Genomic DNA, 57,228 nt, shown 5'->3' with positions numbered 1-57,228 from the left:
GATCGCCTTCTTCTTCGAGTCCACCTTCATCGGACTGTGGATCTTCGGCTGGGACAAGCTGCCGAAGAAGCTCCACTGCGCCTGCATGTGGATGGTGTCGATCGGCACGCTCGCCTCCGCCTACTTCATCCTGGCGGCCAACTCCTGGATGCAGCACCCGGTCGGCTACGAGATCGACAAGCAGACCGGCGTGGCCCGTCTCAACGACATCGGGCACGTTCTCTTCCAGAACACCGCGGTCGTCCAGTTTGCGCACACCGTCTCCTCCGCCTTCCTGACGGGCGGAGCCTTCATGATCGGCGTCGCCAGCTACCTGCTCTGGAAGATCAAGAAGAAGAAGGACGCCGGCGAGCAGGTCGACCGCAAGCGGACCATCACGCTGCGCAGCTCGCTGCGGATCGGCCTGGTCACCACGATGATCGCGGGTGTTCTCGTCGCCCTCTCCGGTGACCAGTTGGCCAAGGTGATGTTCAAGCAGCAGCCGATGAAGATGGCGGCGGCCGAGGCCCTGTGGGACACCGAATGCCCCGCCCCCTTCTCGATCTTCGCGGTCGGCGATGTGACGCAGGGGCGCAACTCCGTCGAGATAGAGCTTCCGGGGCTGCTGTCCTTCCTGGCCGACAGCAACTTCCACAGCTGTGTCCCGGGCATCCACGAGACCGCCAAGGCCGAGGCCGAGAAGTACGGCGGCCAGCCCAAGGACTACGTCCCGAACATCTTCGTCACCTTCTGGGGCTTCCGCCTGATGATCGGCATCGGGCTCACCGCGGCCGTCGCCGCGGGTGCCGGGTTCTGGCTGACGCGGAAGCGGCGATGGCTGTTGCCCGAGCATCGAAGGGGTGAGGACGAGATCCCCAAGCTGATGCTCACCAACAAGATCGAGCTCGGCCCGACCGTCACGAAGTGGGGCTGGCGGGTCGGCATGGCCTCGCTGATCTTCCCCTTCATCGCCAACTCCATCGGCTGGATCTTCACGGAGATGGGCCGGCAACCCTGGGCCGTCTTCGGCCTGTTCAAGACCAGGGACGCGGTCTCCCCCGGCGTCAGTCAGACCGAGATGGCGATCTCGCTGACCGCGCTGACCCTGCTGTACGCGGTGCTGTTCTGGATCAACGTGCGGCTGATGAAGAAGTACGCCGTCAAGGGTCCGGACACGGACGAGGAGCCGCCCACCAAGGACCCGAAGCTGCGTGGTCCTTCGGGGGACGACTCCGACGACGACGATGCCGACAAGCCACTGACCTTCGCGTACTGAGAGGAGAGACGCCATGGGCCTCAACGACTTCTGGTTCCTTCTGATCGCCGTTCTGTGGACCGGCTACTTCTTCCTCGAAGGCTTCGACTTCGGGGTGGGCATCCTGACACGCCTGCTCGCGCGCGACAGGACCGAGCGGCGTGTGCTGATCAACATCATCGGTCCGGTGTGGGACGGCAACGAGGTGTGGCTGCTCACCGCGGCCGGCGCGATGTTCGCCGCGTTCCCCGTCTGGTACGCGACGTTCTTCAGCGCCTTCTACATGCTGCTCGTGCTCGCGCTGCTGCTGTTGATCGTGCGCGTGCTGTCCTTCGAGTACCGGCACAAGCGGCCGGAGGAGAGCTGGCAGCGCAACTGGGAGCTGGTGCTCTTCGTCAGCTCGCTGCTGCTGCCGTTCCTGTGGGGCGTGATGTTCGCCGACATGGTGCACGGCGTGCCGATCAACTCCCAGCAGGACTTCGCCGGTTCGTTCGCCGACCTGCTCACCTGGTGGGGACTGCTCGGCGGGCTTGCCTTCACCGCCGTGTGCACGTTGCACGGAGCCGTGTTCACCGCGCTGAAGACGGAGGGCGACATCCGGGTGCGGGCGCGTGCGCTCGCGACGAAGTCGGGTGTGGCCACCGTGCTCCTGGGCGGCGGGTTCCTCGCCTGGATCCAGGTCGAGCGCGGAACGGTGTGGACCGCGGTGGCGTTCGCCGTGGCGGTCGTCGGGCTGCTCGGGACGCTCGCGTTCAACGCCAAGGGGCGTGAGGGCTGGGCGTTCTCGTTCAACGGGATCGCGATCGCCGCCGTGGTGGCGGTGATCTTCCTGTCCCTGGCGCCGAACGTCATGCCGTCCTCGCTCAACGACGCGTGGAACCTGACGATCGACAACACGTCCTCGGGCCCGTACACGCTGAAGGTCATGACCTGGGTCGCCGGGATCATGACGCCGCTGGTTCTGCTCTACCAGGGCTGGACCTACTGGGTGTTCCGCAAGCGGCTCGGCACGAACCACATTCCTGCCGAAGCGCACTGAGCTCCACCACGACGTGAGGGTGTGTTTCACGTGAAACCGATCGACCAGCGCCTGTTCCGGTACGGCCGGGCCGCTCGCCTCTTCATGATCGCGGTGGTGCTCCTGGGTGCCGCCGGGGCGGGCCTGGTCATCGCGCAGGCGATGCTCATCGCCGAGATCGTGGTGGGCGCGTTCCAGCACGGCCTCGACGTGGCCGAACTGCGCACGCCGCTGCTGCTGTTGCTGGCGGTCGCGGCCGGGCGTGGGGTCGTGGCCTGGCTGACCGAGCTGGCCGCGCACCGGGCGAGCGCGGCGGTCAAGTCGGAGCTGCGCAGGCGGTTGTTGGAGCGGGCCTCGCTGCTCGGTCCGGGGTGGTTGAGCGGGCAGCGCACCGGGTCTCTCGTGGCGCTCGCGACGCGCGGCGTGGACGCTCTCGACGACTACTTCTCGCGCTATCTGCCGCAGTTGGGGCTCGCGGTGGTGGTCCCGGTGGCGGTGCTCGCCCGCGTCGTGACCGAGGACTGGGTGTCGGCGGCGATCATCGTCGGCACCCTGCCCCTCATCCCGATCTTCATGATGCTCATCGGATGGGCGACCCAGTCCCGGATGGACCGTCAGTGGCGGCTGCTGTCGCGCCTGTCGGGGCACTTCCTGGACGTGGTCGCCGGCCTGCCGACCCTGAAGGTGTTCGGCCGCGCCAAGGCGCAGGCCGAGTCCATCCGCAAGATCACCGGCGAGTACCGCAGGGCGACGATGCGCACCCTGCGGATCGCCTTCCTCTCGTCGTTCGCGCTGGAGCTGCTGGCCACGCTGTCGGTCGCGCTCGTCGCCGTGACCATCGGCATGCGGCTCGTGCACGGCGAGATGGATCTGTACATCGGGCTCGTGATTCTGGTGCTCGCGCCCGAGGCGTATCTGCCGCTGCGGCAGGTGGGCGCGCAGTACCACGCGGCGGCCGAGGGGCTCGCCGCGGCGGAGGAGATCTTCGCGGTGCTGGAGTCGCCGCTGCCCGAGGCCGGCAAGCGGGACGTCCCTTCGGCCGGCGGGATCGGGTTCGAAAGCGTTTCTGTCCGCTACGAAGGGCGGTCTTCGGAGGCCGTCTCCGGTGTCTCCTTCACGGTGGCCGAGGGCGAGACGGTGGCCCTCGTCGGACCGAGTGGAGCGGGCAAGTCGACGCTGATCAGTGCCCTGTTGGGTTTCGTACGTCCTTGTAGTGGGCGGATCTCCGTCGGCGGCGCCGACCTCACCGAGGTGTCGCGCGAGGCGTGGCACGCGCGCGTGGCGTGGGTGCCGCAGCGGCCGCAGCTGTACGCCGGTTCGATCGCGGACAACGTACGGCTCGCGCGGCCCGAGGCCGATGACGCCGCGGTGCTCTCCGCGCTGCGGGAGGCCGGGGCCCTGGAGTTCGTCGAGGCGTTGCCCGAAGGCGTGCAGAGCGTGCTCGGGGAGGACGGGGCTGGGCTCTCCGCCGGGCAGCGGCAGCGGCTCGCGCTCGCGCGGGCGTTCCTCGCGGACCGGCCGGTCGTGCTGCTCGACGAGCCCACGGCCGCGCTCGACGGCGGGACCGAGGCGGGCATCGTCGACGCGGTGCGCAGGCTTGCGGTAGGGCGGACCGTGCTGCTCGTCGTGCACCGTCCCGCGTTGCTCGCCGTCGCCGACCGGGTCGTACGGATCGAGGCGCCCCGCGCGGTGCCGGCACAGGCGCGTGGCGCGGCGCAGGGGAGCCCGTCCGCGCAGGCCTTCGCCGATGCTGTCGAGGCCGTCCCGGTGGAGGCGCGCGGCGCCGTGCCGGTGGACCGGCGCCATGTGCTCGCACGGCTGCGCGACGCCGCCCGGCCTCGCCGCTCCCGGCTCGCGCTCGCCCTGCTGCTGGGCGCGCTTGCGCTCGGCAGCGCGGTCGGCCTGATGGCGACGTCCGGGTGGTTGATCTCGCGGGCCTCGCAGCAGCCGCCGGTGCTCTACCTGATGGTCGCGGTGACGGCCACGCGCGCGTTCGGCATCGGGCGCGCGATCTTCCGGTACATGGAGCGGCTCGTGTCGCACGACGCGGTGCTGCGGATGCTGGCCGACACCCGGGTCGCCGTGTACCGGCGCCTGGAGCGGCTCGCACCGGCCGGACTGCGCACGCAGAGGCGCGGCGACCTGCTCTCCCGGCTCGTCGCCGATGTGGACGCCCTCCAGGACTACTGGCTGCGCTGGCTGTTGCCCGCGTCGGTCGCCGCGCTCGTGGGCGTGGGGTCGGTGGCGTTCACCGCGTGGCTGCTGCCCGCCGCGGGCGCCGTGCTCGCCGTGGGACTGCTGCTCGCCGGGGTCGGGGTGCCGCTGCTGTCGGGCGCGGTGTCCCGGCGCGCGGAGCGGAGGCTGGCCCCCGCGCGCGGGGTGCTCGGCGCGTTGGCGGCCGAACTGCTCACCGGTACCGCCGAACTGACGGTCTCTGGCGCGCTGCCGCGACGTACGAAGGAAGCCGCGGAGGCCGACTCCGTGCTGACGCGGATCGCCTCGCGCGCCGCCACCGCGACCGCGCTCGGCGACGGGCTCACCGCGCTGATCACCGGCCTGACGGTGGCGGCCGCCGCGCTCGTCGGCATCCAGGGCGTGCGCACCGGGCAGCTCCACGGGGTCTCGCTCGCGGTCGTCGTCCTCACACCGCTCGCCGCGTTCGAGGCCGTCCTCGGCCTGCCGCTCGCCGTGCAGCACCGCCAGCGCGTCCACAAGAGCGCCGAGCGGGTCTACGAGGTCCTCGACGCGCCGGAACCCGTACGCGAGCCCGAGCGGCCCGCACAGGCGCCGCAGGACCCCTTCCCGCTCGCCGTGCGTGGTCTCACCGCCCGCTACGAGGGCCAGGAGCGGGACGCGCTCGCCGGCCTCGACCTGACGCTGGAGCGCGGCCGTCGCGTCGCCGTCGTCGGCCCGTCGGGATCCGGCAAGACGACCCTCGCCCAGGTGCTGCTGCGCTTCCTCGACGCGGACGCCGGGACGTACACGCTCGGCGGAGTCGACGCGTCGGCCCTCGACGGAGACGCGGTCCGGCGGCTCGTCGGGCTGTGCGCCCAGGACGCGCACCTCTTCGACAGCAGCCTCCGCGAGAACCTGCTGCTCGCCAAGAAGGACGCCAACGAGGACGACCTGTGGGCGGTCCTCGGCCGCGTACGACTTCGAGAGTGGGCGCAGGCGCTGCCGGACGGGCTCGACACCCTGGTGGGTGAGCACGCCGCGCGTCTCTCGGGCGGCCAGCGGCAGCGGCTCGCGCTCGCCCGCGCGCTGCTCGCCGACTTCCCCGTCCTCGTGCTCGACGAGCCCGCCGAACACCTCGACCTGGAGACGGCGGACGCGCTGACCGCGGATCTCCTGGACGCCACGCAGGGGCGGACGACGGTGTTGATCACACACCGGCTCGCCGGTCTGGAGGCCGTGGACGAGGTCCTCGTGCTCGACGGAGGCCGGGTCGCCCAGCGCGGTCCGTACGCCGAGCTCGTCGCGGTCGACGGGCCGCTTCGGGAGCTTCGGCGTCGGGAGGGCGCGGCGGAGGCGCTGGTCGTCGCGGAGAGCTGAGGACCCGCCTCGGCTCGTCCGCCTCCCCGGATCCCGACTTTCCTCGCCAATTGGCACTAATTAGGCTCGTCGCATGGCAGCACCCACGGACCCCGGCGCCTCATCCGCCGACGAGCCCGCCGCGGCTTCTCTGGAGGCGGCGACCGAGGCGACACGCAGCCTGCACGGGCTGTCGGCCGAGCTGACCGCCCGGTTGCCGCAGCTCCTGGAAGCGATGCGTTCCGTGGGCACAGGCCCCGAGCTGCACACCACGCTCGACCGGATCTGCGAGACGGCCGCCGAACTGACCGACGCCAAGTACGCCGCGATCGGCGTCGTCGCCGAGGACGGCGACGGGCTCTCGGACTTCGTCTACACCGGGGTCGACGAGGAGACCGCGCGGCGCATCGGGCGGCTGCCCGACGGGCACAGGGGGCTGCTCGGCGCGCTCATCCACGATCCCGTGACCGTACGCCTCGCGAACCTCGCGGACGACCCGCGCTCCTGCGGCTTTCCGGCGCACCATCCGCCGATGCACACGTTTTTGGGCGTCCCGATCCGCGTACAGGGCGAGATCTTCGGAAACCTCTACCTGTCGGAGAAGCACGACGGCGGCGAGTTCAACGACGACGACATGCACATGGTCCGCGTGCTCGCCACGGAGGCGGGCATCGCCATCGGCAACGCGCGTCTCTACGAAGCGGCCAAGCAGCGCGAGCGGTGGATCGACGGCTCGGTGGCGGTGACCACCGCGCTCCTTTCGGGCGGCGACGCCGACGACGCGCTCCAAGTCGTCGCCGAGCAGGCCCGGCATCTCTCCGACTCGGCGGCCGGAATAGTGATGCTGCCCGCGGAGGACGACGGCATGGAGATCGTCGCTGTCGACTCGGACGTGCCCTCCGCCGCACTCGGCGTGATCGTGCCGCATGAGAGCGAGATCATCTCCGAACTGCTCGAAGGACAGGCCGTGTTCGTCGACGACGCGGCCACCGACCCCCGCATGCTGACCGGTCTCGCGCAGGACTACGGGCCGTCCATGATGCTTCCCCTCCAGAGCGGTGGGCGCGTCCTGGGGACGCTGGTGATGACCCGCGCGCGTGGGCAGCGTCCCTTCTCCGAGGCGGAGCGCACCCTGGCCACCCAGTTCGCGTCCCAGGCCGCGCTCGCCCTGGTTTCGGCGGAGGCGCAGCGCGACCGGGAGCGTCTCGCCGTCCTGGAGGACCGCGACCGGATCGCGCGCGACCTGCACGACCTCGTCATCCAGCGCCTCTTCGCCACCGGGATGATGCTGGAGACCGCTCAGCGCCGCTCCGTGGTGCCCGAGGTGCAGACCGGCGTCGGCAAGGCGGTCGACGAGCTCGACACCACGATCCAGGAGATCCGCACCGCGATCTTCGCTCTCCAGCAAGGGCCGGCCGAGGCGCCGTCGGGCCTGCGAACCAAGGTGCTCCGCGAGATCAACATGGCCGCCGTGCCGCTCGGCTTCAAGCCCTCGCACCGCTTCCTCGGGCCCGTCGACACGGTCGTCGGTGAGCTCACGGGCAAGCACCTCATCGCGGCGCTGCGCGAGGCCCTCTCGAACGCGTTCCGGCACGCGGAGGCCGACCGTATCGACGTCGTCGTGGACGCCGACGTGGTCCTCCCCGACGGGTGCCAGGGCGTCCGCCTGACGGTCGCGGACGACGGCGTGGGCATCAAGGAGGGCGGCCGGCGCAGCGGCCTGAAGAACCTCCAGAAGCGGGCCGAGTCGCTCGGCGGCGCCAGCTGGCACGGGCCGGGGCTCGACGGGCACGGCACGACCGTGGTGTGGCAGGCGCCTCACTGAGGGCTGCGGGCGTACGGTCCGCGCGTGTGCGGGCTGCGCGCGTACGTGCTGCGGGCGTACGTGCCGCGGGCCGACCCCGCCCGACCCGGTTTGGCGGTACGTTCCTGCGCCGTACGGGGCACCCGTTCCCTCGGCCGTACCAGCCCCACAGGTGGCCCGGCGTGCGGCGGCCGACGATCCGATGCATGCGTCATGGACCACGCCGAACCAGCACATCGCTCGTCCTCCCGGTGCTGTTGTGCGCCCGCGTGGCCCTCGGTGGCCCGCCCACGGTCTCCGAGGGCGCGGAGGGACCCGAGGCGAGCGCGGACGTCGCGCGCCTCTACGAGGAGGCGTCCACGGCGACGCAGCGCTACGAAGCGGGCCGTAAAGCCGCCTCCGTGCAGGAGGCGCAGGCGCGGGCGACGGAGCGGCTGCTCGTGCGGGAGCGGCGGCAGATCTCCGTGCTCCACAACGACCTCGGCCGGATCGCCCGCGCCCAGTACCGCAGCGGCGGCGACATCCCCATCACGGCGCAGATGCTGCTGGCCGGGAACCCCGAGAAGCTGATGCACGGTCAACGAGCGGTCTGGCAGGCCGACCTGGCTCTCAACAACGCGGTGGACGAGAGCAGACGCGCGGAGCGCAAGCTCGCGGACGGACAGCGCAGGGCGGCGGACGCATGGCGCTCCCTCAAGGAGCGCAACGCACGGCTCGTCATCCTTAAGAAGGGCATCGAGACCAAACTCGAAGCGGCGCGATGGAAGCTCCAGGGGCAGGCGGACGCGTCGGTCACCGCCGGGAAGTGCCGGGGCGCCGTGCGCCTCAAGGAGCCGAAAAATTCAACTACGCGCGCGTGGCTGCCTCCTGTGGAGAAGTACGAGCTGTCCGCGGGCTTCGACAGTGCGGGCGCGCACTGGTCGCACCGGCACACCGGGCAGGACTTCGCGGTCGACATCGGCACGCCGGTGCGGGCGGTCGGCGCGGGCCGCGTGGTGAGCGTGTCCTGCGGCGGGGCCTTCGGCATCGAGGTCGTCGTGCGGCACCCCGGCGGCTACTACACGCAGTACGCGCACCTCGCCGCGGTCACCGTCGACCAGGGGCAGAAGCTCCGCGCCGGGCAATGGCTCGGCCAGTCGGGCACCACCGGCAACTCGACGGGGCCGCACCTCCACTTCGAGGTGCGGCTCACGCCGTATCTGGGGTCCGGGGTGGACCCGGTGAAGTGGTTCGCCGAGCGCCACGTGAAGCTGTAGGCGGCGTGGAGCCACCGGGCGGCGAGAAGCTGCCGAGCGGCGTGGAGCTAACGGGCGGGGGCGTGCGCGGCCAGGATGTCCTCGATGACGCGGGCCACGCCGTCCTCGTTGTTGGTCGCCGTACGACCGGTCGCCGAGGCCAGGACCTCGGGGTGCGCGTTCCCCATCGCGTAGGACGTGCCCGCCCAGGCGAGCATCTCCATGTCGTTGGGCATGTCCCCCACGGCGACCACCTCGGTGGGCGCGATGCCGCGTTCCGCGCAGCACATGGCGAGCGTGCTCGCCTTGGAGACGCCGGGGCCGCTGATCTCCAGGAGCGCGCTCGGGCTGGACCGTGTGATGGCCGCTCGGTCGCCCACACCCCCGCGGGCCAGCGCCAGGAACGCGTCGGGGTCGAGCTCGGGGTGGTACGCGAGGAGCTTGAGCACCGGCTGGTCCGCGACGGCCGCGCCCTCGAAGTCCGCGGCCAGCAGCTTCTCCGCGAGGGCGACCGTCTCTCCGGGGTCCAGGTGCAGCGGCGGGTACCCCGGCTCGTGGTGCAGGCCGCCGGTGCGCTCGACGGCGAAGGTGGTGCCGGGGGCGGTCTCCCGCAGGATGCGCACGACGTCGAGCGCGTCCGGGACCGTCAGCTCGCGGATCTTGACGAAGCGGTGCTCGCCCGCGTCGCCGTGCAGATCCACGACGGCGGCGCCGTTGCCGCAGATCGCCAGGCCGTGGCCGTGCACATGGTGGCTGACGACATCCATCCAGCGGGCCGGGCGGCCCGTCACGAAAAAGACCTCGATGCCGGCCTCCTCCGCGGCGGCGAGCGCGGCGACCGTACGCGGCGAAACGGTCTTGTCGTCGTGCAGCAGCGTGCCGTCGAGGTCCGTGGCGATCAGCCGGGGAGTGGGGGCGGAGGGGGCCGGAGTCCGGGGCCCGGGAGTCGGTGAGGTCACCGCCCCATGGTCGCGCATATGCGCGCACGGGCGTGCTGCGGGGCGCACAGATGAGTACGCACCTGGCTCACGCGCCCCGCCCGGATCCCGGCGTGACGGGGTCCCGATCAGCCGAGTTGGGCCAGGGCCTCCGTGGCGATCGCCTCGAAGGTCTTCTGGTCGGCCGCGAAGTCGGTGTCGGGGATCGGCCAGTGCAGGACGAGCTCGGTGAAGCCCAGCTCCCGGTGCCTGCCCGCGAAGTCCACGAAGGCGTCGACGGAGGTGAGCGGGCGGGCGCGGTCCGGGGTGAATCCGGTGAGCAGGATCTTGTCCGGTTCGTCCGCGTCGCGGCCGATGGCCTCGCACGCGGAGGCCAGCTTCGCGATCTGCCCGCGAATGGCCTGAATCGATTCCTCCGGGGTGCCCGTCTCGTACAGCTTCGGGTCGCCGGTCGTCACCCACGCCTGCCCGTGCCGTGCGGCGAGCCTCAGTCCGCGCGGGCCCGTCGCGGCCACCGCGAACGGCAGCCGGGGGCGCTGCACGCAGCCGGGGATGTTCTGCGCGCCGACGTCGCCGCCCGCCGAGTAGAAGGTTCCGTCGTACGAGACGGTGTCCTCGGTGAGCAGCCGGTCGAGCAGCGGGACGAACTCCGCGAAACGGTCCGCCCGCTCGCGCGGCGTCCACGGCTCCTGCCCGCTGTGCGCGAGGGCGCTCGCGTCGAAACCCGTGCCGCCGGCGCCGATACCGAGCGTGATCCGGCCACCGGAGATGTCGTCGAGCGAGAGCAGTTCCTTGGCGAGGGTGACGGGGTGCCGGAAGTTCGGCGAGGTCACGAGGGTGCCCAGGCGGATCCGCTCGGTGGCGGTCGCCGCGGCCGTCAGCGTCGGGACGGCCCCGAACCACGGTCCGTCCCGGAACGGCACGCGCCAGGACAGGTGGTCGTACGTGTACGCGGTGTGGAAGCCCAGCTCCTCCGCGCGCAGCCAGGTCTCGCGGGCGCCCTCGTGCCAGCGGCGGTGAGGCAGGATCACGGTGCTCAGGCGCAGCGGGCGGGAGGGGGTGGCGGGAGCGTTCTCGTTCATGCCTGCGAGCGTATGCGGATTTCTCTCGCATCTCGCCCGGAGCGCTCTCGGTCTCCTCGGGTTCCCCTCGGATTCCCGAGGATTCAATCCAGAAATTTTGGCCCGCATGTTTGATCCACAGCCAAGTCCAGTTATCCACAGGCCAGTTGGCGATTCTGTGGACAACTCTCAAGCAGGAGCGCCCCTTTGGTCAACTTAAGGCTTATTGTTGGCATTTGAGGTCAATGCGTCCAATGTCCTTGTCTGTACCTCGCGTTCGGCAGCCGCGACGATGAACGCCGAGACGTGCTCGGAGCCAACAAGCCCGCGTACAGCCCGCATTGTCTCCGCCGGTATGGCGACGGATTGCGGCTCATTCACCGTCTCGGCGACCGCCCCCTCCGCAAGGTGGCGGCGGAGGTGTTGGGTGGCGAACATCCGCATCGCACGGGCGAGTTCGGCGTCCACGGACTGCTGTGCGAGCGGCCGAAGTCGCCGCACGAGCGAGGCCGCCTCGGCCGCTTCCGCGTCCGTCGGTGGCTGCGGCCCGAGATAGCGCGCGAAGACGTGTTCGGTGGTGAACTCCAGGAAACGCGCCGCTATATGTTCGACGTGACCCCTCAACTCCCGTAGATGCCCGGAGATTGCGGACAGCGGAACGCCGGCAGCGTGCAACTCGGCGGCGACCGCCAGCTCTTGGGGGCTCGGAACGAGGAACTCGTCGTCCGCCCCGGGTACGCGCTCGAGCACGCCGAGTTCGAGCGCGTCCCGCACGGCGGCCTCGTCGGGCTCGCCGCCGAACCTCTCGTCCAGCTCCGCGCGCGTGATGCGTCCCGCCCGCTCGTCCGTCCACGGGCCGTCCACCTCCGCGACCAGACCGAGCACGCCGCCCAGGCCGCGCCCCGCGTCCCAGGCCTCCAGCAGCTCCTTGATGGACGCCAGGGTGTAGCCGCGGTCCAGCAGGTCGGCGATCCGGCGCAGCCTGGACAGATGCGTGTCCGTGTACACATTGGCCCGCCCGCGCCGCTCGGGCCGCGGCAGCAGTCCACGGTCCTGGTAGGCGCGGATGGTGCGGACCGTGGCGCCGCTGTGGTGGGCGAGGTCCTCGATCCGGTACTCGGCGGTCGACTCCTCCGCCCTCTCCCGTGCCTCCGGGGCGTCGGTGCTCACAGTGGTGGCTCCATCCGTGCGACCGCGCGCAGGGCCTTGGGCGTGAAGCGGGACATGAAGTGGGCGCCGCGGGCCTCCGGGGTGACCGGGACGACCGCCTTGTTGTGCACGACGGCGCCCAGGATCGCGTCGGCGACCTTCTCCGGCGGGTAGTTGCGCAGGCCGTACAGGCGCGAGGACTTCTTCTGGCGGCGCCGCTCCTCCTCGGCGTCGACCCCGGCGAAGCGGGCCGTCGCCGTGATGTTCGTGTTCACCAGGCCGGGGCAGATCGCGGAGACCCCGATGCCCTGCCCGGCCAGCTCGGCGCGCAGGCACTCGCTGAGCATCAGGACGGCGGCCTTGGAGGTCGAGTACGCGGGGAGCGCCTTCGAGGGCTGGTACGCCGCCGCGGACGCGGTGTTCACGATGTGGCCGCCCTGACCGCGCTCGGCCATCTGCTTGCCGAACAGCCGGCAGCCGTGGATGACGCCCCACAGGTTGACGTCGAGGACCTTCTTCCAGTCCTCCGCGGTGGTGTCGAAGAACGAGCCGGACAGGCCGATCCCCGCGTTGTTCACCAGGACGTCGACCACGCCGTACTCGGTGGCGACCTTCTCGGCGAGCTTCTCCATGGCCTGCTCGTCGGCGACGTCCACGGTCTCGCCCCACGCCTCGGGAGCGCCTATGAGCTGGGACAGCTCGGCGGTCCGCGCGGCGCTCTCGGCGTCCCGGTCGACGGCGACCACCCGCGCGCCGGCCTCCGCGAAGGCGAACGCGGTGGCCCGGCCGATGCCGCTGCCCGCGCCGGTCACCAGGACCAGCTGACCGGCGAACCGGTCCGCGTGCTTCCCGTCGGCCGCCGTGCGCGGCGCGGGCACCCCGGCCTCCTGCCCCTCGTGCGCGGTGACGAACTCGGTGATCCAGGCTCTGAGTTGGTCGGGCCGGGTGCGCGGAACCCAGTGCTTGGCCGGCAGCACGCGGCGCGTCAACTGCGGTGCCCACAGCTCCAGCTGGTCGTACAGCTTCGGCGACAGGAAGGCGTCCCCGAGCGGCGTGATGAGCTGCACGGGCGCGTGCGCGTACGCGTCCTCGCGCGGGCGCCGCAGTCGCGCCCGTACGTTGTCCCGGTACAGCCAGGCCCCGTGCGCGGCGTCCGAGGGCAGCGACGACGTCGGATAGTCGCCCGCGGGGACCCGCTCGACGCGCTCCAGGATCTTCGGCCAGCGCTTGCCGAGCGGACCGCGCCAGGCGAGCTCGGGCAGCACGGGCGTGTGCAGCATGTACACGTACCAGGACTTGGCGCCCTGGCCGAGCAGCTGGCCCACCTTGGCGGGCGTGGGCTTCTTCACGCGCTGCTTGATCCAGTGCCCGAAGTGGTCGAGGGACGGGCCCGACATCGACGTGAAGGACGCGATGCGGCCCTGCGTGCGCTTGACCGTGGCGAACTCCCAGGCCTGCACCGAGCCCCAGTCGTGCCCCACCAGGTGCACGGGCCGGTCCGGGCTCACCGCGTCGACGACCGCCAGGAAGTCGTCGGTCAGCTTCTCCAGGGTGAAACCGCCGCGCAGCGGCTTCGGAGCCGACGACCGGCCGTGTCCGCGTACGTCGTAGAGCACCACATGGAAGTTCTCCGCGAGGCGCGCGGCGACCTCCGACCACACCTCCTTGGAGTCCGGGTAACCGTGCACGAGCACCACCGTCGGCCGCTCGGACCCGCCGGGTTCCCCCAGCTCGACGACGCACAGCTCGATGCCGCCCGTGCGCACCCGGCGCTCGCGCGCGCCGTCGATCCTCATCAGGTCCGTCATCAGATGCCCTCCGCCCAGCGCCGCACGTGCGGCAGATCGTCGTCCAGCCAAAAGGCGCTCTCCTGCGGGTCCTTGGAGTCGGTGACCACGAGGAGCTCCTCGAACTTGGCGCCCGTGCCCCGGAATCCGAGGTGGGGCTCGACCGCCCAAAGACCCGGCCGCGGGGGATGGTCGGAGAACTTGTACGGCGACCACAGCGGCGACCAGCCGTCCCGGTGCCCGTGCAGCGCGTCGCTCGCGAGGCCCTTCAGCGACTGGGTGCCGAAGCCGAACAGCGTGGGGTTCACGCGCCGTTCCTTGACCCGGTCGACCTTGTGCGCGATCACGCCGAAGGGATACGCCCGGTGCCGGTTCGCGTAGCCCTGGCGGACCATCAACCGCTCCACATCCTCGTAGATCTCCCGCAGGGAGCGCCGCTCGCGCACCTCGCGCAGGATCAGCTCCCGGTGCGCCTGGAGGTCCGAAAGCAGCTTGTCGTGCACGGGGTTGAGGCCGAGGCAGCCCGAGTAGCCGATGTCCGCCGTGTAGCCCTGGTGGACCGGAGCCATGTCGAGGATGAAGGGCATCCCCGCCTCCAGCTTCCGGTTCGTCGGGAAGAACTGCAGCGGCACACGGAAGTTCACGAACGCCGTGCGGTCCCCGAACCAGGCGAAGGGCAGATGGAACCAGTCCCGCACCCCGCGCTCGCGCAGCCACTCCCGCTGCATCCGCGCCGCCTCGCGCTCGGTCACGCCCGGCTTCAGCTGCGCCGCGACCGATTCCGCGCACGCGTACGCGAGTCTCTGCACCTCTCTGAACCCCCGCAGTTCCGCCGAGAGTTCACGTACCACCGCTGAGGTCATGCCACCGTCCGTCCCGGTCACGGCCGCCGCCCCGGTCTCGTGACCGGCCCGTCGCCGTACGCGTTCGTAACTTGACACTGATGAATGTGACAATGCTTGACGGCGGCGTCAAGGGGTGTGCACGGGCTACTCAGGGTGGACCCCTAGGGCCCCGTAATACTCAGGTCTCATACGAGGTCGACCCCACGGTCTGACGAATCGTGTGGCGCGCGCCACTACCTTCGAACCGTGACTGTGATCGCGACCGAAAGCCTGAGCAAGCGGTTCCCCAAGGTGACCGCACTTGACCGGCTGACCATGGACATCGGGCCCGGTGTGACCGGACTCGTCGGAGCCAATGGAGCCGGCAAGTCCACCATGATCAAGATTCTTCTTGGTCTGTCCCCCGCGTCGGAGGGCCGCGCCGAAGTGCTCGGGCTCGACGTCGCGGACCCCGCGTCGGGCCCCAAGATCCGAGAGCGCGTCGGCTACATGCCGGAGCACGACTGCCTGCCGCCGGACGTCTCGGCGACCGAGTTCGTCGTCCACATGGCGCGCATGTCGGGCCTGCCGCCCACGGCGGCCCGCGAGCGCACCGCCGACACCCTGCGGCACGTCGGCCTGTACGAGGAGCGCTACCGCCCCATCGGCGGTTACTCGACGGGCATGAAGCAGCGCGTGAAGCTGGCCCAGGCGCTCGTGCACGACCCGCAGTTGGTGTTCCTCGACGAGCCGACGAACGGACTTGACCCCGTCGGCCGTGACGACATGCTCGGCCTGATCCGGCGCGTGCACACCGACTTCGGCATCTCCGTCCTCGTCACCTCGCACCTGCTCGGCGAGCTCGAGCGCACCTGCGACCACGTCGTCGTCATCGACGGCGGCAAGCTGCTGCGCTCCAGCTCCACCACGGACTTCACGCAGGCCACGGCGACGCTGGCGATCGAGGTCACCGACAGCGACGAACACCCGGACGGGACGAAGGCGCTCCGTGAGGCGTTCGCGCGGCGCGGCATCGAGACCAGCGCCGGCGGTGAGCTGCCCGGCGCCGGGCACACCGTCCTCCTCACGGCGCAGGGCGAGGAGACATACGACATCGTGCGTGACGTCGTCGCGGACCTCGGCCTCGGCCTGATCCGCATGGAGCAGCGCAGGCACCAGATCGCGGAGGTCTTCCGCCCCGAGGCCGAGGCGCCGCAGGAGCAGGGCTCCGAGCGCGCGGCGGCCTGGGCGGCCACCGCCGCATCGCAGCAGACGGGAGGCGCGGCGCGATGACCACCGAGCCCAGCGCTGTGGACCGCGCGTCCACCCAGATCCACAACATCGGCTACCGCCACTACGACGGCCCGCGCCTGGGTCGCGCGTACTCCCGCCGCTCGCTCTTCTCACAGAGCCTGCGCGGTGCCTACGGACTCGGCCGCTCGGCCAAGTCCAAGGTGCTGCCGATGCTGCTCTTCATCGTGATGTGCGTCCCGGCGCTGATCATGGTCGCGGTGGCCGTGGCCACGAAGGCGAACGACCTGCCCGTCGACTACACGCGCTACGCGGTCATCCTCCAGGCGGTGATCGGCCTCTACGTGGCGTCCGCCGCGCCGAACGCCGTCTCCCTCGACCTGCGCTTCAAGTCGATCCCGCTCTATTTCTCCCGCCCCATCGAGCGCGTCGACTATGTGGTCGCCAAGTTCGCCGCCATGGCATCGGCCCTGTTCATCCTCACGGTCGCGCCCCTGATCGTGCTCTACGTCGGCTCTCTGCTCGCCAAGTTGGACTTCACGGAGCAGACCAAGGGATTCGCCCAAGGACTGGTATCCGTGGCGCTGTTGTCGCTGCTCTTCGCCGGGATCGGACTCGTCGTCTCCGCCGTCACCCCGCGTCGCGGGTTCGGCATCGCCGCCGTCATCGCCGTGCTGACCATCTCCTACGGCGCGGTGTCCACGGTCCAGGCGATCGCCGACGCCCAGGACAACGGCGGGGCGGTGACCTGGCTCGGCCTCTTCTCACCGATCACGCTCATCGACGGAGTGCAAACCGCGTTCCTCGGAGCGAGCTCGTCCTTCCCGGGGGCACACGGACCCTCGGCCGGCCAGGGCCTCGTCTACCTGCTCATCGTCCTCGGGCTCATCGCCGGCTCCTACGGGCTGCTGATGCGCCGCTACCGGAAGGTCGGACTGTGACCACGATCAACATCGACCACGTCTCACGCTGGTTCGGCAATGTCGTCGCGGTCAACGACATCACGATGAACATCGCCCCCGGAGTGACCGGCCTGCTGGGTCCGAACGGCGCGGGGAAGTCGACGCTCATCAACATGATGGGCGGCTTCCTCGCCCCCTCGAACGGCTCCGTGACCCTCGACGGACAGCCGATCTGGCGCAACGAACAGATCTACCGGCACATCGGCATCGTCCCCGAGCGCGAGGGGATGTACGACTTCCTCACGGGCCGCGAATTCGTCGTCGCCAACGCGGAGTTGCACGGCCTCGGCGAGAAGGCCGCCGGGGAGGCGCTGGCCACGGTCGAGATGGAGTACGCGCAGGACCGCAAGATCTCGACGTACTCCAAGGGCATGCGGCAGCGCGTGAAGATGGCGTCCGCGCTCGTGCACACCCCGTCGGTGCTGCTGCTCGACGAGCCGTTCAACGGCATGGACCCGCGCCAGCGCATGCAGCTCATGGACCTGCTGCGGCGCATGGGGGACGAGGGGCGCACCGTCCTGTTCTCCTCGCACATCCTGGAAGAGGTCGAGCAGTTGGCCTCCCACATCGAGGTGATCGTCGCGGGCCGGCACGCCGCGAGCGGTGACTTCCGCAAGATCCGCCGCCTGATGACCGACCGACCGCACCGCTATCTGATCCGCTCGAGCGACGACAGGGCGCTGGCCGCCGTGCTGATCGCGGACCCGTCGACGGCGGGTATCGAGGTCGACCTCAAGGAGGGCGCGTTGCAGGTGCAGGCCGTCGACTTCGGCCGGTTCACGACGCTGCTCCCGAAGGTCGCGCAGGCGCACGGCATCCGGCTGCTCACGGTCTCGCCGTCCGACGAGTCCCTCGAGTCCGTCTTCTCGTATCTGGTCGCGGCGTAGGAGGCCCTGATGTACGACCCCACTGTCGCCCGACTCACCTACCGGGCCCTGCTCGGCAGGCGCCGGGCTCTCATCCTCTTCGTGCTGCCCGTCCTGCTGATCGTGATCTCCGCGCTCGTGCGCGGGCTCACGGGGGCCGACGACCAGACCGCGTCCGACCTGCTCGGCGGCTTCGCGCTCGCCACGATGGTGCCGCTGATCGGTGTCATCGCGGGGACCGGCGCCATCGGCCCTGAGATCGACGACGGGTCCGTCGTCTATCTGCTGTCCAAGCCGATCAAGCGGCCCACGATCATCTTCACCAAGCTCATCGTGGCGATCGGCGTGACCATGGTGTTCTCCGCCGTCCCGACGCTGATCGCGGGCTTCATCCTCAATGGCAACGGGCAGCAGATCGCCGTCGCCTACACGGTCGCCGCCCTGGTGGCCTCGATCGCCTACGCGGCGATCTTCCTCCTGCTCGGCACGGTCACCCGGCACGCGGTCGTCTTCGGCCTCGTCTACGCCCTCGTATGGGAGGCCCTCTTCGGGTCCATGGTCTCCGGGGCGCGCACGCTCAGCGTGCAGCAATGGTCGCTCGCGGTCGCCCAGAAGGTGGCCGGCGGCGACCTCGTCACCTCGGACGTGGGACTGCCGCTCGCGACGGTGTTCCTGGTGGTGGTGACGGTCCTGGCGACCTGGTACGCCGGGCAGAAACTGCGGACCCTGAAGCTGGCCGGGGAGGAGTAGCCCCCGCCCGTGGGCGTCGGCGAATAATTCGGTGGCGGCGAACTTCCGCGCGGGGCAGAGTAGTTGTGTCAGTGCGCCGACCGTGGCGTCCATGGACCGGGAGAGGAGCGCGGCGATGTTCTTCAGTAGTCCGTCGAGCTCCCGGCAGGGCGGCCCGAGGCAGGCTCCGGAGTAGTCATTGCACTCCGTCGAGCCCCGCTCAGGGTGTCGCCCGGGGCGGCCGCTTCGAGCGCGTGTCCTTCTTCCGTGGCACGCGGGCCGCCCACCCGTTGTATCGAGGCCCGGCCCCCGGCAGTACCGGGGCCGGGCCTCGATGCGCCTCAGCCGAGCAACCGCTCCAGCACCACCGCGATGCCGTCGTCCTCGTTCGACGACGTCACCTCGTTGGCCACCGTCTTGAGCTCCTCATGGGCATTGGCCATGGCCACCCCGTAGGACGCCCAGCCGAACATCGGAATGTCGTTGGGCATGTCGCCGAAGGCGATCGTGTCGACGGCCTTCGCGCCCAGCCGGCGGGCCGCCAGGGAGAGCCCCGTGGCCTTGGAGAGGCCGAGCGGGAGCAGCTCCACGATGCCCTCGCCCGCCATCGTGACGCCCACCAGGCCGCCGGCGACGCTGCGCGCGACCTCCGCCAGCTGGTCGTCGGTGAGGCCCGGGTGCTGGACGTACACCTTGTTGAGCGGCTGCGCCCACAGCTCCGCGAGTTCCGTGAACGGGACGACCGGGAGCGGGCCCTCCTGCACCTCGTAGCCGGGGCCGACGATGACCTCGCCCTCGATGCCGTCGCGGCTCGCGGCGAGCGCCATCGGGCCGATCTCGGCCTCGATCTTGGCGAGCGCGAGCCCCGCCAGCTGCCGGTCGATCGTCACCGAGGTGAGCAGCCGGTGCTCCCCCGCGTGGTAGACCTGCGCGCCCTGGCCGCACACCGCGAGGCCCTCGTAGCCGAGGTCGTCGAGGATGTGCCGGGTCCACGGCACGGCCCTGCCGGTCACGATGATGTGCGCGGCGCCCGCCGCGGTGGCCGCGGTGAGCGCGTCACGCGTGCGCGCGGAGACCGTGTCGTCGGACCGCAGCAGCGTTCCGTCGAGATCGGTCGCCACGAGCTTGTACGGAAAGGCGGGGGCGGTGGGAGCGGGGTGGCTCACTTGGCGTCGGCTCCAGGCTGTACTACAGGCTGCGCAGGCCGTTCAGGCTGCGATTACTTGGGGTCCAGGGTGGTGCGTCCCCCAAGGTAGGGCCGCAGCATCTCCGGAACCCGCACCGAGCCGTCGGCCTGCTGGTGATTCTCCAGGATGGCGACGATCGTGCGCGGGACGGCGCACAGCGTGCCGTTCAGCGTCGCGAGCGGCTGGGTCTTCTTGCCGTCGCGCATCCGGATCGACAGGCGGCGCGCCTGGAACCCGTCGCAGTTCGACGCGGAGGTCAGCTCGCGGTACTTGCCCTGCGTCGGGATCCATGCCTCGCAGTCGAACTTGCGCGAGGCCGAGGAGCCGAGGTCACCGGTGGCGACGTCGATCACCTGGAAGGGCAGCTCGAGACCGGTCAGCCACTGCTTCTCCCAGTCCAGGAGGCGCTGGTGCTCGTTCTCGGCGTCCGACGGGTCGACGTACGAGAACATCTCGACCTTGTCGAACTGGTGGACGCGGAAGATGCCGCGGGTGTCCTTGCCGTACGTGCCCGCCTCGCGGCGGAAGCAGGGCGAGAAGCCGGCGTAGCGCAGCGGCAGCTGGTCCGCCTCGAGGATCTCGTCCATGTGGTAGCCGGCGAGCGCGACCTCGGAGGTGCCGACCAGGTAGTAGTCGTCCTTCTCCAGGTGGTACACATTGTCGGCGGCCTGGCCGAGGAAGCCCGTGCCCTCCATGGCGCGCGGGCGCACCAGGGCCGGGGTCAGCATCGGCGTGAAGCCGGCCTCGGTGGCCTGCGCGATCGCCGCGTTGACGAGCGCGAGCTCCAGGAGCGCGCCGACCCCCGTCAGGTAGTAGAAGCGCGAGCCGGAGACCTTCGCGCCGCGCTCGACGTCGATGGCGCCGAGCGCCTCGCCGAGTTCCAGGTGGTCCTTGGGCTCGAAGCCCTCGGCGCCGAAGTCGCGGATCGTGCCGTGCGTCTCCAGGACGACGAAGTCCTCCTCGCCGCCGCGCGGGACGTCGGGGTGCACGATGTTGCCCAGCTGGAGCGCCAGGCGCTGCGTCTCTTCCTCGGCCTCACGCTGATCGGCCTCTGCGGCCTTCACGGCGGCGGAGAGCTCGCCCGCCTTCTTCAGGAGGTCCTGCTTCTCCTCGGGCGAGGCCTTGGGGATCAGCTTGCCGAGCGACTTCTGCTCGGAACGGAGTTCGTCGAAGCGGAGCCCGGACGACCTGCGCCGCTCATCGGCGGACAGGACGGAGTCGACAAGCGCGACGTCCTCTCCACGGGCGCGCTGGGAGGCGCGAACACGGTCGGGGTCCTCACGGAGCAGGCGAAGGTCAATCACCCCTCAAGGTTACCGTTGCCCGCTTCCGGCCCACGACCCGATATCCGTTGCACTCCGTTATGCCCTATTTGCCGGAATGTGAATTAAGGGTGGAGCGCGGCCGGAAAAGATCCACACGGGGCCCTGCGGAGCCCGTCAAGGAAAACCGCCACTTTCCCTTGAAAGGGGCAGGTGGGGCACTTCGCCTTGACCCGATCTCCGTGGTGCGGGCGGGACTTGGGGTCCCGCTGTCCACAGCGATGCACAGGCCGGAAAAGTTATCCACAGGCTGTGAAAACGATCTGTGGATGCCGGAAGAGATCATTCCGAAAGCCACATGCGTAACGAAGAATTCCCCTCTCAAACCGCGCGCAAGCTCACTTTCGGGTGGAAATGCTTCACTCCAAAGAGTTGATCAAAGGAAATGCCTGGACGAAGGGTGACCTGCCGGGCTGTGGACGCATCTGGGGGCCGTGGACCGATTTGTCGACCAACCAGCACCTTCCTGTCGACTTGTCCCCAGGTCGAGAAGGCGCCCTGTGGATAACTTCTGTGGATGAAGAAAATCCGCTGGTAGGACCGGGTGCACAGGCAAAAAGGAGCCGGATCCGGCGGTGGACAACCCGGGATCCGGCAGGGAACTACGGCCGATTACGGCCGGCGGGGGCCGATGCGCTAGAACCGGCCGTCCTGGCAGCGCGCCAGCCAGTCCGACGCTTCCACGAATTCGCCGTCCGAGGTTCCCGAGCGCGGCGGGCGCACGTCCTCGACGGCGACCCCGGCCCGCGGGTACGAGCCGAGGAAGCGCACCTCCGGGCACGCCCGCTTCAGCCCCATCAGTGCCTCCGCCACCCGGCGGTCCGCGATGTGCCCCTCCGCGTCGATCGCGAAGCAGTAGTCGCCGATGCCCGTGCCGGTGGGCCGGGACTGCAGCAGCACCAGGTTGACCCCGCGGATGGCGAACTCCTGGAGCAGCTCCATCAGGCCGCCGGGGTGGTCCTCGCGCTGCCAGATGACGACCGAGGTCTTGTCCGCCCCGGTGGGCGCCGCGGGCCGGGCCGGCTTGCCGACCAGGACGAAGCGGGTCTGCGCGTTCTCCGCGTCGTGGATCTCGGTGACCAGCGGCACGAGCCCGTACTTCTCCGCGGCGAACTCGCCGGCGAACGCGGCGTCGTAGCGCCCCTCCTGCACGAGGCGCGCGCCGTCCGCGTTCGAGGCCGCGGACTCCCAGGTCACGTCCTCGGCCAGGTTGTCCTTCATCCAGTTGCGCACCTGCGGCTGGGCGGCCGGGTGCGCGGTGACCGTCTTGATGTCGGAGATCTGGGTGCCGGGGCGCACCAGCAGGGCGAAGGTGATGTCGAGCAGCACCTCGCGGTAGATCATCAGCGGCTCGCCGGCGACCAGCTCGTCGAGGGTCGTGGTGATGCCGCCCTCGACGGAGTTCTCGATCGGTACGAACGCGGCCTCGGCCTCGCCGCCGCGGACGGCGTCGAGCGCGGCGGGCACGGACACGACGGGGACGAGTTCCCGGGTGGCCGTCTCCGGGAGCGTGCGCAGGGCGACTTCGGTGAAGGTGCCCTCGGGGCCGAGATACGCGTAGCTGGCTGGCATGGGCTCACCCTAATGCGCCGTACGAGGCCGGGCTCACGGATACGTCACGGGCCCCGGGCTCACGGATACGTCACGGGCCGCCCCGCCCGGGAACGGCGCCCCGCGCCCCGCTCCCACCCCCGCTTACCCCTCCAACAGGGCCTGTCCCACGTAGCCGCCCTTCTCGGCGCCGCCCGGCACCGCGAAGAGCCCGCTCGCCTCGTGCCGGATGAACGCCGACAGGGCGTCGCCCCGGTCGAGCTTGCGCTGCACCGGCACGAAGCCGCGCAGCGGGTCCGCCTGCCAGCAGACGAAGAGCAGGCCGGCGTCCGGGGCGCCGTCCTCGTCGTAGCCGTCGTGGTACGAGAACGGGCGGCGCAGCAGCGCGGATCCGCCGTTCTGATCGGGCCGGGTGATGCGGGCGTGCGCGTTGAGCGGGATGACGAGGTCGCCGTTCGCGTCCGTCTTCTCCAGGTCCGGCTCGGTGGTCTCCTTACCCCCGGTCAGCGGGGCGCCGCTCGACTTCTTCCGCCCGATGACGTGCTCCTGCGCCGTCGTCGACAGCTTCTCCCAGTCGTCGAGCAGCATCCGGATCCGGCGCACGACGACGTACGAGCCGTTCGCCATCCACGCGGGGGACTGCGCGGAGCCCAAGGCCGAACCAGAACCCGAAGCCGAACCAGAACCCGAACCCGAATCCGGCACGAAGATCCGCTTGTTGAAGTCCGCGTCGGCGGGCTTGGGGTTGCCCGTTCCGTCGACCTGGCCCATCAGATTGCGGACCGTCATCGGGTGGGCGGTGGCGCCGGGCGAGCGGTTGAAGCCGTTCATCTGCCAGCGCACCTTGGCCGCGCCGCCCGCGTCCTTCTGGATCGCACGCAGCGCGTGGAAGGCGACGAGCGGGTCGTTGGCGCCGATCTGTACCCACAGGTCGCCGTTGCTGCGCGCCTTGTCGAGGTGGTCGGAGTAGAAGTCCGGCAGCGGGTCGAGGGCGGAGGGGCGCTGCTTCTCCAGCCCCGTACGGGAGAAGAAGCTGTGGCCGAAGCCGAAGGTGACCGTCAGCGACGAGGGGCCGGCGTCCCGGGCCACATCCGTGTCGTCCGAGCCCGAGGGCTCACCCGCCATCAGCCGCTCAGCCGTCGCCGACCAGCGGCGCAGCAGGGCCGCCGCCTCCTTGCGCCCCGCGCCCGCCGCCAGGTCGAACGCGACGAGATGGCCGCGGGCCTGCATCGCGGTGGTGATGCCTGGCTGATGTTTCCCGTGAAACATCACCTCGTCCGCCCCGAGCGAGGTCAACGCCGCTTGCTGCTCGGGGGAGTTCGAGGACGCCACGGCGTACCCTGCGCCCGCACCGACGGCGCCGAGGGCCACGCCGGTGGCGCCCGCCGTCCCGATCAGGCGGCGCCGCGAGATGCCCGCGGCCTGCGGGGCGGACGCGGTGCCGCTCTTGGTCTCAGCCGTCTCAGCCGTGCCGGCCGTGTCAGCCGTGTCGGCCGTTCCGGCCGCGTCAGTCGTGTCAGCCATGGGGCGGGTCAGCCGATCTTCGCGTTCTTGTTGATGGTGATCTGGTCGATGTCCGACGTACGCACGGTCAGCGCGACCTTCCAGTCGCCTGCCACGGGGAGCTGCACGCCGCTCGCCGTCCAGTGTCCCGTGGCGATGTGGTCGGGCACGACGGGCAGCGGCCCGATCTTCCTCGCCTCCTGGGTGAGGGCGAGCTTCACCTCGGGGACGTCGAAGGCCTTGCCGTTCGGCCGCTCTATGTAGAGGTGCATTTCGTTGTTGCCGGTGCGCCCGGGGTCCATCTCCAGGAGGGCGGTGCCCTTGCCGTCCGCGCCGCCGGTGTCGAACGGAATCTTCAGGGAGACCGGACCGGACCGGGCCTGCGCGGCCGAGGTGGCGGACTTGGCCTCCTCCTCCGTGCGGCCCGGCTCGGTGGACGTCAGCACGGTGGTGACGGCGAGCAGGACGACCGCGATACCCGCCTCGACGAGCACCGAGCGGCGCAGCCCGAAGCGGTGCGGATCGGCGTCGCGCACCCGCTTCTCGCGGGCGCTCGCCATCGCGGCGCGCTGCCGGGCGAGTTGGGCGGCGCGCTCGGGGTCCGCGCTCTTCGCCCCGGCGGCCACGGAGACCGGCTCCTTCTCCTCGGAGGGCTTCTCCTCGACCGCCACCCCGGCGGCCACGGACTCGGTGATCCCCGCCGTCCACTTCCGGGAGATCCAGGCGACGCCGACGAGCACGGCGACAAGCCCGACCTTCACCATGAGCAGCTGCCCGTACGTCGTTCCGGTCAGCGCCGACCAGGAGCCGACCTGGCGCCACGACTGGTAGAGCCCGGTCGCGACGAGGACGAGGACGCTGCAGAAGGCGACTCGCGAGAAGCGGCGCACGGCCGAGGCCTCGATCGTCGGCACCCGGTACAGGGCGACGAGCAGCGTGGTCAGCCCGCCGAGCCAGGCGGCGACGGCCAGCAGGTGCAGTACGTCGACGGGCATCGCGAGGCCCGCCTGGAGGCCGGTCGAGGCGTGCTCGGCCATGGCCCAGGTGGCGGCGAGCCCGGCCGCGACGACGGCGCCGCCGATGGACAGTCCGAAGGTGAGATCGTTCCGCTCCTTCGCCTCCTCGCCCGCGCCCTCGCTCTCTCCGCTCGCCCCGCTCTCTCCGCTCTCTCCGCTCTCTCCGCTCTCACCGGTCTCCTCGCTCTTCTTGGCGTACGCGCCGAAGAGCACCGCGATGAAGAGGGCCGCCGCTGCGAGCAGCAGCAGCCGGGAGGTGAGCGCGGCTCCGGTCTTCGTCTGAAGGACCTGGCCGAGCAGCGACATGTCGAAGACGTCGCCGAGCTTCCCCGACCCGGTGTACGAGCCGCGCATCAGCAGCATGGCCAGGGTGGCGGCGGTGAGCGCGGTCCAGGCGCCGACCACGACGCGCTGTACCGGCTTGCTGCCCGCGCCGCGCCGCCAGCATCCGAGCACGAACGCGGCGCCGCCCACCAGCAGCGCGAAGCCCGCGTACGAGACGTAGCGCGCGACGCCGTAGATCACGCCGACGACTCCGCCGCCCGCGTTCTGGTCGGCCACCACCGCGGAGGTCTTGGAGGGCGCGCCGATGGAGAAGGTGTAGGCGCCGGCGACGGGGTGGCTGTCGGCGGAGACGACCTGGTAGGCGACGGTGAACGTGCCGTCGGGCAGGCCGGAGTGCAGCCCCACCGCGTACGTCGTGCCGCCCGGGTGGACGACCTTCCCGTCGTCGACGCGCTTGCCCGCGGGGTCGAGGACACGGACCGCGCCGTCGGAGATTGCGACGCTCTCGGAGAACCGGAGCGACACCTTCTTCGGCGCCGTGTCGACCACCGCTCCCTGCTTGGGATCGCTCCCGGTCAGCGCGGCGTGCGCGGACGCGGGGGCGGCGCCGGCCAGGAGTGCGCCGGTGACGGCGAGGAAGAGCAGCACCAGCTGCCAGGTGCGGGGAGCGATGGTCTTCACGTACAGGTCAGCCCCTTCAGTGCGAAGCGTGCGACGGGTTGTAGGTGGCGACCTTCACCGGGAAGGAGACCGTGACGGTCCCAGACTTGGCGAAGTGCAGCTTCACCGACACCTTGTCGCCCTCGGCGGGCCTGCGCTTCAGGTTCTCGAACATGAGGTGATTGCCGCCGCGTTCGAAGTCGAGCTCGCCGTTCGCGGGCACGGCGAAGGACGTCTGCTCCTTCATCGCACCGCCCTTGGTGCTGTGCAGCGTGACCTTCTGGGAAATGCCGCTGCTCACGGACGTGAGGGTGTCGGCGGCCCCCTTGTTGTGCACGGTGAAGAACCCGGCCGCCATGTCGCCGGAGGCGGGCGCGGGGATGAACGCGCCCTCGACCTTCACGTCGGGCTTGTCGGCGGCCTCGGAACCGGAGCCGCACGCGGTCAGGGCGAGCCCCGCCGCGAGCGTGAGGGCGCCGAGGGCGACGGTCGTGCGCCTCACGGCTTCGCCCCCTTGACGATCTTGGGGAGGTCCTTGGTGTAGTCGTCGACGGTGGCGTCCTCGCCGTACATCACGTAACCGTCGTTCGTCTTCGGCGAGAAGGCGACGACCTGCGTGCCGTGCACCGAGACGAGCTTGCCCTTCTTGTCCTTCCGCGTCGGCTCGATGGAGATGCCGAGGGTGCGGGCGCCGCCCTGGATGGTGGCGAAGTCGCCGGTCAGGCCGATGAAGTCGGGGTCCTGCGCCTTGAGCCACTTGCCGAGCACGGACGGGGTGTCGCGGCCCGGGTCGGTGGTGACGAAGACGACCTGCAGCTTGTCCTGCTCGGACTTGGGCAGGGACTTCTTGGCGACGGCGATGTTGCTCATCGTCAGCGGGCAGACGTCGGGGCAGTGCGTGTAGCCGAAGTAGATCAGCGTCGGCTTGTTCTTGGTCCGCTCGCGTAGATCGAACTTCTTGCCGTGGGTGTCGGTGAGGACCAGATCCGGCTTCTCGAACGGCTTGTCGAGGACCGTCGCGGCCTTCTTCGTACTCGTGTCGGACGACACCTCGGCGACGGGCTTGCCGCTGTCGTCGCCGCTGCCGCAGGCGGACAGGGCGAAGGTCGCCACGGTGACGAGCCCGACCGCGGCCAGCAGGCTCTTCCTGTTGAACTTCGTGTTCTTGCGGGGGTTGCGCATAGAAAAATGTCCCAGATGTGAGGTGGCCGGCGGATGCCGGGGTCGCCCACCGCGACCCCGGCACCCACCGAGGGTGGCTCAGCTGTTGGTACGCCGACGGCCCGCCATGACGCCGAACGCCACACCGGCGACGCCGATGACGATGCCGACGATGCCGAGGGCGCGCGCGGTGGTGTCGCTGGAGGAACCGCCGGAATCCGTGGAGGCCGCGGCGGCTTCCTTCTTGGTGCCGTTGTCGGAGCCGGAGTCGGAGGCGCCCGACGCGCCGTGCCCGTCGTCCGCCGCGGCGGAGAGCTCAAGGGTGGGCGCCGGGTTCTCCGGCTCCGCCTGGCCCTTCTGCTGCGGCTCGATCCAGCGCACGACCACCTTGTTGTCGTACGTCTGGAGCGCCTTGAAGACGAGCTGGTCGGTGTCGGTCGGCAGCTGGCCGATGGACACCGGGAACTTCTGGAAGTAGCCGGGCTGCACGCCCTTGTCCTTGCCCGAACCGGTCGCGGTCCAGGTGACCTTGGAGACGGCCTCGGTGATCTTCTCGCCGTGCATCTCCATCGGCTTGTCGAGCTTCGTCTTGGTGACGTCGGCCTTCCAGCCCGGCACCGGCTCGGGCATCACCGAGGCGAGCGGGTGCTCGGTCGGGAAGTTGACCTCGAGCTTGGTGGTCGCGGCGTCGTCGCGCTCATTGGGCACCTTGAAGTCGACGACGGCGTAGTCGCCCTTGGCGGCATCCCCCTCCGGCTGCACGCTCACGTGCGCGAAGGCGGGGGCGGACACGAGGACGACGGAGGAGACGGCGGCGGCACCGACGAGAGCGGCGCGGGACATCTTCTTCATGACAGGGAGAACTCCACGTTCAGCGGGATCCGGCGAAAGGTGAAAGGGCGCGACCGCGAAACACCGCGCCATACAGGCGGCGAGAAGCGGGTACGCGCGCGTGCCCACGGCACGTCTCACCCACGCAGTACGCGGTGGAGTACGCGTGCCGTTCAGGCAGCGAGAAGGAACGTGTCGACCACGGGCGGCCCGCGCCGTCGCACGGAGTGCTGAAGTGCCGCCGCCCGCAGGGCCGGTGGTTCGGCGAACCCGGCACGAGCGGCGCACGGCAGGGCGGGCGCACCCCAGAGCCCGGCCTTGAGAGCGCGTACGAGGCCGAGGGCGGCCCGCAGTGTACGGATGGGCGCCGCATGGCCGACGCACTGCGCGGAGAGCCGTGAGAGCCGCGCGATGCGGCTCAGGGCGAGGTCACCGTGGCGCAGCAGCCAGCCCGCGCCGACCGCCGCGAGCAGGTGCCCGATGACCATCGGAAGGGACGGCAGCAGCGACATCGTGGAGCCGGCCGCGCCCGCCATGTGGTGCGCCGCGTCGCCGGACGGCACGCGCGCGTTGTCGAGAATTCGCTGGGCCTGCGACGGGCTGAGCGTCGACGCGCCCGCCCCGCACATGAGCCTCGCGGCCCGCTCGACCGCCGAGGGTCCGCTCGACGGGTCGCTCATGGCCATGGCGTGCTGCTGACCGAGGCCGAAGAGGCTGTGCAGCGCGATCTGACCGGCCCCCAGCGTGGCGGCGATGCCCGGCAGCGACCGCTCGCGTCCCGCCAGCGGCAGGGCCACACAGAAGACGGCGAGGAAGCCGAGCGACAGCGTCCACAACGGGACGGTGGCCGTCGAACCGAGGACGTGCCCCGCCGCGGACAGCATGACGCAGACCGCGGCGAACACCGCGGCCCTGAGCAGCCGGAGATCGGCCGCGCTGCGCGCCTGGCGCTCGTGGGGGGCAGACATGGCGGCCTCATCATCGCACTGGCTTCACACGCCCCATACAGCAGGTCCGCAAGGTCCGGAATCTCCCGTACACCGCCGATCCCCGTATGCGCGTCGGCCGTATGGGCGTCATCACGTCAACTCCGCGATTGCGCCGGGCCGGTGGTGGCAATACGTATCGGTATGTCGAGTAGCGGCCGGGAGGCGGGAGCATGAGCATCTGGTGGTCCCTCCAGCTACGGCGCGATGCCGCGAGCGTGCCGCTCGCCCGGCGCCTCCTCATGGGCACCATGGAGACCGCGGGCGTCGACCCCGATGTCTCCTACGAACTGTCGGTCGCGCTCAGCGAGGCGTGTGCGAACGCCGTGGAGCACGGCGGGGAGGCGACGAGCGAGGCGACGGACGCGTTCCGGGTCACCGCCTACCTGGACGGCGAGATGTGCCGCATCGAAGTGGCCGACACCGGGCCCGGATTCACCGCGGCGGGTGGCCGCGCGGCGGTGTCCGTCCGCCCGGCGCCCGACTACGCGGAGCACGGCCGCGGCCTGTGTCTGATCCAGGAACTCGCCGACCATGTGCACTTCGTGAACAGGCCCGGCAAGGGCGGCGCCGTGGTCAGCTTCGACAAGATTCTCAAGTGGCGGGAGGACGCGCCGCTGATGGCGGTGTGAGCCCGTTCTTCGCAACCAGAGGCGCGTTTACGCGACAAGGAGGGCCGCACCATCGGGTGCGGCCCTCCTTGTCGCGTACTTACTGCTGCGCTCAGCCCTTCAGGCGGGCCATCCACGCCTCGACCTCGTCGGCCTTGCGGGGCAGCTCGGCCGACAGGTTCTTGTTGCCGTCCTCGGTGACGAGGATGTCGTCCTCGATGCGGACGCCGATGCCGCGGTACTCCTCCGGCACGGTCAGGTCGTCGGCCTGGAAGTACAGACCCGGCTCGACGGTGAGCACCATGCCGGGCTCCAGCGTGCCGTTCACGTACGACTCGGTCCGCGCGACCGCGCAGTCGTGGACGTCCATGCCGAGCATGTGACCGGTGCCGTGCAGGGTCCAGCGGCGCTGCAGCCCCAGCTCCAGGACGCGCTCGACCGGGCCCTCGACCAGGCCCCACTCGACGAGCTTCTCCGCGAGCACGTGCTGCGCGGCGTCGTGGAAGTCCCGGAACTTGCCACCAGGCTTGACGGCCGCGATACCGGCCTCCTGGGCCTCGTACACGGCGTCGTAGATCTTGCGCTGGAGCGCGTTGTACGTGCCGTTGACCGGCAGCGTGCGCGTGACGTCGGCGGTGTAGTACGTGTGCGTCTCCACACCGGCGTCGAGGAGGAGCAGGTCGCCGGAGTTCACCGGGCCGTCGTTGCGGACCCAGTGCAGCGTGCAGGCGTGCGGTCCGGCGGCGCAGATGGAGCCGTAGCCGATGTCGTTGCCCTCGACGCGCGCGCGGAGGAAGAACGTGCCCTCGATGTAGCGCTCGGAGGTGGCCTCGGCCTTGTCGAGGACCTTCACGACGTCCTCGAAGCCGCGCACGGTCGAGTCGACCGCCTTCTGCAGCTCGCCGATCTCAAACGCGTCCTTCACGACGCGCGCCTCGGAGAGGAAGACCTTCAGCTCGTCGTCGCGCTCGGCGGTGACCTTGTCGGTCAGGGCGGCCTCGACACCTGCGTCGTAGCCGCGCACGACGCGCACGGGCCCGGTGGCCTCGGAGAGCTCGGCGGCGAGCTCGCGCACGTCGGACGCGGGGATGCCGTAGTGCTTCTCGGCCTCGGTCAGCGAGTGGCGGCGGCCGACCCACAGCTCGCCCTGGCCGTCGAGCCAGAACTCGCCGTTCTCGCGGTTGGAGCGCGGCAGCAGGTACAGCGTGGCGTCGTGGCCGCCGGCGCGCGGCTCCATGACGAGGACGCCGTCCTCCGTCTGGTTGCCGGTCAGGTACGCGTACTCGACGGAGGCGCGGAAGGCGTACTCCGTGTCGTTCGAGCGGGTCTTGAGGTTGCCCGCGGGCACCACGAGGCGCTCGCCCGGGAAGCGGGCGGACAGGACGGAGCGGCGGGCGGCCGTCTCGGCGGCCTGGGCGATCGGCCGCAGGTCGTGCAGCTCGGTGTCGGCCCAGCCGGACTTCATGTTCTCGGCGAGCTCGTCGGACACGCCCGGGTAGAGGCCGTTCTTGCGCTGCTTGATGGGCTCTTCGGCCTCGGCGGCCTCCGGCCCCGCCGCGGCAGCGGCATCTTCAGCACGGTCCGGGTTGAGCTCCTCCGACACAGGTTCCTCCTCGACGCGGGTCCTCGGGATGCCTGGGTACGGCCGGAATGTGGCCTGATATGGCAATGGACCCCCTCCATCGTACGAGCGTACGGAAGGGGGTCCAGGGCCGGAGGGCCTGTTACACACAGCGTCTCGGAAGTCACTCGAAGCGCGCCGCGAGCAGCACCACGTCCTCCTCGCTCTCGGCCGTGTCGAGGCCGTCCGGGAGCACCGAACGCAGGACGTGGTCGGCGATCGCCCCTGGGTCGTCACGGATCGCCTTGGGCACACCGGCGGCGGCCGCGTGCAGCCGGGCGAACGCGCGGTCCATGGGATCGCCGGTGCGGCGCAGGAGGCCGTCCGTGTAGAGCAGCACGGTCTCGCCCGGTTCCGGCGTGATCTCCACGCTCGGCGCCTCCCAGCAGGCGAGCATCCCGAGCGGCGCGGACAGCGTCGTCTCGGCGTACTCGGTGCGCCGTTCGCCGATCACCAGGGGCGGGCTGTGCCCGGCTCCGGCGAGGACGATCTTGCGCTGTGCGGGCTCGCAGTACGCGAACAGGGCGGTCGCGCTGCGCGCCGGCTCGGTCAGGCGCAACAGAAGCTCCAGGTCGGACAGGACCGCCACCGGGTCCTCCCCCTCCATGACCGCGTACGCCCGCAGGGAGGCGCGCAGCCGGCCCATCGCGGCAACCGCGCTCGCGCCGGAGCCGCTGACCGAGCCGACCGCGAGCCCGAGCGCCCCCTCGGGCAGCGGCAGCGCGTCGTACCAGTCGCCGCCGCCGCGCGGCCCTGAGCGGTGCCGCGCGGCGAGCTGCACCCCGGCGACCCGGGGCAGGCGCGGTGGCAGCAGCTCGTCGGCGACGGTGTGTGACCACGCGCGCGTGCGCTCCAGTTCCAGGAGGCGGGCGAGGTGCTCGGTGGCGTAGCGCGCGTAGAGGCCGATGAGGTGGCGCTGGCGCTCGACGGGCTCGGCCGGTTCGTCGTAGAGCCAGACGGCGGCGCCGAGCCGGCCGGCCGCCTCGGTGGCGAGCGGCATCGCGTAACTCGCGGCGTAGCCCAGGCACGCGGCGACCTCCCGGTGGCGCGGGTCGAGCCCGTCCTCCGCGAGCAGATCGGTGTGTGCCTCGGGCTCGGCGGACAGCCCGTCGAGGATCCGCCCGTACGAGGTCGCGCCACGCGGCACCGTCTCGATGTGCCCGAGGTCGGGCCGGGACAGACCGAGGCCGACGGTGGTGTCGGGCCCGCGCCCGTCGCCCGGCTCCAGGGCGACGAGTCCGCGCCGGGCGCCCACCAGGGCGGCTCCGGCGCGCAGCAGTTCGTGCAGTGCGTCCTCGAGTGCGGCCGTGCGGGCCAGGCGTTCCGTGAGTTCGTGCAGCGTCGTGAGATCGGAGACCCAGCCCGCGAGCCGGTCCTGGATCACGGCTCCGGGTGCCACGGTGGAGGAAGTGACCTGCGACACGGGGGGAGCGGGCGCGACGCCGGTGGTGGGAGGGGGAACCTGTCCAGGAGGAGAATCGATTCCGGCCACTTTCGGCAGGCGTGGGGTTGTCATGGTTTCCGGCTTTCCGGCCGGTGCATATTGCTCATTAGCATCGCAAACCCCCATGTCATTCTGCGCCGCTAGCAATGCCTCCACATGTACACGGACTCGTTGGGGGATGTCCAGCATTGTCCGGTCAGGACTCCCGGTGTCTGCCGTGGTCAGCGGCATCCGCACTAAAAACGATCTCGGTTCTCATATGTGATCCCGTCCCGGTCCCGAGCCGATCCGGTTCGTTCGAAGATGGCCAAAAACCGCCTGGGGGAAGCGCCTGCTGCGGTCGACTGGCATTGTTCAGCTGTGGTCGACGGAGCGTCATAGCGGCCGCGATGGGTACGTACTCGGTGAAGACCAGGGGCAGTTGGGATCCGCCCGGAACCTGGTGACGGAACCGGGCGTCATAACCATCAGCGACCGTGTCCCATCCTCCCGTGGCGGAGGCGGCGAGAAATACGCGGGACGGCAAACGCCAGGCGCCGCCACCCCACGCCAGGCTTTTCAAGCACACAGCAGGCGCTCGGACTATAGGGGTTCCCCCTGCCTCAGGCCGGCGGTTCAGGCTGGGGTGCGGCGCTCCAACACGTACGCGCAGTGACTGATCGACACATGGTGTGATGTGGCCCATAGCGTTCTCTTCGGTCTACGGAAAGGAACGAGCGCTCATGCGCGAGATCCTCGGAAGGCGACGCAGGCTCCTGTCCAGGCGTGACAACGGGAAGTCTGACCTGATCAGCGCGGCCCTCACGTTCGCGACAGCGTGGCAGTGGCCGGTCCTGCCGGGCATAGGGCTCGAAGCGGGAGGCCGTCGTGACGGTGTCCGCTGCGCCTGCCCCGACCCGGAGTGCACGGTGCCGGGCGCGCACCCCTTCGACCCGGGGCTGCTCGCCGCGACGACCGATGAGCGCATGGTCCGCTGGTGGTGGACCAACCGTCCCGACGCGCCGATCGTGCTCGCCACGGGTGCCCCGTCCGGGACCTCCGTGGGGCGCGCGCCCTGCGCCGTGAGCCTCCCGGCCGTCCCGGGCGCCCGCGCGCTCGCCGCGCTCGACCGCAGGGACGTCCGGCTCGGCCCGGTGATCGCGACGCCGGAGCGGTTGGCGATCCTCGTGGCGCCGTACTCGATGGAGCAGCTCGGCGAACTCCTGTACGCGCAGGACTTTGTGCCCGGTTCGCTGCGGTTCCACGGCGAGGGCGGATATCTCGCCCTGCCGCCGTCGGTCTCGGGCGCGGGTCAGGTGCGTTGGGAGCGTGCGCCGCTGCCCGGCTCGGCGGCCCCGTGGGTGCCGGATGTGGAGGCCGTGGTCGGCACGGTGGTCGACGCCCTCACCCGTACGGGTGTGAGCGCGCCCGAATTGTAGCGGAATCCGGCGCGCGGCGGGCCGGTGGGCGGGGTGCGCGCCGATATCTTCGGCGCATGCCTCCCGCGCCACGCCTCCCCCAGTCCCCGGACGAGACCGAGCGGGAGCGGCCGCGTGCGCGACTTCGGCTGTTCGGTCTGCTCGCCGTGGTGGTTCTCACAGCGGCTCTGCCGCTGGCGGGCGCGTCCGCGGGGCCGGTGGACGACGGGCCCGCGCGGCAGTCGGCTACCGAGGCCCGTGCCACCGAGGCGGACGTGTCCGACGACGCCGACAAGGCGAACGCCGAGACGAACAGGCCCCCGAACGGCACCGGGAACGAAACCGGGGCCAGAACCGGGGACGAGAGCGCGAGCGAGAACGGGGACGGCAAACCGGCGGCGCGGGAGACCGGCAGGCCCTCCCTGCTGACCGGTCTCGGCCTGACCACCGAGGCCCACTGCGGTCCCCAACTGTCCGCCCCGGACGGAATCGAGGCGCAGACCTGCGTACTCGCCCAGGGGCACGACACCTGGGCGCGTACCTATTACCGCAACGCGACGGGCTCGGGTCTGACCGCCGTACTGACCCTGATGGCACCCGGCGGACGCACGGTGCAGCTGCACTGTGCGGTGGGCGCCGAGGACGAGCCGGGGATGTGCGAGACACCGCGGGGGCGTACGCGGGGAGAGCCCGATCAGTACGGGGCGGTGGCGGAGTACGCGAAGGGCGGGGAGAGCCCGCTGCTGCTGCGCTCCGGAAGCAACTCGGCGCCCTCGCACGGGGGTTGAGACCCGGCGGCGCGGAGCACACATGGAAGCGCCCGGTTGCTGGCGACGGGGGATGCACCAGCAACCGGGCTACTTGAACGGTAACAAGAGATCGCCGGTTAGCAAATTCGATCTCTTCTATTCGGACATGGATTTACCTGCAACTACCGGGAGTTGTGACCCGGCTCACCTCGCGGTTCGCAGTTCTGTTCCCGTCCCGATGGGCTGACTGGTCGGTCAGCCCATCCGAAGCTGTGCGTCAGCTGAGCGTCACCTGTCGGTTGGTGAGGCCCCCGCGTGCCCGACGCTCGTCCGGGGTCAGCGGTGCGTCCGTGGCCAGCGCGGCGGCCAGCCGCTCGGCGAACTCGGCGGCCGGCTTCTCGACGTCCTCCGCCTGTACCGAGCTGGGCAGGTCCCAGACCGGAACGGTCAGGCCGTGCGCCCTGAAGGAGCCCACCAGGCGGGTGCCCTCGCCGAGCGACGACGTGCCCGCCGCGTGCAGCCGCGCCAGCGCGTCGAGCAGCTTCTCCTCCGCGTGCGGCATGACCCACCGGAGGTGGTTCTTCTCCGGCGTCTCGCACCAGTAGGCGCTGTCCACGCCGGTGAGCTTCACCGTGGGGATCGCCGCGGCGTTGGCCCGCTCCAGGGAGGCGGCGACCTCGCCCGACGCGTTCTCCGAGTCCGGTACCCAGAACTCGAAGCCCGTGTGGACGATGGGCTCGAAAGCGCCCTCGGGGGCGAGCACGTCCTGGAGGCGCGGACCGTCGGCCGGCGCGCGGCGGGCCTGCACCGGGTTGCCCGGCTCCGCGGCCAGCGCGCGCAGCAGCGTGTCGGCCAGGTCGCGGCTGATGTCCCCGGAAGGCGTGTCGTTCTGCAGGCCGAGCAGGACCGAGCCGTCGTCGCGGCGCAGCGCGGGCCAGGCCATGGGGAGCACGGTGGCGAGGGTCACCGAGGGGACGCCCTCGGGGAGGCCGTCCTTCAAGGTCAGCTCGGCCGTCGCAGCGGGCACCAGCTCGCGCAGCGCGACCCAGTCGCCCTCGCCCGGCAGGCCCTCGAAGGGGCGCTGCACCAGCTCGGTCACGGCGTGCGCGGCGGCCCGGCCGTGGCAGGCCTTGTAGCGGCGACCGCTGCCGCAGGGGCAGGGTTCGCGGGCACCGACGACCGGGAGGTCCCCATCGGCGCCTCCGGCGCGGGCACCAGCGGTGACGTGCGGCTTGCCCTTGGTCTGCGGGCGCTTCTTGGCCATCTTGGGTGTCTCCCGGATACGGCTCTCGTACGTACGGCGCGAGCCTAGCCGCTCGTACCGACAAGAGGGGGATGCGCCCAACTGGCCGCGCCCGAGCGGCTTTCAGCCCAGGTCGTCGAAAGCGTCCGGGAAGTCCAGGTCGGCCAGGTCCGCGACGGGCGGCGCGGCCACCCGCGAGGCGAAGTCGTCCCGGCGCCCGGCCATGGACTCCGCGTGGACGTCCTTGTCGACGATCACCCAGACGGTGACCTCGCCGCGCATGCCGTCACGTACACCCCAGTCGTCGGCGAGCGCCGTGATGATGTTGAGCCCGCGGCCGCCGTGCGCCGTGATCGAGGGTGTGGCCGGAATCGGGCGGGTGGGCCCGCCGCCGTCCGTCACCTCGACCGCGAGACAGCCACGGTCGTCGACCCGCCATGCGGCGCGTACGTCACCGTCACCGGCCAGATCGTCACCGAGCGGCCGACCGTGCCGGCACGCATTGCTGAGCAGTTCCGAAAGGATGAGAACCGCATCGTCGATGACCGTTTCCGGCACGCCGCTGATGCGCAACTGTTCACGCATGCGACGTCTTGCCGCGCCCACGCCCGCAGGGCCATGGGGTACGGCCATGCTCGACGACGCAGGCACCTCCTGTGCCACCACCAACGCCACCCCCGAGACCTCCTTTGCCCCACGCCACGGTGTGAATGCCCCAATGGACTGGACCGGAAACCGGCCACGCCGCTTCCGGTGACGCACTCGTGATGATCGAATACGGTCCGAACGCGCCGGGGCACACCCTGTGACAGCGTTGGGCAAAGGTGGCCGGATTCAGCCCCTGTCCCGGCTCGCGCGGCCGTCCCCGCTTCAGGCCCTGCCGAGTTGGCGCAGCACCGCCGCCGGACGGTTGGTGATGATCGCGTCGACGTCCAGGCTCGCGCAGAGGTCGACGTCCTCGGGCTCGTCCACCGTCCAGACGTGGATCTGGTGACCCGCGCGCGCGAGTTTCCCGACGTACGCGGGGTGATTGCGCACGATCCGGATGCTGGGGGCCGCGATGTGCACGCCCTTGGGCAGGCGTCCTTCGCGGTGGCGGGGCGAGACGAACTGCATCAGGTAGACCGTCGGCAGCGTCGGAGATGCCTCCTGGACACGCGACAGGGAGCGCGCGGAAAAGCTCATCACGCGCACGCGTGAGGGCTCGTCGGGCGCGGGGGCGTCCAGGCCGAACCGCTTGAGCAGGAGCAGCAGCCGCTCCTCCACCTGCCCGGCCCACCGCGTGGGGTGCTTGGTCTCGATCGCCAGCTCCACCCGGCGTCCCGCGTCGGTGACCAGCTCCAGCAGGCGCTCCAGTGTCAGGACGGAGGTGTCGGAGGTGTCGGCCGCGCTGCCCGTCCAATCGGGGACCTCGTCGTGGCCCTTCCAGGACCCGAAGTCGAGGGCGGTGAGCTCCGAGAGCTCCAGGGCGGAGACGGCCCCGCGGCCGTTCGACGTACGGTTGACGCGACGGTCGTGCACGCATACGAGATGCCCGTCCGCCGTCAGCCGCACATCGCACTCGAGGGCGTCCGCACCGTCCTCGATCGCCTTCTTGTAGGCGGCCAGTGTGTGCTCGGGGGCATCCTGAGAGGCACCGCGATGGGCGACGACCTGAATGCGCTGCTGTTGTGCGAGGGTCACCGCGTCATGGTGCCACCGTGCGGTCGGCGGCCGGGAAAAGTTCGGCCCAGCGGATGCGTCCGTTTTGCCGGACGTAAAGGATGGCAGGGGACGCACAGGCTCGTCTTACGGTGGCCTGACGTCCCGTGGGAAAGGCTGACGGCGTACAACAGCACAAGTGGACCGTGACAGGACCATGCCGGGACGGCGTCGCGTGCGACAGTCGCCGTCCTTGAGCATCCAGACAGGACGGATCGGCGACGACAGCCGTGGATCGAGGAGAGAAAGCTGTGAGCACCGAGAACGAGGGCACTCAGGTACCGCCGGCCCCGTCCGCACCTCCTGTGCCGGTGGACGCTCCCGCTGCTCCCGCGCCGGCGCCCCAGGGGGCCGGACCTGACCCTGCGAGCCAGGAGCCGAAGACCGCCGACCACGGGGCGCCCGGAGCGCCCGGAGCGTTCGCGGCGCCCTCCGGGGGCGCGGCGCCGGGTGCGGCGGGACCGGCCCATGGCGGCGACTGGCCGCCCCCGCCTCCCGCCACGCCGGCCTACGCGTCGGGCGGTGGCGGCGGAGGCTGGGGTGCCTCGTACCAGCAGCCGCAGCCCAAGCCGGGCGGCCGGCGCGGTGGCCTGGTCGCCGGGATCATCGCGGCGGCACTGGTCGCGGGCGCGGTCGGCGGCGGCGTGGGCTACTGGGCGGCCGAGCGGGGCGACGGCTCGAGCACCGGCTCGACGACCGTCTCCGCCTCCAACCCGGCCGACCTCAAGCGCGACAAGGGCACCGTCGCGGGCATCGCCGCCAAGGCGCTGCCCAGCACGGTCACCATCGATGCCGAGGGCAACAACGGCGAGGGCGGCACCGGCACGGGCTTCGTGTACGACAAGCAGGGCCACATCCTCACCAACAACCACGTGGTGGCGGAGGCCGCCGACGGCGGCAAGCTGTCGGCGACGTTCTCGAACGGCAAGAAGTACGACGCCGAGGTGATCGGCAAGGCGCAGGGTTACGACGTCGCGGTCATCAAGCTCAAGAACGCGCCGGACAACCTGAAGCCGCTCACGCTCGGCAACTCCGACAAGGTCGCGGTCGGCGACTCGACCATCGCGATCGGCGCGCCCTTCGGCCTGTCGAACACGGTGACCACGGGCATCGTCTCCGCCAAGGACCGCCCGGTGGCCTCCAGCGACGGCACGGGCAACAGCAAGGCCTCGTACATGAGCGCCCTGCAGACGGACGCGTCGATCAACCCGGGCAACTCCGGCGGCCCGCTGCTCGACGGCAACGGGAACGTGATCGGCATCAACTCCGCCATCCAGTCCGCCTCCAGCGGCGGCATGGGCGGAGGTTCGGGCCAGTCCGGCTCGATCGGTCTCGGCTTCGCCATTCCGATCAACCAGGCCAACATGGTCGCCCAGCAGCTCATCAAGACCGGGCAGCCGGTCTACCCGGTGATCGGGGCCTCCGTCTCCCTGGAGGAGGGCACCGGCGGCGCGAAGATCACCGAGCAGGGCGCGGGCGGCGCCGCCGCCGTCACGCCGAACGGCCCGGCGGACAAGGCGGGCCTCAAGCCCGGCGACGTCATCACCAAGCTCGACGACCAGCCCATCGACTCGGGACCGACCCTGATCGGCCAGATCTGGACGCACAAGCCGGGCGACTCCGTGAAGCTCACCTACACGCGTGACGGCAAGGAGCACACGGTCGACGTGACCCTGGGCGAGCGCAAGGGCGACAGCTGACCGGGCCCGCGACCCGACCCGTTACCCTGGTGCCGCGCGTCGACGGTTTTCCAGACCGTCGCGGCGCGGGGTGGGTTGCCCGAGCGGCCTAAGGGAACGGTCTTGAAAACCGTCGAGGCGAAAGCCTCCGTGGGTTCAAATCCCACACCCACCGCGCAGTTGAGCGAGCCCCCGACCCGGGATCAGGGTCGGGGGCTCGCTCGTGTTCGGCGGGCCTCAAGGCCCCGCCGTGAGGCGCTCCGCCGAGGCGATCGTGGAGCGGGCCTCCCGCTCCGTCAGACCGGTGTGCACCGCAGCGTCCGCCAGGGCGTCCGCGAGGGCGTCGCCGACGCCGTTCTCGTACGCGCGGCAGGCCGCCCAGAAGAGGCGCGTGTTGCGCTGGCCCTCGTGGGCGCTGAGAACGAACTGGACGAGGCCGAGGCCGTGTTGACCCGGGCGGCCCGTCATGGGGTGGTGCGCGCGCGGCGGGGGCGTGAGCAGGCGCAGGAGCGCCGGTGGGCAGTGCGCGGGCGGCAGGTGCCCGGTGCCCGGGACCGTGCCGTAGACGCCGTGCTCGGTGCGGGAGCCGGGCCCTACGAGGTAGCCGCCGGCGCCCCGGATGTCGATGCCGGGGGCGAGGCGGCTCGCGGAATTGGGCACCACGGCGTCCGGCGGCCCGGAGAGCCACAGGTGCCGGCCGCCGCTCGGTGTGGCCACGACCACCGTGTCGGGGATCGTGAAGAGGTGCCGTAAGGCCAGCTCACGCAGGGAAGCGGAGGCGTCCGTGCCGGACTTGACGTCCAGGTCGACGCCGATGAGGTGGTGCGGCGCCAGCCCGCACGCGATGCCGTACCCGGTCGCCCGGGGAGCGGCCGCGAAGAGCGCGCGGATGCGGCGCGGATCGGTCGACGCGTCGTACACGCCGTGTCCCGGGAGGCCGCATTCGCCGTGGCAGCGCGGGGCCGAGGGCGGGTCGCCGCGGTGCGGTGAGGGGAGCGCGGGGAGCTTGGTCCTGGCCAGGGGGATGACGGCGAGCCCGCGTTCGGCGGCGGACAGGGCGTGCGCGAGGGCCAGGGTCGCGAGAGACGGGTGTGGTGGGCAGTGGGGCGGGTGCCGGTCCGTGGTGGCCATGCCCCTATTTTCGTACGCATGTTCGAAGAAGGGAAGTGGGGTCGGTCATCCGAGGGAAGCATTTACCAAAAATGTGCTGAAACGCTTCGTCGTTTGGGGCGTTTGGGCCGGACTGGTCCGCAGACGGCACACTCCGGCCTGAGCTGGGGTTTTCCGGGTGTGAAGAGGGTTTATCGACATGTCCTCACGCTTGCGAGCGAATAGCGGCTTCCGGGGTGGTTCGCCGGGGATTCGGTGGGCAATTCTGATCTCGCGACGTCGTGAACATCGCTGAGGCGGTCGGCCAACTGCCTTGGTACATCCCGTACTTAACGGGTGACCGGACCCCGTCCGAGCGCCCGGAGCGTACTTCCTGCCCTGGAGGAACAGACATGGCTTCCATCCGTACCGCCCGCGCCATCGCCGCAGTCGCAGCTCTGCCCCTTGCCGCAGCCCTCTTCTCCGGAGTGGCCATGGCCGACAACGGCTCCTTCGCGGACAACGGATCGAACGCGGGGGTGGCGACGGTCAGCGGCAGCGGTGTCGGCGACGACAACTTCGGCAACTCGTCCACCACGCAGCAGCAGGCCGTAGGCAACGGCGCCTCGAACCAGAACAACGAGGCTCAGGTGAACGGCTCGGGCTTCACGGCGATCGACCAGTCGAACGTCAACGTGAACTTCACCGAGCTCTGGTAACCCGCCGGCTCCTGCGCGGCGGGGGTCTTTCGTGGGGTGCGTGACAGTCTGCGCGGCGGTGCTTCGGTGCCGCCGCGCAGGCGTTCGCGCGGTGACGTGCCGATCTCTTGACACCCATCGGTATCTGACGGACAGTCAGAAACCCTTGTCGGTACGAGGCCAGTCCTGGAGGGCAGCCGCCGTGCACCTCGCCCCCACCGAGCGCCAGCGCGAGCTGCGCGCTCAACTGCGTGAGAGATTCCGTACGTTGATGCCCGGCGGGCCGCCCGCGGCCGATGATCCGAGCGCTCAGCGCCGACTGCTGCGCCGCATCGGCGACGAGGGCCTCCTGGGCCTCGGCTGGCCCGTCGAGTACGGCGGTCAGGGGCGCGGAGCGGACGAGCAGTTCGTGTTCTTCGACGAGGCGTACCGGGCCGGCGCGCCGGTCTCCATGGTCACGCTCAACACGGTCGGCCCGACGCTCATGAAGTACGGGACCGAGGAGCAGAAGGCCTACTTCCTGCCCCGGATCCTCAAGGGCGACCTGGTCTTCGCGATCGGCTACAGCGAGCCGTCGGCGGGCACGGACCTCGCGTCGCTGCGCACGCGCGCGGTGCGTGACGGGGCGAGCGGCGACTGGGTGATCGACGGGCAGAAGGTGTTCACGTCGAACGCGCAGAACGCCGACTGGATCTGGCTCGCCTGCCGGACCGATCCTGACGCGCCCAAGCACAAGGGCATCTCGATCATCCTCGTGCCGACCGACGCGCCCGGTTTCTCGTGGACCCCGATCGACACCGTCGGTGGCCTGACCACGACGGCCACGTACTACGACGGGATCCGGGTCCCCGCCTCGAACCTCGTCGGCGAGGAGAACGCGGGCTGGGGGCTGATCACCAACCAGCTCAATCACGAGCGGGTCGCCCTCGCCGCGATCGGGATGCAGGCCGAGGACTTCTACGAGCGGGTGGCGGATGCCGCCCGTACCCCTGATCCAGTGACGGGCGAACGCCGCGTTGACTCGTCCTGGGTCCGATCTCAGCTCGCCGAAGCGCATGCCCGGCTCGCGGCAACGCGCCTGCTCAACTGGCGTTTGGTGGGGGACGTCGGGGCGGGCCGGCTGGCCCCCGGAGACGCCAGCGGCGTGAAGTTCGCGGGAACGGAATCCGCGGTCGAGACGTATCGAATATGTCAGCAGATCGCGGGCGACGCCGGGTGGGTGCGGGCCGGTTCGCCCGGTGCGTTCGGCGATACGGGGGGCGGTGAAGCGGGTGTGGGCGCAGGCGAGTTGGAGCGGATGAACCGCGCGGCGCAGATCAACACCTTCGGTGGCGGGGTGAGTGAGGTGCAGCGCGAGATCGTGGCGACGATGCGGCTCGGGATGCGGAGGGGGAAGCGGTGAGCGCGGGAGTTGCGGGGCAGGAGTTCATGGGGCACGAGCCCTTGGCGTACGAGAAGTTGAAGACCTTCGAGGGGCGGGTCGCGGCCACCGAGGCCGAGGGCCTGGACCCGGTGAACGCGCCGATGATCAGGCACTGGTGCGAGGCCATGGGCGATACGAATCCCGCCTACGCGGGTCCTGACGCGATCGCGCCGCCGACCATGCTCCAGGCCTGGACGATGGCGGGCCTGACCAGCTACGAGGGGCGCTCGCCCGCCCATGACGAGCTGTTCGCGCTGCTCGACGGCGCGGGGTACACCTCGGTCGTCGCCACAGACTGCGAGCAGGAGTATCTACGGCCGCTGCGGCCCGGCGACACGATCACGTACGACTCGGTGATCGAGTCCGTCTCCCCGCTGAAGACGACGAAGCTGGGCACGGGGCACTTCATCACGACCCGGATGAACGTCCGGGTGGGCGGGGAGATCGCCGGTACGCATCTGTTCCGGATCCTGAAGTACACGCCGGTCAAGCGGAGTTCGGGCAGCGGGGCGGCGAAGAAGGACAAGGGCCGGCGGCCGAGGCCCGTGATCAACCGGGACAACGCGGGGTTCTGGGAGGGCGTCGCCGGCCACCGGCTGCTCATCCAGCGCTGCCGCGCGTGCGAGACGCTGCGCTTCCCCTGGCTGCCGGGGTGCAACGCGTGCGGCGGGCAGGCGTGGGACACCGTCGAGGCCAGCGGCGAGGGCACCGTCTACAGCTACGTGGTCATGCACCATCCGCCGTTCCCCGCCTTCGATCCTCCGTACGCGGTGGGGCTCATCGAGCTGGCCGAGGGCGTGCGCATGGTGAGCAACGTCGTGGGGGTGCCGAGCGACAAGGTGCGGATAGGGATGCCCGTACGGCTCGAATTCCTCTCTGTGGACGACGAGTTGGAGCTTCCCGTCTTCCGCGTGATCGACGACGCCCAGGGCGGTGAGGTCTGACATGGACTTCACCCCAACGCCGGAGCAGGAGGCGGCGCGGGACCTCGCCGCGCGCATCTTCGGCGACCTGTCCACGCCTGAGCGGCTCACGGCCCTCGGTGGCGGAACGGACGGCGAGCTCTGGAAGGAACTGGGCGCGGCGGGCCTCGCGGGCGCGGTGGAGGAGACGGGGCTGCTCGGGCTCGTCCTGATGCTGGAGGAGCAGGGCAGGACGACGGCGCAGGTGCCGTTCGCCGCGAGCTGCGTGTACGGCCTGCTGGCGGTGGCGGCGCACGGTACGGACGAGCAGCGGGAGCGGCTGCTGCCGGGGCTCCGGGACGGTTCGGCCGTGGCGGCGGGGGCGTTCCCCGCGCGCGGTGGGATCGTGGTGGACGCGCTGCCGGACGGTCGGGCGCGGCTGAGCGGGGCCGTGCCGTGGGTCCCGTGGCTGCGGGACGCGACGCATGTCCTGGTGGCCGTGCGGGGCGAAACCGGAAAAGATGTCCACAGCCTGTGGACAGTGCGGGCGCAGGACGCCGGGTGCGAGCCGGTCGAGCTGACCGCGCCCTGGTCCGCGGGTCGGCTCGTGCTCGACGGCGTGGAGGCAGAGCGGATCGGCGGACCCGAGGCCTACGAAGACGTGCTCGCGGCCGCTCGGACCGCCTTCGCCGGGCTTCAGGCCGGGGTCTGCGCGGGCTCGCTTGCCCGTGCCGTCGAGTACACGAACGAGCGGGAGCAGTTCGGCAAACCGCTCGCCGCCAAGCAGGGCGTCCAACTGCGCGCCGCGGAGGCGTACATGGACATCGAGGCGATCCGGGTCACCGCGTACGAGGCGGCCTGGCGGCGCGACGCCGGGCTCGACCACGGGAGCCATGCGCTGACCGCGGCCTGGTGGGCCGCGGAGGCGGGCAAGCGGGTCGTGCACACGGGCCAGCATCTGCACGGCGGCATGGGCGCGGACCTGGACCACCCGGTGCACCGGCACTTCCTGTGGGGCCGGCAGCTGGACGGATATCTGGGGTGCGGCGCCGAACTCCTGGAGGAGCTGGGCGAAGTGATCGCGTCGGGAGCGGGAGCGGGCGTGGGCGACGGAGGGGAGGCCGCATGAAGGCCGGAGCGCAGCTCGAGACGAAGGTCGGGGACGAGCTCGAGCCCTTGACGATCCCGATCACCCGGACGCTGATCGTCTCCGGCGCGATCGCGTCCCGTGACTACCAAGACGTGCACCATGACGCGGAGTTGGCGCGGCAGAAGGGCTCCCCCGACATCTTCATGAACATCCTCACGACGAACGGCCTGGTGGGGCGCTACATCACCGACCACTTCGGCCCCGGCGCCGTCCTCCGTAAGGTCGCGATACGGCTCGGGGCGCCCAACTACCCGGGCGACACCATGGTGTTGAGCGGCACGATCGCCGAGGTGGAGGGCGACACGGCGCAGGTGAAGATCGTCGGCAGGAACGGCATCGGCAACCACGTCACCGGCACGGTCACGGTCGTCGTCCCCGAGAGGAGCGCGGCATGAGCGTGCGCGGCAAGGACCGGCTCGGCGGTGAGGCCGCGATCGTCGGTATCGGCGCCACGGAGTTCTCCAAGGACTCGGGGCGCAGCGAGCTGAAGCTCGCGGTGGAGGCGGTGCACGCGGCGCTCGACGACGCGGGCCTGTCCCCGTCCGATGTCGACGGCCTGGTCACCTTCACCATGGACACCAACCCGGAGATCACCGTCGCGCAGGCCGCGGGCATGGGGGAGCTCTCCTTCTTCTCCCGGGTGCACTACGGGGGCGGCGCGGCCTGCGGCACCGTGCAGCAGGCGGCCCTCGCGGTGGCGAGCGGCGTGGCCGACGTGGTGGTCTGCTACCGGGCCTTCAACGAGCGCTCGGGCAGGCGCTTCGGCTCGGGCGTGCAGCACAGGGAGCCGTCGGCGGAGGGCGCGGCGCTCGGCTGGAACCTGCCGTTCGGGCTGCTCACCCCGGCGTCCTGGGTGGCGATGGCGGCGCAGCGCTATCTGCACACGTACGGGCTGACGCCCGAGGCGTTCGGCCATGTCGCGGTCACCGACCGCAAGTACGCGGCGACGAACCCGGCGGCGTACTTCTACGAGAAGCCGATCACACTCGCCGACCACGCGGAGTCCCGCTGGATCGTCGACCCCCTGCGGCTGCTCGACTGCTGCCAGGAGACGGACGGCGGGCAGGCGATCGTCGTCACCAGCGTGGAGCGGGCCCGCGATCTGCCGAACCCGCCTGCGGTGATCCGCGCGGCGGCGCAGGGCGCGGGCCGTGCGCAGGAGCAGATGACGAGCTTCTACCGGGACGAGCTGACGGGCCTGCCCGAGATGAGCGTCGTGGCCCGGCAGTTGTGGCGCACGGCGGGCATCGGGCCCGACGACATCGACGTGGGGATCCTCTACGACCACTTCACGCCGTTCGTGCTCATGCAGCTGGAGGAGTTCGGCTTCTGCCCACCGGGCGAGGCGGCCGGATTCGTGGCGGAGGAGAGGCTGCCGCTCAACACCCATGGGGGACAGCTGGGCGAGGCGTATCTGCACGGCATGAACGGCATAGCGGAAGGCGTGCGGCAGCTGCGCGGCACGGCTGTGAACCAGATACCCGGCGCGGCCACCACTCTGGTCACCGCGGGCACCGGGGTCCCCACATCGGGCCTCATCCTGGGGTCGGACGGCTGATCGGGGCCTGTGTCCGCCGTCCACGCCGTGCTCCCGCGCGAAGGGGAGTCAGGGCCGTCCCCCAGGGGACCTCACCCCCGACTCCACCTTCAGGAGGTGGGGCCAGCACCCCTCGTACAACCTGAGGCGGACGCCGCTTCGGGACCTCCGGCCGATCCCCGGGAGTAGGGGGCGCTCATAGCGTGGAGCCATGACCGCAACCCTGGTGCCTGTCTGCTCCAGCGCTTCCGAGGCCGCTCCGCGCACCCACGCGGGGACGCGCCCGGCAGCCACCGCGTACTCGGCGTATCCGTCGTTCGCGTCGTACGTCCGGGCGCGCCAGCCCGTGCTGCTGCGCACCGCCCGGTCGTTGACGTCGAACCCGTGCGATGCCGAGGATCTGTTGCAGACCGCGCTCGCGAAGACGTACATCGCGTGGGACCGGATCGAGGACCACCGGGCGCTCGACGGCTATGTGCGCAGGGCGCTGCTGAACACCCGGACCTCACAGTGGCGCAAGCGCAAGGTCGACGAGTTCGTCTGCGACGAGCTGCCGGAGCACCGGGAGACGCCGGCCGGGGACCCCGCCGAGCAGCAGGCGCTGCACGACGCGATGTGGCGCGCCATCACGAAACTGCCCGCGCGGCAGCGGGCGATGGTCGTCCTGCGCTACTACGAGGACCTGAGCGAGGCCCAGACGGCCCAGGTGCTCGGCGTCTCCATCGGCACCGTGAAGAGCGCGGTGTCGCGGGCGCTCGGCAAGCTCCGCGAGGACCCGGAACTGCGGCACACGGCGTGACCAGCGGTGGATCCAGGGTGATTCGCTGATCGATCATCCCGGGAGGTAGTGACATACCGGCCGGTATGCAGTGAGAATCAGCGGAACCCTACTGCTCCGTAGCGCCCACCGGGAGGACGCCGTGCTGAGCACGATGCAGGACGTACCGCTGACCGTGACCCGCATTCTCCAACACGGCGCGCGGGTGCACGGATCGTCCCAGATCACCACCTGGACCGGCGAGGCCGAGCCGCACCGCCGCAGCTTCCGGGAGGCCGCCGAGCGCGCGCACCGACTCGCGAACGCGCTGCGCGACGAGCTCGGCGTGCGCGAGGACGACCGGGTCGCCACGCTGATGTGGAACAACGCGGAGCACGTCGAGGCGTACTTCGCCGTGCCGTGCATGGGCGCGGTCCTGCACACGCTCAACCTGCGGCTGCCCGCCGCGCAGTTGGCGTGGATCGTGAACCACGCCGCCGACAAGGTCGTCCTCGTCAACGGCTCGCTGCTCCCGATGATCGCCCCGCTGCTCTCGAAGCTGCCGACGGTCGAGCACATCGTCGTGTCCGGGCCCGGCGACCGCTCCGTACTCGACGGGGCGCAGGCCCAGGTGCACGAGTACGAGGAACTGATCGCGGACAGGCCGACCACGTACGACTGGCCCGACCTGGACGAACGCCGGGCCGCCGCCATGTGCTACACCTCGGGCACCACCGGCGACCCGAAGGGCGTCGTCTACTCGCACCGCTCCATCTACCTGCACTCCATGCAGGTCAACATGACGCAGTCGATGGGCCTCACGGACGCCGACACCTCGCTCGTCGTCGTCCCCCAGTTCCACGTCAACGCCTGGGGACTGCCGCACGCCACGTTCATGACCGGCGTGAACATGCTGATGCCGGACCGCTTCCTGCAGCCCGCGCCGCTCGCCGAGATGATCGAGTCCGAACGCCCCACGCACGCCGCGGCAGTCCCCACCATCTGGCAGGGCCTGCACGCCGAACTCACCGCCAAGCCGCGTGACGTCTCCAGCCTCACCCAGGTCACCATCGGTGGCGCCGCCTGCCCGCCCTCGCTCATGAAGGCCTTCGACGAGCTGGGCATGCGCGTCTGCCACGCCTGGGGCATGACGGAGACCTCCCCGCTCGGCACGGTCGCCCGTCCCCCGGCGAGCGCCGCACCGGGCAGCGAGGAGGAGTTCGCGTACCGGCTCACGCAGGGCCGCTTCCCGGCCGGCGTCGAGGGGCGGCTCACCGGGCCCGGCGGCGAGGAGCTGCCCTGGGACGGCGAGTCCGCGGGCGAGCTGGAGGTACGCGGCCCGTGGATCGCCGGCGCCTACTACGGCGGCTCCGGCAATGAGGTGCTGCGCCCCGAGGACAAGTTCAGCGAGGACGGCTGGCTGAAGACCGGCGACGTCGGCACCATCAGCCCCGACGGCTTCCTCACGCTCACCGACCGCGCCAAGGACGTCATCAAGTCCGGCGGTGAGTGGATCTCCAGCGTCGACCTGGAGAACGCGCTGATGTCCCACCCGGACGTCGCCGAGGCCGCGGTCGTCGCCGTGCCCGACGACAAGTGGGGCGAACGGCCGCTCGCCACCGTGGTGTTGAAGGAGGGCGCGAGCGCCGACTTCGAATCGCTGCGCGCGTTCCTCGCCGAGAAGGTCGCCAAGTGGCAGCTGCCGGAGCGCTGGACGATCATCCCCGCGGTCCCGAAGACCAGCGTCGGCAAGTTCGACAAGAAGGTGCTGCGCAAGCAGTACGCGGAGGGGGACCTGGACGTCACCAAGCTGTGACGGCCTGTTTCACGTGAAACGGGGGCGGCCCGAAAGGGCCGCCCCCGTACGTGTGTTGAGCCCCCGTGTGGGTTGAGGCTCAGCGCTCGAGGCTCAGTTCGTGCCGATCTTCGCGAGTACGTCCACGATCCGGCCCTGCACCTCGGTGCTCGTCGACCGCTCCGCCAGGAACAGCACCGTCTCCCCCGCCGCGAGCCGCGGCAGGTCGCCGGGTTCCACGGCGGCCGTGTAGACGACCAGCGGAGTGCGGTTCAACTGCCCGTTCGCGCGCAGCCAGTCGATGATGCCGGCCTGCCGACGGCGTACCTGCAGCAGATCCATGACCACGAGGTTCGGCCGCAGCTCGGACGCGATGGCCACCGCGTCCGCGTCGTTCGCGGCCCGCTCGACCTGCATCCCGCGCCGCTCCAGCGTCGCGGTCAGGGCGAGCGCGATCTCCTCGTGCTCCTCGATCAGCAGCACCCGCGGCGGGTGCTGCTCGCTGTCCCGAGGGGCGAGCGCCTTGAGCAGCACGGCGGGGTCGGCGCCGTACGCGGCCTCGCGTGTCGCCTGTCCGAGGCCCGCGGTCACCAGGACCGGCACCTCGGCCGCGACGGCCGCCTGGCGCAGCGACTGGAGCGCGGTCCGCGTGATCGGCCCGGTCAGCGGGTCCACGAACAGCGCGGCGGGGAACGCCGCGATCTGTGCGTCGACCTCCTCACGGGAGTGCACGGTCACGGGGCGGTAGCCGCGGTCGCTGAGCGCCTGCTGCGTCGCCACGTCCGGCGCGGGCCAGACGAGGAGCCGACGCGGGTTGTCGAGCGGCTCGGGCGGCAACTCGTCGTCCATGGGCATCGGCTGCGGCCGGTTCGCGACCTCCACGGCGCCGCCGGGACCGTCCAGCGGCTCAGGGCCCTCGACGCCGTCCTGGTCGGGGGCGCCGATCGCGTACGCGCGACCGCCGCCCTCGGAGGCGTTCGGCGAGAGGAGCGGGGGCTGCGGGTGCGGCCGGGCCTGCGTGCCCTGCGGGGGCGTGCCGTGGGCGGTGCCCCGGGCCGGGGTGTTCGGAGCGGGGGGCTGTGTGGGGCTGCCGCCGGTGCCGCTGTTGGTGGCCTTGCCGGTGTCCGGCTGGTCCTTGCGGGCGTCTTGGCGGGCGTCCTGGCGGGCGTCCTGCCGGTTGGACAGCTTGCGTCGCCGTCCGGATCCTCCGGAACCGCCGAGCGTGCCGGAGCCGCCGAGGCTTCCCGAACCGCCTTGCGACTGGCCCTGCGTCTGCCCCTGCGTCTGCCCCTGTGTGGGGGCCTGTTGCGGCGTGGTGCTCGGCCGCGGCGGGGCCTGCGGCGGAAGCGGCTGGACCGGCGGCTGCGGACGACGCTGCTGCGAGGCGACCTGGCGCCCGAACGGCACGCCCTGCCCCAGCGTCCGCACGCTGAAGGCCCGCCCCTGCGTCGAGTTCGTGTCACCGGACGGGGCCTCGTCCTGAGCCTGGGGCTTCGGGGCCTCGGCGGGCAGCGGCTGGGCCGCGGGCCCCTCGGCCGGGGCCGTCGGAGCGCTCTCCGGTTCGTCGGCCTGGGCACCCTGCGCCGGGGGTTCCGGTTGGGCTCCGGGCTGTGCGGCCGACGGTGCAGCCGGCTGGGGGTCCGGCTGATTGCCCGGCTGATTGCCCGGCTGTGCGGCCGTCGGCTGGGGACCTGCCTGGCTCCGGGCTTGGTCCTGATTCTGGGGCCGGTCCTGTGGCTGGCCGGCCGACTTGTTCTCCGGCGGCAGCGCGGCGCCCGCGCCACCCGCCGTGGGCGTGCCCAGGGCGGGTGTGGGCTGCGCCGGGTGCGGCTGCGGCGGCGTGTGATCCGCGGCCGGGTGCGCCTCGGCGGTGTCGTGCTGGTGCGCCTCGTCCGGCAACGGGAGGGGCTGCGGCTGCGCGCCGCTTTGCTGCGTGTCCTGCGTGTCCTGCGTGTCCTGCGTGTCCTGCGTGTCCTGCGGTACGTCACCGGGGGCAGCCTGCGCACCGGTCTGCCCACCGGGCTGAACACCGGCCTGGGCCTGCGCCTGGGCCGCGGCCCGCGCTTCGGCCTCGGCTCGGGCTTCCGGTGTGCGGTCGGCCTCGGCGGGCGGCAGCGCGAACACCTCGCGCGGACCCGTCTGTTGTGCCCTCGCCTGCTGCCCACGCCCGCGAGCGCCCTGTGCGCCCTGTGCATTCTCTGCGTTCTGCGTGGCCTGCGCGTCCTGTGCCGGTTGGGCGCTGCCGATCGCGCGCCGCGCCCGCCGCCCGGACGGCTGCCCGGCACCAGCGCCCGCCAACTCCAGCTCGCCCTGGGCCGGTTCGGCGCCCTGCTCGGCGTCGGGGGTGGACCCGGACGGCAGCGCGGGCAGGGCAGCCTGCTCCTGCTGCCCGGCACGCCGCGCCCTGCGCCCCGACGGCGCGGGCACGCCCTGCGGCGGCACCGTGTCGCCCAACGCCGGGGAAGACGTCGCGTGTTCGGACGAGGTCACCACGGAGCCCTGGGCGGCAGCCTCCTCCGGGGCCGGCCGTCCGCGCCTGCGGCCCGTACCACTGGAGGGAGCCGCGGCCGGCTGTCCGCCGCCCGACACGCTGCTCTCCAGGAACGCGTCCGTCGAGGGACCTGCGGCCCGGCGCGCCCTGCGGCGCCTGTTGCCGCCACCGGTGGCCTGCGCGGGAAGGTTCGGGTTCGCCTCGGCGGAGGCCTCCTGGGACCCGGTGGCCTCGGAGCCCTCGACGGAGACGTTGGCAAGCACGCCGCCGGGCACCTCATCGGGACCCGTCCCCTGTCCGGGAACACCGCCGGCACCGGGAGCGCCCCCGGCGTCAGGGGCGCCCCCAGTCTCGGGAACGACCCCTGCCTCAGGAACGACGCCTGTCTCGGGAACGACACCGGCAGCGGGAACGACCCCGGCCCCCGTCCCGATCGGCACTTCGAGGACGTACGCGCTGCCGCTCATCCCCGGCATCTCGTGCGTCTGCAGCACACCGCCGTGCGCCCGCACGATGCCGTGCACGATCGGCTCGTGCACCGGGTCACCGCCCGAGTAGGGACCACGCACCTCGATGCGTACGTTCGTACCCCGCTGCGCGGCGGCCACGACGACGGTCGAGTCGACGTATCCGGGAGTCGCGGGCACCCGGGCGTTGCCGGTCGCGTCGATCCCGGCGACGTCGGCGATCAGATGCGCGAGCGCGGTCGCGAGCCGCCCCGCGTCCACCTCGGCCTCGATCGGCGGCGCGTGCACGGCGAACTGCACCCGGCCGGGCCCGATCAGCTCGACGGCCCCGTCGACACCGGCGGCCACGACGGCGTCGAACATGACGTTCGTACGGGAGAGCAGGGAACCGCCCTCGTCCAAGGTCTGATAGGCCAGCACGTTGTCGACGAGCGTCGTCATCCGGGAGTACCCGGCGGCCAGGTGGTGCAGCACCTGGTTGGCCTCGGGCCACAGCTGTCCCGCGTCGTCGGCGGCGAGCTGGCTCAGCTCGCGCCGCAGCTCGTCCAACGGCCCGCGCAGCGACTGCCCGAGCACGGCGAGCAGCTGCGTGTGCCGCGCGGCCAGGGCCTCGTAACGGTCCTTCTCGCGCTCCGCGAGCGCGGCGCCCCGCTCCTTCTCGGCGGACAACTCCTCGGCGTGCTGCTCGCGGACGGCGGCGAGTTCGCCGGTCAGCTCCTCGCGTACGGACGTGAGCTCGGAGCCCAGCTCGTCGCGTACGGAGGTGAGCTCGGAGCCCAGTTCCTCGCGCACCCGCTCCAGCTCGGCGGCGGCTTCTTCCTTGACCCGCCGCAGCTCGGCGGCGTGCTCGTCGCGCTCCCGCTCGGCGGCCTCGTCGCGGCGGGCGATCTCCTCGGCGTGCTCGGCGGCCAGCTTCTCGACGGAGCGGCGGTCCGCGAACGTCATGACGGCGCCGACCAGTTGATCCCCGTCGCGCACCGGCGCCGTCGTCATGTCGACGGGCACCTTGGCGCCGTTCTTGGCCCACAGCACCTGGCCGCGCACCCGGTGCTTGCGCCCGGAGCGCAGCGTGTCGGCGAGCGGCGACTCCTCGTACGGGAACGGTTCACCGTCCGGACGCGAGTGCAGGATGAGCGGGTGCAGCTCCTGCCCGCCCAGATCGCTGGCCCGGAAGCCCAGGATCTGCGCGGCGGCGGGGTTGACGAGAACGATCCGCCCGTCGGTGTCCGTGCCCACGACGCCCTCGGACGCGGCGCGCAGAATCATCTCGGTCTGCCGCTGCGAACGGGCCAGTTCGGCCTCGGTGTCGACGGCCCCCGACAGATCCCGTACGACGAGCATGAGCAGCTCGGAGCCGCTGTAGCTCTGGCCGCCGGAGCCGTACGGATCCACCGCGTCCCGCGCGCCGTCGGCGAGATTGGCGGAGGTCACCTCGACGGGGAACTCGCTGGCGTCGGTGCGCCGCGCGGTCATCCGCGTCGGCTTGGTCCGCCCGCGTTCGTCGGTCACGGTGTCGGGCCGGCGCATGGAGCCGGGGATCAGCCGTGAGTCGAACTCGGGCAGGAGGTCGAGCAGGCCGCGCCCCACAAGTGCCGTGCCCGGAGCCTCGAAGGACTCCAGGGCGATGGAGTTGGCGTTGACCACGGTTCCGTTGGTGTTGACGAGCAACAGCCCGTCCGGAAGCGCGTCAAGTATGGCTGCGAGGCGAGCAGCGCCTCGGGATGGCCTGCTGCTCACGACGACGGTTCCTCCCTGATTACTGCGACTTGCCGACCGCGCGAACCATCCTGCCTTGTGGTCCGCGGCGTATCACGGGAGGGAGTCTACGGGCAGAGCTTGGACTGGAGGCGCCGGATGCGACGGAGCCCACGTAGAGGATGTGGGGATCCCGAGCGGGCCGGGTCACGAGCCTGTGACCATTGGACCGAGGGTCACGGTCCCGTCGCAGGCAGCACGGGCTCCATCTGCTGCCACCGCGCGATCTCGCAACCATTGCTCAGCGCGTACGAGGAGTCGACGACGCGCCCGTGCCAGTTCCCCGTGACGCGGGCGGTGGCCGGGCCCCCGTACTGCATGGTGCAGCGCGCGTCGTCCGCGACGGGGGCGAACGGGTCCACGCCCTGCGCCTCCAGCTCGTCGAGCCGTCCGCAGGCCGCCCCGGGATCCGAGTGCGTCCCGCCCGCGGGCGAACACTCCAGCTCGTACGTCCCGTCGCTGCCGTTGTCCGAGTCGGCGACGGTGATGGTCAGGCGGTCGAGCCCGGCGTCCGCGTGCGCGGCGACGGGGGTGGCCGCGAGAACGGCGAGCGGCCCGACGACGGCCGCGACGGAGCCGAGGAGCCGAGAACCGGGGAGTTGAGAGGAAGACCGAGAAGAAGATCGGGGAGAAACGCGCATGAACATGCCGTGCTCAACGCCCGTACCCACCCCGACGTTGCGGCCCGACACCCCAGGCTTTGCCCTGTGGCCTGCCCTCCTAGTACCGTGGGGGGCGATTGGTGACGCGGCGTTCAGCTGTGTCATCATCTGCACGCACCCACTCGCGCATCCGCGAGAGGGAGCTGCGCTGGAGGCGTCGCCTAGTCCGGTCTATGGCGCCGCACTGCTAATGCGGTTTGGGGTTTACCCCCCATCGAGGGTTCAAATCCCTCCGCCTCCGCCCTCTGACCAGGGAGTTCATGTCGTAAGGCATGGGCTCCCTGAGTCGTTTCGGGAGCGCGGCCCGGTTTCACCGTTCCCGGCTCGTACGGGCCGTGGCACAGTCGTCGCCATGACGTTGGATGACCTGCCGGGTTGGTTGGTCGGCTGGTGTGCGGACCAGTTGGGTAGTGGGCCCGTCAGCGTGCTGTTCGAGCGGCGGTCGCAGTCGGTGGTGTTCGGACTGAGGCTGCTCGACGGGCGGGACGTCGTGGTGAAAGCGCGAGAGGACGACGGCCGGGCCGCTTCGTGCCTTGCCGCGCAGAGTCGGTTGGCGGAACGGGGATTTCCGTGCCCCCGACCGCTCACGCCCGTGGTCGGCGTAGGCGCGCTGGCCGTGCACGCCGAGGAGTCCCGGCCGGGCGGTGAACTGCTGGACGGCAACTCCCCGGACGTCGCTGCGCGCTACGCGGCCGTGTTCGCCTGGCTGATGGCCGAACTCGCCGAGGTGACGGTGGCGCCGCCGCTGCCGAATCCGCGCTGGGTGCGTTGGGACCATACGGATACGGGGACGTGGCCGGCCATCGGCTTCCTCGACGAGCGGGACCAGAGCGTTGTGCCCGAGTACGTCGTCGAGACGGCCGAGCGAGCCCGGACGCGGATGCTGGCCACCGACCTTCCGTGCGTGCTGGGTCACGCCGACTTCGAAGCGCAGAACCTCCGCTGGCACGACGGCGATGTGTGGGCCGTGCACGACTGGGACAGCCTGGCGTGGCAGCCGGAGGCGGCGCTGGTGGGTGCGGCGTGCGGGGCGTTCGCCAGCGTCTCGCCACCGACCTTGGCCCCGGTCGAGAGTTCGACCGCGTTCCTGGAGGCCTATCAGGATCTCCGGGGGCGTAGGTTCACGGTGGAGGAGCAGGAGATCGCGTGGGCCGCCAGCTTGTGGCCGGCCGCGCACAACGCCCGCTGGGAGGCGCTGCACGGCGACCCCCGGACCTCGACCTCCGGTGACGCCGTCCGCACACAGGCAGCGGAGCGCCTGCGCCGAGCGAAGGCCTAGTGCTGCGCCGCGGAAGTTCCGCCGATGGCCATCGGCTCGTTGACCCGGCATGGTCTTGGATCCCGATGATCGGCGTGTGCTGGAGGACCGGGTGCGTGCGCACACCACCCCGCAGCGTGCCGCCCGCCGTGCGCACATAGTGCTGCTGGCTGCGGGAGGGTGCCCTGTCTGGCGGATAGCGGAGATCGTGCGAGTGGATGTCTCCACGGTGGTGCGGTGGCGGGACCGGTTCACCAGGGAGGGAGTGGCCGGACTGGAGGACCGGCCCCGCTCGGGCAGGCCGCCCGTTTACGGTCCGGAGGTTCGGCTGCGGATCGTGGCGACGGCCACCAGCACCCCACCTCGTCCCTACGACGGCTGGTCGCACCGGCTGATCGCAGATCGCCTGGCCGACACGGGCGTCTCCGTCTCCCAGGTCGGACGCATCCTTGCCGCGCTCCAGGTCAAGCCGCACCGGGTCCGCGGCTGGCTGACCCGGCCCGCCGACCCACACTTCTTCACCAGGGCGGCCGAGGTGTGCGCCCTCTACCGCAACCACCCGCCGGAATCGGTGGTGCTCTCGGTGGATGAGAAGACCGCGATGGCCGCCCGCTCCCGCAGGCACCCCGACCGGCTGCCCGGCCCCGGCCGGGTGCGCCTGCGGGAGTTTGAGTACGTCCGTCATGGCACCGTCTCGGTCACCGCCGCGCTGGACGTGCACACCGGGCAGGTCGTCGTGGACGAGCTGCCACGCAATGACTCCGCGCACTTCGTGAAGTTCCTGGCGCGGCTGGACAGGTGCATCCCGGCCGGGCTGACGGTCCATCTGGTCCTGGACAACGGCGCCTCGCACACCTCCAAGGCCACCCGGGCCTGGCTGAGGCGACATCCCCGGATCGTGACGCACTACACCCCCAAGCACGCCTCCTGGCTGAACCAGGTGGAAATCTTCTTCTCTCTCCTGGCCCGTGCCGTCCTGCGCCACGGGGACTTCTCCTCACGCACCGACCTGCTGGAGAAAGTCACCGACTTTGCCGTCATCCACAACGAGACTGCCCACCCGTTTAGTTGGAACTACAACGGTCGGCCCCGCCAGACTGGGCACGAAAGCGCCGCCGCTGCGAAGGAACCGTGCCATGCCCACTGACTCCGTCCTGCAGATCAAGGTCACCCTGGCCGGCACCCACCCGCCGATCTGGCGACGACTGCAGGTCCCGGCCGACCTCACGCTCGACCGCCTGCACCTGGTGATCCAGACCGCGATGGGCTGGGAGAACTACCACATGCACCTTTTTGAGACCCCGGCCGGCGACTACGGGCGCCGCGACAGCGAGCTCGGCCACCGCGACGAACGCAAGGTCCCGCTCTACGCCGTCGCGCCCGCAGTCGGGGACAAGATCAGCTACACCTACGACTTCGGTGACGATTGGGTGCACCGCATCGAGGTGGAAGAGACCCTGCCCCGGGACCCGGGAACGGCCTACCCCCGCTGCTTGACCGGTCGCCGGGCTTGCCCACCCGAGGACTGCGGTGGTCCGTGGGGCTACGCGAACTTCATCGAGGCCATCACCGATCCCGACCATGAAGAACACGAGGAACTCCTGGAGTGGGTCGGCAGCGCCTTCGACCCCAGCCAGTTCGACGTCGAGGACGCCAACAAACGCCTTGCCGCCTGACGGCCACCGGCAGAACTTCCGCGGCGCAGCACTAGTGCTCCGCAGGAACGTTCACGGGCCTGTGCGGCTACCAGTTCGTGTGGCTGGGCATGCCGCACTTCCCGGAGGCGTCCGTCGTGGGGCAGTCACCCCAGCCGAGCCAGAAGAGCCCCAGGGCCAGCACCAGCGCGACGAGCATGACCACGCGCCCGGTGCGGGTGGGCAGGAACCGGCTTAGACGTGTGCCGGAACT

General features: G+C 71.0%; 47 protein-coding genes and 2 tRNA genes (2 of these 49 only partly in view). 26 read left to right on the top strand and 23 right to left on the bottom strand.

The features are described 5' to 3' along the window. From ACP4E5_RS23120 to ACP4E5_RS23100, 5 genes are all read left to right on the top strand, one after another. A protein-coding gene (locus ACP4E5_RS23120) for a cytochrome ubiquinol oxidase subunit I (RefSeq protein ID WP_425831625.1) crosses the window boundary here: on the top strand, positions 1-1,255 show its 3' portion. 320 nt of this gene lie to the left of the window's left edge; only the last 1,255 of its 1,575 coding nucleotides appear in the window; its start codon lies beyond the left edge, outside the window; the stop codon is at positions 1,253-1,255. 13 nt (positions 1,256-1,268) lie between these two features. Further along, positions 1,269-2,273 (top strand): cytochrome d ubiquinol oxidase subunit II, encoded by a 1,005-nt coding sequence (cydB, locus tag ACP4E5_RS23115; protein ID WP_425831623.1) that lies wholly within the window; start codon positions 1,269-1,271, stop codon positions 2,271-2,273. A 30-nt stretch (positions 2,274-2,303) separates the two neighbouring features. Continuing rightward, the gene (gene cydD, locus ACP4E5_RS23110; RefSeq protein WP_425831621.1) at positions 2,304-5,804 is read left to right on the top strand and encodes a thiol reductant ABC exporter subunit CydD; all 3,501 of its coding nucleotides are present in this window, start codon (positions 2,304-2,306) and stop codon (positions 5,802-5,804) included. Between the two features lie 73 nt (positions 5,805-5,877). Further along, entirely contained in the window at positions 5,878-7,608 is a 1,731-nt protein-coding gene (locus ACP4E5_RS23105; RefSeq protein WP_425831618.1) for a GAF domain-containing sensor histidine kinase, read from the top strand. Positions 7,609-7,793: 185 nt separating this feature from the next. Beyond that, positions 7,794-8,843: a M23 family metallopeptidase gene (locus ACP4E5_RS23100; RefSeq protein WP_425831616.1), complete on the top strand. Its 1,050-nt coding sequence runs from the start codon at positions 7,794-7,796 to the stop codon at positions 8,841-8,843. 47 nt (positions 8,844-8,890) lie between these two features. On the opposite strand, the gene ACP4E5_RS23095 is transcribed toward ACP4E5_RS23100, so the two are convergent. The 5 genes from ACP4E5_RS23095 to ACP4E5_RS23075 form a co-directional block, all read right to left on the bottom strand. Next, positions 8,891-9,799 (bottom strand): HAD-IIB family hydrolase, encoded by a 909-nt coding sequence (locus tag ACP4E5_RS23095; RefSeq protein WP_425831614.1) that lies wholly within the window; start codon positions 9,797-9,799, stop codon positions 8,891-8,893. An 89-nt stretch (positions 9,800-9,888) separates the two neighbouring features. After that, positions 9,889-10,842, bottom strand: a complete 954-nt coding sequence (locus ACP4E5_RS23090) for an LLM class flavin-dependent oxidoreductase (RefSeq protein ID WP_425831612.1) — start codon at positions 10,840-10,842, stop codon at positions 9,889-9,891. 195 nt (positions 10,843-11,037) lie between these two features. Continuing rightward, positions 11,038-11,991, bottom strand: a complete 954-nt coding sequence (locus ACP4E5_RS23085) for a MerR family transcriptional regulator (RefSeq protein ID WP_425831610.1) — start codon at positions 11,989-11,991, stop codon at positions 11,038-11,040. Further along, on the bottom strand, positions 11,988-13,766 hold the full coding sequence (locus tag ACP4E5_RS23080) for an SDR family oxidoreductase (protein WP_425841589.1): 1,779 nt from the start codon (positions 13,764-13,766) through the stop codon (positions 11,988-11,990). The genes ACP4E5_RS23085 and ACP4E5_RS23080 overlap by 4 nt, the downstream gene beginning before the upstream one ends. An 11-nt stretch (positions 13,767-13,777) precedes the next feature. Further along, positions 13,778-14,620, bottom strand: a complete 843-nt coding sequence (locus ACP4E5_RS23075; protein WP_425831608.1) for a M24 family metallopeptidase — start codon at positions 14,618-14,620, stop codon at positions 13,778-13,780. Between the two features lie 234 nt (positions 14,621-14,854). Here ACP4E5_RS23075 and ACP4E5_RS23070 point away from each other — a divergent pair, with 234 nt between their 5' ends. Genes ACP4E5_RS23070 through ACP4E5_RS23055 form a run of 4 tightly spaced genes read left to right on the top strand, consistent with a single transcriptional unit; the run spans position 14,855 to position 18,410 of the window. Then, complete coding sequence (locus ACP4E5_RS23070; protein ID WP_425841586.1) at positions 14,855-15,874, top strand: ABC transporter ATP-binding protein; 1,020 nt, start codon at positions 14,855-14,857, stop codon at positions 15,872-15,874. Next, the gene (locus ACP4E5_RS23065; protein ID WP_425831606.1) at positions 15,871-16,773 is read left to right on the top strand and encodes an ABC transporter permease; all 903 of its coding nucleotides are present in this window, start codon (positions 15,871-15,873) and stop codon (positions 16,771-16,773) included. Before ACP4E5_RS23070 ends, ACP4E5_RS23065 begins: the two co-directional genes overlap by 4 nt. Then, positions 16,770-17,681, top strand: a complete 912-nt coding sequence (locus tag ACP4E5_RS23060) for an ABC transporter ATP-binding protein (protein WP_425831604.1) — start codon at positions 16,770-16,772, stop codon at positions 17,679-17,681. The genes ACP4E5_RS23065 and ACP4E5_RS23060 overlap by 4 nt, the downstream gene beginning before the upstream one ends. 9 nt (positions 17,682-17,690) lie before the next feature. Continuing rightward, the gene (locus tag ACP4E5_RS23055) at positions 17,691-18,410 is read left to right on the top strand and encodes an ABC transporter permease (RefSeq protein ID WP_425831602.1); all 720 of its coding nucleotides are present in this window, start codon (positions 17,691-17,693) and stop codon (positions 18,408-18,410) included. Between the two features lie 320 nt (positions 18,411-18,730). Here ACP4E5_RS23055 and ACP4E5_RS23050 read toward each other — a convergent pair whose 3' ends face one another. From ACP4E5_RS23050 to ACP4E5_RS23010, 9 genes are all read right to left on the bottom strand, one after another. Next, positions 18,731-19,555 (bottom strand): HAD family hydrolase, encoded by an 825-nt coding sequence (locus ACP4E5_RS23050; RefSeq protein WP_425831600.1) that lies wholly within the window; start codon positions 19,553-19,555, stop codon positions 18,731-18,733. Positions 19,556-19,608: 53 nt separating this feature from the next. Beyond that, positions 19,609-20,880, bottom strand: a complete 1,272-nt coding sequence (gene serS / locus ACP4E5_RS23045; protein ID WP_425831598.1) for a serine--tRNA ligase — start codon at positions 20,878-20,880, stop codon at positions 19,609-19,611. A 654-nt stretch (positions 20,881-21,534) separates the two neighbouring features. Beyond that, complete coding sequence (pheA, locus tag ACP4E5_RS23040; RefSeq protein ID WP_425831596.1) at positions 21,535-22,470, bottom strand: prephenate dehydratase; 936 nt, start codon at positions 22,468-22,470, stop codon at positions 21,535-21,537. Between the two features lie 123 nt (positions 22,471-22,593). Continuing rightward, positions 22,594-23,973 (bottom strand): iron uptake transporter deferrochelatase/peroxidase subunit, encoded by a 1,380-nt coding sequence (efeB, locus tag ACP4E5_RS23035; protein WP_425831594.1) that lies wholly within the window; start codon positions 23,971-23,973, stop codon positions 22,594-22,596. A gap of 8 nt (positions 23,974-23,981) precedes the next feature. Further along, positions 23,982-25,934 (bottom strand): copper resistance CopC/CopD family protein, encoded by a 1,953-nt coding sequence (locus ACP4E5_RS23030; RefSeq protein WP_425831592.1) that lies wholly within the window; start codon positions 25,932-25,934, stop codon positions 23,982-23,984. Positions 25,935-25,950: 16 nt separating this feature from the next. Continuing rightward, positions 25,951-26,415, bottom strand: a complete 465-nt coding sequence (locus tag ACP4E5_RS23025) for a copper chaperone PCu(A)C (protein ID WP_425831590.1) — start codon at positions 26,413-26,415, stop codon at positions 25,951-25,953. After that, entirely contained in the window at positions 26,412-27,095 is a 684-nt protein-coding gene (locus tag ACP4E5_RS23020) for an SCO family protein (protein ID WP_425831588.1), read from the bottom strand. Before ACP4E5_RS23020 ends, ACP4E5_RS23025 begins: the two co-directional genes overlap by 4 nt. Before the next feature lie 78 nt (positions 27,096-27,173). After that, positions 27,174-27,926 carry a YcnI family copper-binding membrane protein gene (locus ACP4E5_RS23015; RefSeq protein WP_425831586.1) on the bottom strand — a complete coding sequence of 251 codons (753 nt, stop codon included), beginning with the start codon at positions 27,924-27,926 and terminating at the stop codon, positions 27,174-27,176. A 152-nt stretch (positions 27,927-28,078) separates the two neighbouring features. Then, positions 28,079-28,873 (bottom strand): hypothetical protein, encoded by a 795-nt coding sequence (locus tag ACP4E5_RS23010; RefSeq protein WP_425831584.1) that lies wholly within the window; start codon positions 28,871-28,873, stop codon positions 28,079-28,081. A 191-nt stretch (positions 28,874-29,064) separates the two neighbouring features. Between ACP4E5_RS23010 and ACP4E5_RS23005 the strand changes: the two genes are divergently transcribed. Then, positions 29,065-29,523 carry an ATP-binding protein gene (locus tag ACP4E5_RS23005; protein ID WP_425831582.1) on the top strand — a complete coding sequence of 153 codons (459 nt, stop codon included), beginning with the start codon at positions 29,065-29,067 and terminating at the stop codon, positions 29,521-29,523. 91 nt (positions 29,524-29,614) lie between these two features. Here ACP4E5_RS23005 and ACP4E5_RS23000 read toward each other — a convergent pair whose 3' ends face one another. Further along, positions 29,615-31,105, bottom strand: a complete 1,491-nt coding sequence (locus ACP4E5_RS23000; protein WP_425831580.1) for an aminopeptidase P family protein — start codon at positions 31,103-31,105, stop codon at positions 29,615-29,617. A gap of 142 nt (positions 31,106-31,247) precedes the next feature. Beyond that, complete coding sequence (locus ACP4E5_RS22995; protein WP_425831577.1) at positions 31,248-32,756, bottom strand: PP2C family protein-serine/threonine phosphatase; 1,509 nt, start codon at positions 32,754-32,756, stop codon at positions 31,248-31,250. Between the two features lie 533 nt (positions 32,757-33,289). Between ACP4E5_RS22995 and ACP4E5_RS22990 the strand changes: the two genes are divergently transcribed. Continuing rightward, positions 33,290-33,985: a bifunctional DNA primase/polymerase gene (locus tag ACP4E5_RS22990; protein WP_425831575.1), complete on the top strand. Its 696-nt coding sequence runs from the start codon at positions 33,290-33,292 to the stop codon at positions 33,983-33,985. Between the two features lie 56 nt (positions 33,986-34,041). After that, positions 34,042-34,752: a hypothetical protein gene (locus ACP4E5_RS22985; protein ID WP_425831573.1), complete on the top strand. Its 711-nt coding sequence runs from the start codon at positions 34,042-34,044 to the stop codon at positions 34,750-34,752. A 238-nt stretch (positions 34,753-34,990) separates the two neighbouring features. Here the strand turns inward: ACP4E5_RS22985 and ACP4E5_RS22980 are convergent, their stop codons facing one another. From ACP4E5_RS22980 to ACP4E5_RS22970, 3 genes are all read right to left on the bottom strand, one after another. Continuing rightward, a complete protein-coding gene (locus tag ACP4E5_RS22980; RefSeq protein WP_425831571.1) occupies positions 34,991-35,977 on the bottom strand; it encodes a DUF5926 family protein in 987 nt (328 codons plus the stop codon). Between the two features lie 102 nt (positions 35,978-36,079). Then, a complete protein-coding gene (locus ACP4E5_RS22975) occupies positions 36,080-36,718 on the bottom strand; it encodes an ATP-binding protein (protein ID WP_425831569.1) in 639 nt (212 codons plus the stop codon). A 108-nt stretch (positions 36,719-36,826) separates the two neighbouring features. Continuing rightward, entirely contained in the window at positions 36,827-37,639 is an 813-nt protein-coding gene (locus ACP4E5_RS22970; protein WP_425831567.1) for a glycerophosphodiester phosphodiesterase, read from the bottom strand. Positions 37,640-37,908: 269 nt separating this feature from the next. On the opposite strand from ACP4E5_RS22970, the gene ACP4E5_RS22965 reads away from it, so the two are divergent. Next, complete coding sequence (locus tag ACP4E5_RS22965; RefSeq protein WP_425831565.1) at positions 37,909-39,357, top strand: S1C family serine protease; 1,449 nt, start codon at positions 37,909-37,911, stop codon at positions 39,355-39,357. A 69-nt stretch (positions 39,358-39,426) separates the two neighbouring features. Then, positions 39,427-39,511: transfer RNA gene (locus ACP4E5_RS22960), tRNA-Ser, on the top strand. A gap of 62 nt (positions 39,512-39,573) precedes the next feature. Here ACP4E5_RS22960 and ACP4E5_RS22955 read toward each other — a convergent pair. After that, on the bottom strand, positions 39,574-40,467 hold the full coding sequence (locus tag ACP4E5_RS22955; protein WP_425831563.1) for a bifunctional DNA primase/polymerase: 894 nt from the start codon (positions 40,465-40,467) through the stop codon (positions 39,574-39,576). 371 nt (positions 40,468-40,838) lie between these two features. Between ACP4E5_RS22955 and ACP4E5_RS22950 the strand changes: the two genes are divergently transcribed. The 8 genes from ACP4E5_RS22950 to ACP4E5_RS22915 all read left to right on the top strand — a co-directional run bounded on the left by ACP4E5_RS22950 (position 40,839) and on the right by ACP4E5_RS22915 (position 48,708). Beyond that, positions 40,839-41,144 (top strand): hypothetical protein, encoded by a 306-nt coding sequence (locus ACP4E5_RS22950; protein WP_326014043.1) that lies wholly within the window; start codon positions 40,839-40,841, stop codon positions 41,142-41,144. Positions 41,145-41,325: 181 nt separating this feature from the next. Then, positions 41,326-42,525, top strand: coding sequence for an acyl-CoA dehydrogenase family protein (locus ACP4E5_RS22945; protein WP_425831560.1), 1,200 nt, complete (start codon positions 41,326-41,328; stop codon positions 42,523-42,525). Positions 42,526-42,551: 26 nt separating this feature from the next. After that, positions 42,552-43,490 (top strand): bifunctional MaoC family dehydratase N-terminal/OB-fold nucleic acid binding domain-containing protein, encoded by a 939-nt coding sequence (locus ACP4E5_RS22940; protein WP_425841583.1) that lies wholly within the window; start codon positions 42,552-42,554, stop codon positions 43,488-43,490. Position 43,491: 1 nt separating this feature from the next. Next, positions 43,492-44,577 carry an acyl-CoA dehydrogenase family protein gene (locus ACP4E5_RS22935; protein WP_425831558.1) on the top strand — a complete coding sequence of 362 codons (1,086 nt, stop codon included), beginning with the start codon at positions 43,492-43,494 and terminating at the stop codon, positions 44,575-44,577. Beyond that, on the top strand, positions 44,574-44,993 hold the full coding sequence (locus tag ACP4E5_RS22930; protein WP_425831556.1) for a MaoC family dehydratase: 420 nt from the start codon (positions 44,574-44,576) through the stop codon (positions 44,991-44,993). Before ACP4E5_RS22935 ends, ACP4E5_RS22930 begins: the two co-directional genes overlap by 4 nt. Next, positions 44,990-46,156 carry a lipid-transfer protein gene (locus tag ACP4E5_RS22925; RefSeq protein WP_425831554.1) on the top strand — a complete coding sequence of 389 codons (1,167 nt, stop codon included), beginning with the start codon at positions 44,990-44,992 and terminating at the stop codon, positions 46,154-46,156. Before ACP4E5_RS22930 ends, ACP4E5_RS22925 begins: the two co-directional genes overlap by 4 nt. Positions 46,157-46,346: 190 nt before the next feature. After that, the gene (locus ACP4E5_RS22920) at positions 46,347-46,934 is read left to right on the top strand and encodes a SigE family RNA polymerase sigma factor (RefSeq protein ID WP_425831552.1); all 588 of its coding nucleotides are present in this window, start codon (positions 46,347-46,349) and stop codon (positions 46,932-46,934) included. A gap of 121 nt (positions 46,935-47,055) precedes the next feature. After that, positions 47,056-48,708, top strand: coding sequence for a long-chain fatty acid--CoA ligase (locus ACP4E5_RS22915; RefSeq protein WP_425831550.1), 1,653 nt, complete (start codon positions 47,056-47,058; stop codon positions 48,706-48,708). Positions 48,709-48,801: 93 nt separating this feature from the next. On the opposite strand, the gene ACP4E5_RS22910 is transcribed toward ACP4E5_RS22915, so the two are convergent. Then, positions 48,802-53,382: a PAS domain-containing protein gene (locus ACP4E5_RS22910; protein ID WP_425831548.1), complete on the bottom strand. Its 4,581-nt coding sequence runs from the start codon at positions 53,380-53,382 to the stop codon at positions 48,802-48,804. Between the two features lie 194 nt (positions 53,383-53,576). Then, positions 53,577-54,041: an SSI family serine proteinase inhibitor gene (locus tag ACP4E5_RS22905; protein WP_425831546.1), complete on the bottom strand. Its 465-nt coding sequence runs from the start codon at positions 54,039-54,041 to the stop codon at positions 53,577-53,579. A 171-nt stretch (positions 54,042-54,212) separates the two neighbouring features. Here ACP4E5_RS22905 and ACP4E5_RS22900 point away from each other — a divergent pair. From ACP4E5_RS22900 to ACP4E5_RS22885, 4 genes are all read left to right on the top strand, one after another. Continuing rightward, positions 54,213-54,303 (top strand) — tRNA-Ser (locus ACP4E5_RS22900). 111 nt (positions 54,304-54,414) lie between these two features. Next, positions 54,415-55,341 carry a phosphotransferase gene (locus ACP4E5_RS22895; RefSeq protein WP_425831544.1) on the top strand — a complete coding sequence of 309 codons (927 nt, stop codon included), beginning with the start codon at positions 54,415-54,417 and terminating at the stop codon, positions 55,339-55,341. Between the two features lie 76 nt (positions 55,342-55,417). Continuing rightward, a complete protein-coding gene (locus ACP4E5_RS22890) occupies positions 55,418-56,467 on the top strand; it encodes an IS630 family transposase (RefSeq protein ID WP_425827620.1) in 1,050 nt (349 codons plus the stop codon). Further along, on the top strand, positions 56,457-56,996 hold the full coding sequence (locus ACP4E5_RS22885) for a plasmid pRiA4b ORF-3 family protein (RefSeq protein ID WP_425827618.1): 540 nt from the start codon (positions 56,457-56,459) through the stop codon (positions 56,994-56,996). Before ACP4E5_RS22890 ends, ACP4E5_RS22885 begins: the two co-directional genes overlap by 11 nt. A gap of 67 nt (positions 56,997-57,063) precedes the next feature. On the opposite strand, the gene ACP4E5_RS22880 is transcribed toward ACP4E5_RS22885, so the two are convergent. Continuing rightward, on the bottom strand, positions 57,064-57,228 hold the 3' end of the coding sequence (locus ACP4E5_RS22880) for a hypothetical protein (RefSeq protein ID WP_425831542.1). 183 nt of this gene lie beyond the right edge of the window; only the last 165 of its 348 coding nucleotides appear in the window; its start codon lies beyond the right edge, outside the window; it ends in the stop codon at positions 57,064-57,066.

Source organism: Streptomyces fractus, assembly GCF_049844455.1.
Classification (GTDB): domain Bacteria; phylum Actinomycetota; class Actinomycetes; order Streptomycetales; family Streptomycetaceae; genus Streptomyces; species Streptomyces fractus.
This window is presented reverse-complemented; position numbering and strand designations above follow the sequence as displayed.

What these genes read in the sequence shown, in the direction of transcription:
- ACP4E5_RS22920 (WP_425831552.1), top strand. Translation starts at nt 46,347, where the DNA reads ATGACCGCAACCCTGGTGCCTGTCTGCTCCAGCGCTTCCGAGGCCGCT.
- ACP4E5_RS22990 (WP_425831575.1), top strand. Translation starts at nt 33,290, where the DNA reads ATGCGCGAGATCCTCGGAAGGCGACGCAGGCTCCTGTCCAGGCGTGAC.
- ACP4E5_RS22940 (WP_425841583.1), top strand. Translation starts at nt 42,552, where the DNA reads ATGGGGCACGAGCCCTTGGCGTACGAGAAGTTGAAGACCTTCGAGGGG.
- ACP4E5_RS22985 (WP_425831573.1), top strand. Translation starts at nt 34,042, where the DNA reads ATGCCTCCCGCGCCACGCCTCCCCCAGTCCCCGGACGAGACCGAGCGG.
- ACP4E5_RS23015 (WP_425831586.1), bottom strand. Translation starts at nt 27,926, where the DNA reads ATGAAGAAGATGTCCCGCGCCGCTCTCGTCGGTGCCGCCGCCGTCTCC.
- ACP4E5_RS23080 (WP_425841589.1), bottom strand. Translation starts at nt 13,766, where the DNA reads ATGAGGATCGACGGCGCGCGCGAGCGCCGGGTGCGCACGGGCGGCATC.
- ACP4E5_RS22935 (WP_425831558.1), top strand. Translation starts at nt 43,492, where the DNA reads ATGGACTTCACCCCAACGCCGGAGCAGGAGGCGGCGCGGGACCTCGCC.
- ACP4E5_RS23095 (WP_425831614.1), bottom strand. Translation starts at nt 9,799, where the DNA reads ATGCGCGACCATGGGGCGGTGACCTCACCGACTCCCGGGCCCCGGACT.
- ACP4E5_RS23105 (WP_425831618.1), top strand. Translation starts at nt 5,878, where the DNA reads ATGGCAGCACCCACGGACCCCGGCGCCTCATCCGCCGACGAGCCCGCC.
- ACP4E5_RS22980 (WP_425831571.1), bottom strand. Translation starts at nt 35,977, where the DNA reads ATGGCCAAGAAGCGCCCGCAGACCAAGGGCAAGCCGCACGTCACCGCT.
- ACP4E5_RS22885 (WP_425827618.1), top strand. Translation starts at nt 56,457, where the DNA reads ATGCCCACTGACTCCGTCCTGCAGATCAAGGTCACCCTGGCCGGCACC.
- ACP4E5_RS22955 (WP_425831563.1), bottom strand. Translation starts at nt 40,467, where the DNA reads ATGGCCACCACGGACCGGCACCCGCCCCACTGCCCACCACACCCGTCT.
- ACP4E5_RS22950 (WP_326014043.1), top strand. Translation starts at nt 40,839, where the DNA reads ATGGCTTCCATCCGTACCGCCCGCGCCATCGCCGCAGTCGCAGCTCTG.
- ACP4E5_RS23005 (WP_425831582.1), top strand. Translation starts at nt 29,065, where the DNA reads ATGAGCATCTGGTGGTCCCTCCAGCTACGGCGCGATGCCGCGAGCGTG.
- ACP4E5_RS22905 (WP_425831546.1), bottom strand. Translation starts at nt 54,041, where the DNA reads ATGCGCGTTTCTCCCCGATCTTCTTCTCGGTCTTCCTCTCAACTCCCC.
- ACP4E5_RS22895 (WP_425831544.1), top strand. Translation starts at nt 54,415, where the DNA reads ATGACGTTGGATGACCTGCCGGGTTGGTTGGTCGGCTGGTGTGCGGAC.
- ACP4E5_RS22995 (WP_425831577.1), bottom strand. Translation starts at nt 32,756, where the DNA reads ATGCTGGACATCCCCCAACGAGTCCGTGTACATGTGGAGGCATTGCTA.
- pheA (WP_425831596.1), bottom strand. Translation starts at nt 22,470, where the DNA reads ATGCCAGCCAGCTACGCGTATCTCGGCCCCGAGGGCACCTTCACCGAA.
- ACP4E5_RS23100 (WP_425831616.1), top strand. Translation starts at nt 7,794, where the DNA reads ATGCGTCATGGACCACGCCGAACCAGCACATCGCTCGTCCTCCCGGTG.
- ACP4E5_RS22930 (WP_425831556.1), top strand. Translation starts at nt 44,574, where the DNA reads ATGAAGGCCGGAGCGCAGCTCGAGACGAAGGTCGGGGACGAGCTCGAG.
- efeB (WP_425831594.1), bottom strand. Translation starts at nt 23,973, where the DNA reads ATGGCTGACACGACTGACGCGGCCGGAACGGCCGACACGGCTGACACG.
- ACP4E5_RS22925 (WP_425831554.1), top strand. Translation starts at nt 44,990, where the DNA reads ATGAGCGTGCGCGGCAAGGACCGGCTCGGCGGTGAGGCCGCGATCGTC.
- ACP4E5_RS23055 (WP_425831602.1), top strand. Translation starts at nt 17,691, where the DNA reads ATGTACGACCCCACTGTCGCCCGACTCACCTACCGGGCCCTGCTCGGC.
- cydB (WP_425831623.1), top strand. Translation starts at nt 1,269, where the DNA reads ATGGGCCTCAACGACTTCTGGTTCCTTCTGATCGCCGTTCTGTGGACC.
- ACP4E5_RS23010 (WP_425831584.1), bottom strand. Translation starts at nt 28,873, where the DNA reads ATGTCTGCCCCCCACGAGCGCCAGGCGCGCAGCGCGGCCGATCTCCGG.
- ACP4E5_RS23065 (WP_425831606.1), top strand. Translation starts at nt 15,871, where the DNA reads ATGACCACCGAGCCCAGCGCTGTGGACCGCGCGTCCACCCAGATCCAC.
- ACP4E5_RS23020 (WP_425831588.1), bottom strand. Translation starts at nt 27,095, where the DNA reads ATGCGCAACCCCCGCAAGAACACGAAGTTCAACAGGAAGAGCCTGCTG.
- ACP4E5_RS23075 (WP_425831608.1), bottom strand. Translation starts at nt 14,620, where the DNA reads ATGACCTCAGCGGTGGTACGTGAACTCTCGGCGGAACTGCGGGGGTTC.
- ACP4E5_RS23090 (WP_425831612.1), bottom strand. Translation starts at nt 10,842, where the DNA reads ATGAACGAGAACGCTCCCGCCACCCCCTCCCGCCCGCTGCGCCTGAGC.